Genomic DNA, 56,993 nt, shown 5'->3' on the forward strand with positions numbered 1-56,993 from the left:
CGGTTCTCGACGGAAACGATCTCAATAACGTCTGGGTTTGCGACTGTGCCAAAGTTTATGGCAATGCGCGTCTGATTGCGGGCCAGGACGATGACGCTATCCCCACCCTGCGCTACAGCTCTCAGGTGGCGGAAAACGCCGTTGTCGAGGGTAACTGCGTGATCAAACATCATGTACTGATTGGCGGACAGGCGTGGCTACGCGGAGGGCCCATTTTGATTGACGATAAAGTCGTTATTCAGGGGCGCGCCCGCATCTTCGGCAACGTGTTGATCGAGCATCGGGTTGAAATCACCGATGATGCGGTTATCGAAGCCTTTGCGGGAGAAAGCATTCATCTTCGCGGGGAAAAGGTGATCAATGGGACTCAGCGGATCACCCGCACGCCCCTGCTGGGCGCGCTATAACGCCTGTCGACGCTAACCTCATTCAGGCCGGGTATGGCGAAGCCTTTACCCGGCACATTTCACGAGATTAACGCATGATGCGATCGTCAACGTAGTTACGTTTGTCCGGCGCGGGCGGGAAATACTGATACAGCCATGTTTCACTGATGGCATCACCCTGACAGCGCAGGAACATACGCATATCTACCGGCTCCGTTGAATCCGACGTTGGATACCAGTCAAACAGAATACGATACCCGTCAAATGGCTCAACGTAGAGGATCTCAACCTGCTTCGCTTCGCCGCTGGAGAGGGTGATCACCGGTTCAATCCCCTTCGGTGCTGCCGCCTTCAGATCGCCACCGACAAAATCAATGGCAAAACGACGAGCCCACACTTTCGGGTAATTTTCACCCGGTGCCCACCCTTCCGGGAACCCACCCATACCGGTGCGTGTGGCGTAAACATTTGCCAGCGGTGAACGGACCGGAGGCTGCGCGCTCCAGTAGAGGCGATATTTAAAGTTAAGCTCATCACCCGCTTCCACCGTTTTTTCCGGCTGCCAGAAGCACACCACGTTATCGAGTGTTTCACCCGTGGTCGGGATCTCCATCAGACCCACAGAGCCTTTCCCCCAGTTGTTGCGCGGCTCCACCCACAGGCTTGGGCGCTTGTTATACCAGCCCATGATGTCCTGATAGTGCGAGAAATCGCGGTCAAGCTGCAGCAGACCAAAGCCTTTCGGGTTCTTGTCCATGTAAGCATTGAACTGCAGTTTCTGCGGATTGTTCAGCGGGCGGCAGATCCACTCGCCATTACCGCGCCACATGGCCAGGCGGTCAGAATCGTGGATTTGCGGGTGAATGGTGTCGCACATGCGGCGTTCGTTATTGCCGCAGCTAAACATACTGGTCATCGGCGCGATGCCCAACTGTTTGATGTCTTTACGCGCATAGAGATGGTTTTCCACCTCCATGATCACCTGGCTCTTCTCGCAGTGGATCACAAACTTATAGGCACCGGTGATACTCGGGCTGTCCAGCAGCGTATAAACGGTAAAGGTTGTGTCGCCTGGCTTGACGGTTTCAAACCAGAATGCGGTGAAATCCGGGAACTCTTCCGGCGTGTCGGTAAAGGTATCTACCGCCAGACCACGCGCAGACAGGCCGTACTGGTAAGTATCATCCACAGCACGGAAATAGCTTGCCCCCAGGAAAGAGACGATATCGCGACGCGCCAGTTCAGGCGCTTTAAAGGCGCGGAAGCCCGCAAAACCGAGATCGCTTTGCCCTTCCAGTTGCCGGGTATCAACACCCGTATCGCCATAGCTGAACAGCTCCGGCCGGAAATGGATCTCACGCGCCTGGGAGGTCGCCTGATCCAGGGAGAACATGCGCACGCGGCGGCGGAACCCCATTCCCATATGGAAGAACTGCACGTCCAGTTGACGGCCTTCAATGTTGTTCCACAGCGACTGTTTCTCATCGTACCGAATGGCGTTATAAGCCTGTGGCGTCATAGTCGCCAGGGTTTCCGGCAGCGGACGCGGCGCACCTCCCCACGGAGTTTTCGCCAGGTCGTGAGCCATGGATTGCAGCACGGAGAAGTCAAAACGACGGCTCTGACCGTCGGCGATGTCGGAATCAGCAGCATATGCTGCCTGGGAAAACAGTGAAGCGAGGCCAGAAGTGCCGCTCAGGGCAGCCATTGCCAGCGAGCCTTTTAGAAAACGTCTGCGATTCATGCCTGAGAAAACGTCCTTATGGTCGTGTGAATGAGTTTCGCGCCCGGCGAAATGACGGCAAGAAAGAACGCACAGCCTAAACAAAAACGGTTAAGAATCCAATTGTTGACCGGCGATTATATGCACAAACTGAGAAATATTTTATGTCGACCAGAACGGCCTGAAAGTGGTGTAAAGAAAGGTATAAAAAAGCCCCAGTCAGACATCAGTAACTGGGGCCAAACGAGGCGGTTATTTTACGCTGACATCGATACCCGGAAAGTACTTATCAGCGAGTTTAGCGATCGTGCCGTCGGCACGTACTTTATCTATTGCGGCATCAAGTTGCTTTTTGGTGGCCTCATCCCCCTTACGCAACCCAAAGCCGATACCACTGCCGAGGATCGTGTCGTCAGACACGGGTTTGCCGATAAAGCCAAACCCTTTCCCCTGCGGCTTGCTCAGGAAACCCGCCTGCCCGGCCGCTGACATTACCAGCGAGGCATCAATACGGCCATTCAGCAAGTCTCCCCAGGCCATATTCTGATCTTTATAAGACACCACGGTGACACCGTGCTTTTCCCAGTGCTCTTTTGCATAGGTTTCCTGAATGGAACCCTGCAGAACGCCGATGGTTTTGCCTTTCAGCCCTTCAGGCGTCGCCTCTACCGCCGTACCAACTTTACCCACTAACTGTGACGGAATACGGTAGACAGGCTGCGTAAAATCAATACTCTGACGACGTTGCTCGGTGATGTTCATCGCCGAATTAATGGCATCGAATTTCTTCGCCACCAGACCAGGGATCAGTGCATCAAACGACGTTTCAACCCAGGTGCATTTCAGGGCTGCAGCTTTACAAATCGCATTACCCAGCTCAATGTCGAACCCTTCCAGTTCGCCGGAGGCGTTGCGGCTCTCAAACGGCGGGTATTCAGCTTCCAGGCCGTAACGTAACTCGGTGGCAGCGAACGAAGAAAATGCACACAGCAGTCCCATGCCGACAACTAACGCGCGTAATTTCATCTCAAACTCCTTAGCGTGGTTTAACCCGACACAGGGCCTGGGCACCTGCCCGTAACGTCGCCTCATCTTTCGCAAAAGAGAGACGAATGAATTTATTGTCTGTGCCATCCGCATAAAACGCCGACAGCGGTATCGTGGCAACGCCGCACTCGATAATCAGCCGTTTCACCATGTCGCTGTCACGCTCATCGCTGAAGTGGCTGTAATCTGCCAACAGGAAGAACGATCCGGCGCTCGGCAGCAGCTTAAACGGTGAATCCGTCAGCAGATTTTGCAGCAGATCGCGCTTGCGCTGATAAAACGCCGCCAGGGACAGCCAGGTTTGCGGATCGGTCATATGCTCGGCAAACGCGTACTGCATTGGGGTATCGGCAGAAAACATCAAAAATTGATGGACCTTGCAAATCTCGTCCATCAGGTCTGCTGGTGCAACACAATACCCCACACGCCAGCCGGTCACGTGATAGGTTTTTCCGAAAGATGAGATAATAACGCTACGCTCCGCCAGTAGGGGATGCGTCGCCATTCCGTGGTGCGGCTCGCCATCAAATACCACGTGTTCATACACTTCGTCAGACAAAATAATGATATCGGTGTTGCGCGTCAGCGCCGCCAGCTGTTGCAGGTCATTCGCAGAGAAGACCTGGCCGCTCGGGTTATGTGGCGTATTGATGATGATCATACGCGTTTTTGGCGTGATCGCCGCGCGCACTTCATCCCAGTTGACGGCAAAATCCGGCACCGTCAGTTTGATCGCTACGGGCGTTGCGCCCTGCAGACGGACAATCGGCGCATAGCTGTCAAACGACGGCTCAAAGTAAATCACCTCATCGCCCGGATGCACCAGCCCGCTGATGGCCGAGTAAAGCCCTTCACTGGCGCTGGCGGTCACCAGCACTTCACTGGTCGGGTCATACTGCGTGCCGTAGAGCGTAGCAATTTTTTCCGCGATACGTTCTTTCAGTGGCTGCAGGCCGGTCATCGCCGCGTACTGGTTGTGCCCGGCTTCCATCGCACGGGTGACGCCCGCAATCAGCTTAGGATCGCAGGAAAAATTAGGCGCGCCCTGAGAAAGGTTGATGGCGTTATGCTGCGCGGAAAGCTGGCCGATAACGGTAAAAATGGTCGTACCCACATCAGGCAGTTTTGAACGTGTCTGCACCGGCGTTCGTAAAGTCATCCTCTGTCCCTTCTCATGAATATTGCATAACTATTCAAACAACAAGTCAGTTGTCGGGACAATCGAATTGTTGTCATAATAGCCATGAGAAAAATGCATACCTGAGGTGTTTATGTCGCGCCGTTCATTCCCGCTCAATGCCGTAGACGCATTTTTAGTCACTGCGCGGCATCTGAATCTCACCCATGCCGCCGGAGAATTGTGTCTGACGCAGGGGGCCGTGAGCCGTAAAATTGCCTCTCTTGAAGCGTGGTTCGGGTTTCCGCTCTTTGAACGCCACGCGCGCGGTTTACGCCTCTCTTCTCAGGGCAGCGCCCTGCTGCCGGAGCTGCAATCAGCCTTTGAGCACCTGCTGACCATCGCCGACCGGGCCCGCGCTCACCAGACCGTGATTCGCCTGAAAGCGCCGACCTGCGCCATGCGCTGGCTAGTGCCGCGTCTGTTAAAGGTGGAGCGTGAGCAGCCGGACCTGCAAATTGCACTCACTACAACGACCGATCATAACGTCAATTTCAAAACGGAGTCCTATGACGCGGCCATTGTCTTTGGCACACATATGAGTGCGGGCGATCTGCTGTTTGAAGAGGCGTTAACGCCGGTAATCAGCCCGCTGCGGTCGGGCGTGGCGCTGGAGTCGCTCACCTTCCTGCATCCCACAAGGGATAAGACCGACTGGTCGCTGTGGCTGGCAAAACAGGCGATACCGACCTTTACCATGCACAAAAATCAACACTTCGATACGATGGATCTCGCCATTACGGCCGCCATTCAGGGACTGGGCGTGGCCATTGCCGATGAAACGCTGGTGGCGGAAGATATCCGCGCCGGACGGCTGTCGCGGCCTTTTGACTCCAGCATTAAAACGGGTGCCAGTTACCGCCTGGTAATGCGCGACACGCAAAGCGATGAGAATGGCCTTATTGCGTTTCGCGACTGCCTGCTTAGTCGAGACTGACGTGGTGTTTCATTACCCGTTTGAAAAGGCTCATTCGGGCGCGCATAAAACGGTTTTCAAGCCTGAAACCTGCATGTTTATTCACACCTATACGTAACAGAACGTCACGTCCTTTACGGCACGCAGGCCAGTGCGTTGGCCCCGGTAAGCTATCGCGAGTCCCTGCTTCACGCGCGAAGTTCACCCAATAATCCGCGACCTGGGCAGAAAACTGGCGGTCGCGTTCGTTCACATAGTGGCGCGAAGGCTCCACCTCACCGAGTGTGTCAAACACATAAGGCACTTCGTTGCCGTGCCAGGCACCGTTAATGTAGGTCGCGTGTTCGGCTTCTGCCACATAGTCAAACCAGTAGCGCCAGCACAGCCCGCCAACGCGCTGCTGCGCCTGCATGACAACGTAGCCCATAGTGGTAAAAGCCATATCCCGGCAAACCTGCCGCCCCAGTTCTTCATCCCCCTTCACGCCAGGATAAAGCAGCTTAATCAGCCCCAGACCAAAACGTCTTTCGCGGCGAAGTTTTTGAATCTGCCCGGCAAGATCAACGCCGAACACCGCCATCACGCTCGCCTCATCGCTGTTCGAACCGATCATCACCGGAACAGGATGCTGGCGGGCAGCAAAGAAGACATCAAGCATGGCCTCCGGCAGAACGCAATCCCCCACAATGGGAGCCGGGGCGATATTCAGCGGTGACTCAAGCGGCCAGAACGCGTCAGCAGGAATGGCGCGTAGCTGTTCTGCAGTGGCATTCTCAAGCCCAAAATGGCGAGCCAGCGCTTCCCCTTGTTTCAGCGCCTGTTCACGCGGCGTATCCGGCAAGGTATACCCGCTCTGCACAATGGCTTTGTGGAACAATCCTTCCGCCAGAGGGGATGCCAGCAGCGAGAGCACGCTGCGCGCACCGGCAGATTCCCCAAACAGCGTGATGTTGTCAGGATCGCCACCAAACGCTGCAATGTTGTCTCGCACCCAGTTAAGGGCCGCGATTTGGTCAAGCAGCGCAAAGTTATGCACCACGCGATCGTCTTCACCTTCCAGTGCAGGATGTGCAAAAAAACCGAGATGGCCGAGCCGGTAATTGATCGTCACCACGATCACATTACGCTTTGCCAGCGCCCTGCCGTGATAGGGAGGCAGGCCACCCGCGCCGATGGTAAACCCTCCGCCGTGCAGCCAGACCATCACCGGCAGTGGAGAAGCACGCGAGACGGGCGACCAGACGTTAAGGTAAAGACAATCTTCGGAGAACTGGCCGGGATCGCCGCCCCCCAGTTCCTGGCAATATTCGCTGTTTTGCCAGCTTGATGCAGAAAATGCCGTCGTCTGGCGCACGCCCTCCCGGTTTTCGGGCGGCCGCGGAGCGCGCCAGCGCCATTGACCAACAGGCGGTGCGGCATAAGGGATGCCATACCACGCATACACATCGTCATCAGTGAAACCAATCAGTGCGCCCTGGCGCGTTTCAACCACAGGGGCGGAGGGATTTTGCATACCGGCCTTCTTTTTCCATCACACCCCTGAAGAGTAACGATTTCAGAGCAAACCGCAACGCTGTTTGCTGCGGGTTTCCGCCTCCTGGTAGAGCGTGAATTCGTCATGCACCGGGCAGCCCAGCGCCGCTTCGAAAGCCTCGCGGCTGGCATTGCCGTGGCTGCGTGCCTGAGTTTCGTTGCCGAGATTTGACTGGAAAATCCCTGCCGCGCTGACGGGCAGAAAATCTTCATACGTGATCGGCTGCGCCACCACCCAGCCCCGCTCGATCAGCGGTTGCGGATCGTCGCCAGGACGAAAGGCGTGACGGTGCGCCTCGCCTGCAGGTGTCAGACGATAACGGAAATAGGCCAGTTCCTGTCGGCGCAGAAACATCTCGCTGTCCGGGAAGGCACTGAACATGTCCCGCAGGTGAAGCTGGTGCGTCAGGTTGTCTTTGCCCGTCCCGGCCTGTCCGAGCAGGCTGTCGTACAGCTCACGGCCTTTTGGCGTGAGTGCCACTCCCCGCTGTTCAATCTCACCGAAACGCGCCGTGTGCGTGCCTTTATGTTCGCCGGAAAAAAGTACCGGCTCCTCCAGCGCCTTAAAGCTGGTCTGGCGCAGCAAAATCGGCACTTCACGACGCGGTGGCCCTTCAATCAGAATTTTCGGCTCAATGCCGTACTTCGGCATCAGCTCCTGCACCCGGTCGATATCCAGCGTGCGCGGCGTAAGATGGTTAATGTGGCAGCCGGGGAAGCAGACCACATCGGCAATCAGGCGGTGCTCATTGCTCAGGGCCAGGTACGTCTCCTGATCGACCGTTGCATGGCGGTGCCAGCGGAACGTTTCCAGCGCTTCATGAACAAACTCGCGCGCCTGCGCTTCGGTAAATTGCCCTTCTGACTCGTGCAGTGCGATCAGTTCAAGACAACGCGGGGTAAAGATGTTACGCCGGGAGAGAATATCAGCCGCACGCTGGCGCAGGTCGGCGTTATCAATCAACTCCAGACGCAGCAGAGAGGTAAAAATGCGAAACGGATTGCGGCACAGAGCCGCATCATCAATCGGACGAAACGCTGTTGAGTGAACAGGAACACCGGCCTGCGAGAGATCGTAATAGCTGACCGGATACATGCCCATAATCGCGAACATCCGGCGTAAGGTGGAGAGTTCCTGCGCGGTGCCCACGCGAATGGCTCCGTGACGTTCAACATTCAGCCGCGCCAGTTCATCGGCGTTCGCCAGTTGTTCATGTAACTGCGGATTATTTTCCAGAACCGCCAGGTTCACGTCCGCCACCAGTTCCAGCAACGTGCCGTACTGCGGAACTTCCTGCTGGTACATCGCCGACATAGCCTGCGAAAAGTGTTCCCGAATATCATCAGCCGTGATGGTGTTCGCCATGATGTCATGCCTCCAGTGAATATTACCTGGAGTGTAGAGAAGCCCGCCCTCACTGGCGGGAAGAATTTACGAATTGTGATCCAGGCAGGCGAGTGGTCAAAGCCTGCGCGTTGCCGAAAACAGGTTGTAACTCAAACAGATCAAATGTTAAAAATATTTTGCTATCAAGTTATCAAAATTAAACAACTTAACTTGTCACCCGCATCGCTCTGTTTTTAACATCGCCTATGGAAAAAAATGGTCTGTTCAGTCAGCGCATACGCTTGCGCCATTTACATACATTTGTGGCCGTCGCTCAACAGGGAACGCTGGGGCGAGCGGCTGAAACCCTTAACCTCAGTCAGCCCGCGTTGTCGAAAACACTGAACGAGCTGGAACAGCTTACCGGAACCCGATTGTTCGATCGTGGTCGCCTTGGCGCGCAACTTACGCTTGTGGGCGAGCAATTTCTGACGCACGCGGTGAAAGTTCTCGATGCGCTTAATACGGCGGGTCAGGCGTTAAACCGCAAAGAGGAGCCGGCCAGCGATATTGTGCGTGTGGGGGCTCTCCCGACAGCGGCGCTGGGCATTTTGCCTGCTGTAATTGGTCAGTTCCACAAGCAGCAAAAGCACGCCACGCTTCAGGTCGCAACCATGAATAACACCATGCTGCTTGCGGGGCTAAAATCAGGAGAGCTGGATCTCGGTATCGGCCGGATGTCCGATCCTGAACTGATGAGCGGGCTTAACTATGAACTTTTGTTCCTGGAATCGCTGAAGCTGGTCGTGCGTCCCAATCATCCGCTTTTACATGATACCGTCACGTTAAGCCGGGTAATGGAGTGGCCTGTTGTGGTATCACCAAAAGGAACAGTGCCGCGCCAGAATGCCGAGGCGTTGCTGCAAATGCAGGGCTGTTCGCTACCTGCCGGGTGCATTGAAACCCTGTCGGCTTCCCTTTCTCGTCAGCTTACCGTGGATTATGACTACGTCTGGTTCGTGCCATCCGGTGCAGTCAAAGACGATTTACGCCGTGGTACGCTCACCGCCTTGCCGGTTACTTCCCCTGGCGCAGGTGAACCAATTGGGGTCCTGACCCGTGTGGATGCCCCGCTCTCCTCAGGCGCGCAGACGCTACTCAGCGCCATCCGCAAGTCCATGCCAGCCTGATCATCGCTTCATCCTTCCTTCACCCGCCGCCACGGCGGGTATATCTGCCCTTTAATCAAATAATGCGAAATCTTTCATTAACAATTGCGCAAAACAATTTAACAGTTTTATCATAGCGGCGAATTCACCAAATGGTTCGCACGTGATTTTTTGATCGTGAATTCCTACGCTATTTAAACGGTTTTTAACCGTAAACCATCGTAACTCTCGCCTTCAGTTATCCAACTGGTACAGATGCCGCACAGCATAAACCTGAAGAGGTGGGAGTATTTAAGGAGACAGAAATGGCTTTTGGCAACGCGCCGCGTGGGATACCTCGTATCCTGCAGTGGCTTCTTGCCGGACTGATGGCGCTCATCGGTCTGGCAGTTGGCGGGCTGGGCTTCAGGCTCGCCACAGCAGGCGGAAGTAGGTACTTCCTGATCATGGGCGTGGTGATGGTGATTGCCGCTATCCTGATTTTCGCCAGTCGGATTAGCGGGATCATTCTCTACGCAATTGCGTTTATTGCATCACTGTTCTGGGCGGTGAGCGATGCGGGCTGGGATTTCTGGCCGCTCTTCTCGCGCCTGTTTACCTTCGCCGTTCTCGCCCTGCTGTGCGCCATTGTCTGGCCTTTCCTGCGGGCAGCAAACAGCAGTACACCGATCAACAAAGCCCCTGCATTTAGCATAGCCGCCGTGCTGGCCGTCGCGATGCTGGTGAGCCTTGGCTGGATGTTTAAACCACAAACGCTTGTGGCGGCTAACGAGCCGGTTCCGGTAAAACCGGTTGCGCCCGGTGAACAGCAAAAAAACTGGGAACACTGGGGCAACACCACCCACGGCGATCGCTTCGCCGCACTGGATCAAATCAACAAACAGAACGTCAGCGAACTGAAAGTGGCCTGGGTTGCCCACACGGGTGACATTCCACAGAGCAACGGCTCCGGCGCGGAAGACCAGAACACCCCGTTACAGGTTGGCGACACTCTGTATGTTTGTACGCCATACAGTAAAGTGCTGGCGCTGGATGTGGACTCCGGTAAAGAGAAATGGCGTTACGATTCAAAAGCCACGGCTCCTAACTGGCAGCGCTGCCGTGGCCTGGGCTATTTCGAAGATCGCTCAACCGTGACAACGTCACAAACAGAAACAAAGCCTGCGGCCTGTTCCCGTCGTTTGTTCCTCCCGACGACCGATGCACGCCTGATTGCCATCAATGCCGACAACGGCAACCTTTGTGACGATTTTGGCGACCACGGCACCGTTGACCTGAGCATAGGCATGGGTGAAATCAAACCGGGCTATTACCAGCAGACGTCTACGCCACTGGTGGCGGGGCACGTGGTGGTGATCGGCGGACGCGTGGCGGATAACTTCTCCACCGGTGAACCGCCGGGCGTGGTGCGAGCTTATGACGTGCATACCGGTAAGCTGGCATGGGCGTGGGACCCAGGCAATCCCGCGCTGACCGGCCTGCCGCCGGAAGGCCAGACCTGGACGCGTGGTACGCCGAACGTCTGGTCTGCTATGGCATACGACGCAAAGCTGAATCTGATCTATCTGCCGACCGGAAACGCCACGCCAGACTTCTGGGCGGGTGAACGTACTGCGCTGGATGATAAATACAGTTCGTCCATTGTTGCGGTTGACGCAACGACCGGTCAGGTGCGCTGGCATTTCCAGACTACCCATCACGATCTGTGGGACTTTGACCTGCCTTCTCAACCGCTGCTGTACGATCTGCCAGACGGTAAAGGTGGCACAACGCCTGTGCTGGTGCAGACCAGTAAGCAGGGCATGATCTTTATGCTCAACCGTGAAACCGGTAAGCCGGTTGCCAAAGTGGAAGAGCGCCCTGTTCCTGCCGGTAACGTTGAGGGTGAGCGCTACTCACCCACTCAGCCCTACTCTGTTGGTATGCCGATGATTGGTAACCAGACGCTGACGGAGTCCGACATGTGGGGTGCCACGCCTGTCGACCTGCTGCTGTGCCGCATTCAGTTTAAAGAGATGCGTCACCAGGGTGTCTTTACGCCGCCTGGGCTGGACCGCTCCCTGCAGTTCCCTGGCTCGCTCGGCGGTATGAACTGGGGCAGCGTGTCGGTTGATCCGAACAATAGCCTGATGTTCGTTAATGATATGCGTCTGGGGCTGGCAAACTATATGGTGCCACGCGCGAACGTCGCGAAAAACGCCAGCGGCATTGAGATGGGGATTGTACCAATGGACGGCACGCCGTTCGGCGCAATGCGCGAGCGTTTCCTGTCGCCACTGGGTATTCCGTGTCAGAAGCCACCGTTTGGCACCCTGTCAGCGGTTGACCTCAAATCAGGCAAGCTGGTGTGGCAGGTTCCGGTCGGCACCGTGGAAGATACCGGTCCGCTCGGCATTCGCATGCATATGCCGATCCCAATCGGGATGCCGACCCTGGGCGCGTCACTGTCGACGCAGTCTGGCCTGCTGTTCTTTGCCGGGACTCAGGACTTCTACCTGCGTGCGTTTGATACCGCAACCGGGAAAGAGATCTGGAAAGACCGCCTGCCTGTGGGCAGCCAGTCCGGCCCGATGACCTACGTTTCACCGAAAACCGGCAAACAGTACATCATCATTAATGCGGGCGGCGCGCGCCAGTCCCCGGATCGGGGTGATTATGTGATTGCGTATGCGTTACCGGATAAGAAGTAACAGATGACAAAAGGGACCGAGAGGTCCCTTTTTTGTAGGCCAGCACGTAGGTCGGGTAAGGCGAAGCCGCCACCCGACACAACACGCCACTCAGAACGTCTCCCAGTTATCCCCGGAAACCGTCGTCGCCGGGCGCAATGGCGCGCTCGTTGCCACTGGCGCAGACGTCACCGTGCGGCCAGTCTTCGCCCCGTTAAGACGAAACGCCCCTACCGCCTCGGTCAGTCGTGCGCCCTGTTCTTCCAGCGACGCGGCGGCGGCGGAGGCTTCCTCCACCAGCGAGGCGTTCTGCTGGGTGACTTTATCCATCTCTGAAATCGCCTGGCTGACCTGCACGATTCCACGGCTCTGCTCATCAGACGCAGCGGCAATTTCCAGCATGATATCGGTGACGCGTTTAACCGCCTCGACGATTTCATTCATGGTGTTACCCGCCGCCACGACTTCACCGGAACCCTGGTCAATCAGCGAGACGGATTCATTGATCAGGCTTTCAATCTCTTTTGCCGCATTCGCACTGCGGCTTGCCAGGGTGCGCACTTCACTCGCCACCACTGCAAAACCACGACCTTGCTCACCGGCTCGCGCTGCTTCTACCGCCGCGTTAAGCGCCAGAATATTGGTCTGGAAGGCGATGCTGTTGATAACCGCCGTGATCTCAGAAATTTTCTTCGAACTGGTGGAGATGTTCCCCATCGTTTTCACCACGCCAGACACCATCTGACCGCCACGGCTGGCTTTGCCGGACGCATCTTCCGCCAGTTTGCTGGCATGGTGAGCGTTATCGGCGTTCTGCTTCACGGTGGCCGTCAGCTGTTCCATGCTCGCAGCCGTCTGCTCAATGGCGGCGGCCTGTTGCTCGGTTCGTGATGAGAGATCGGTATTCCCGGCTGAAATCTCGCTGGTACCGCGATAGATCTCTTCCGCCCCCTGACGCACAGTGCCTACCGTCGTCACCAGTGAATGCTGCATGGTTTGCAGATCACGCGTCAGACGGCCGATTTCGCTGCGTCCTGCCGCGTCATCCGGCATCGTCAGATCACCCTTCGCAATGTTCGCGATGCGCGTGGCGGCGCGTTGCAGTGGGTTAATCACCGTGCGGCGCAGTACGATAAAGGTCATTGCCGTCAGCACCAGCGCCAGCGCGAAAGCTCCCACCATAAACATCAGGCCCAGTTGTGTACGGGTATGAGCCTGTTTCGTGAGGGCGTTAGCGCGGTCGGTGCGAATTTTAATGGCTTTCATCAGCACGTCATTGTAGGCATCATCCAGCGGACGTGCGGTTTCATTTTCGTGGTTGATGATGGCTTCAAACATGCCGTTTTTGGCGAATTTCAGCATCGGTTGAAGACCCGCGATATACGCCTCGTAACGCGCTTTCAGGTCGGCATCCAGCGCTTCGTCCGCAGGGCTACGAACACTGCGATTCATGTACGTGGCAAAACCGTCCTGCGATTGCTTAATGCGGGTTTCTGCCTCGCTGATGTTCTTCTTCATTGCGTCCATTTCAGCAATACGACTCGCGGCACCTGCGTGGATCATATTGATGCGTGCGGTACGCAAATGGTTCGAGCTATTCGATAGCCCCATACGCACCTGGATTTCAGATGTGACATCCTGCTGATCGTTATCGGCCTGTAACAGGAAATATCCTGCCAGACCAGCGCTCAAAGCAAACAGAAGAATGATGCCACCGAGAATGGAGGAAAACAGCGGAACCAGCCTGATATGATGCAGGAAGCTCAGCTTGTGCTGCGCCTGCACCGATGTTGTGTTGTCCATGACCGTCGACTCTCTTTATAGGTAAGATGCGTAAAAACACGCCTGTGAAATAGTCATCGGCACAACGGGAAATTAGATTACGGCTAAAAGCGCCAGACAGGTCACACTTTAGAGAAGATTATTAAAGAAAAGCCAGCGGTAAAAACCGCCGGCAGAATAATCAGTTGTCGCCGAAATGGATAACGGTACGAATGGATTTGCCTTCGTGCATCAGGTCGAACGCCTCATTGATCTGATCCAGCGGCAGGCGGTGAGTGATGAAAGGATCGAGCTGGATTTTCCCGGCCATCGCCTCTTCAACCATACCCGGCAACTGGGTACGACCTTTCACGCCCCCGAATGCCGACCCGCGCCATACGCGCCCTGTCACCAGCTGGAACGGACGGGTTTTGATCTCCTGGCCTGCCCCTGCCACGCCAATGATGATGCTCTCGCCCCAGCCTTTATGGCAGCATTCCAGCGCAGAACGCATCACATTGACGTTACCAATACATTCAAAGCTGAAGTCAACGCCGCCGTCGGTCAGTTCAACAATCACGTCCTGAACCGGTTTATCGTAATCTTTCGGGTTCACGAAATCGGTCGCGCCCATTTCGCCAGCCAGTTTGAATTTCTCCGGGTTGGTATCCACTGCGATGATACGACCGGCTTTTGCCTGTACCGCGCCCTGGATCACCGCCAGGCCAATCCCGCCCAGACCGAATACCGCAACGGTATCACCTTCTTTAACCTTCGCGGTGTTATGCACCGCGCCAATACCGGTGGTCACGCCACAGCCCAGCAGACAGACTTTATCCAGCGGTGCCTGTGGGTTGACCTTCGCCAGCGAGATCTCCGCGCAAACGGTGTATTCACTAAAGGTGCTGGTGCCCATGTAGTGGTAGATTGGCTCACCGTTATAAGAGAAACGGGTGGTGCCGTCTGGCATCAGGCCTTTCCCCTGCGTGGCGCGCACCGCCTGGCAGAGGTTGGTTTTGCCGGATTTACAGAACTTACACTCGCCACATTCAGCGGTGTAGAGCGGAATAACATGGTCACCCGGTTTCAGGCTGGTGACGCCCTCACCCACTTCCACCACGATACCGCCCCCTTCATGGCCGAGCACCGCCGGGAACACGCCTTCAGGGTCATCACCTGACAGGGTAAACGCATCGGTATGGCATACGCCGGTGTGGGTGATTTTGATCAGCACTTCGCCTTTCTTTGGCGGTGCAACGTCGATTTCAACGATTTTAAGCGGCTGGCCTGGGCCAAATGCGACAGCTGCGCGAGATTTCATAATGACTTCCCTTATGTGATGTCTGTGGGTTTATTTTAGATAAGAGCGCAGCAAATGGCCGACTTCTGCCATTCGTACTGCCCGTTGATCGGGAGTTGTCTCCCCCGTCACCAGCTCATCTTTGAGGTGAATTTCGACCATTTCGCCCATCAGACCATTGGCAGCCCCGCGCACGGCGGCAATTTGCTGCAGGATGGCCAGACAGGGATCGCCGGATTCCAGCGCACGTTCGAGGGCATCAACCTGGCCCCGAATGCGGCGGACGCGAGTCAGGATGCGTTTTTTATCCTGCGGTGAATGCGGCATATGCACTCCTTTATATACTATAGGGGGGTATAGTAATTTTTTATAGTCCTGATGTAAAGCCGAACAGTACCTGGGAAACGATACGATCGCTCATGGCGTTGTGCGGGTTTATTAATGAAGATGACACTTCTATGGTGTGCAGTAGTATTTCTGTCACTACGCACACTCTATAAAGTTATTCCGCCTGACACACAGTATGCTATTGCTGAGCATTTTGAAATATATTGAGACGAATTAATTATGGATTTTGTTTTGTATGTTTTTTTTCAGTACAGCCATATATTTGCTTATGCAAAAAAATAATCAGGTTGTCACTCCATGACATACTGATTCCCTCAGAAAACGGCCGTCCCCTGTGAACACGTGCGTCGTCAGCCAGCATTGCGATGGAGACATATCCTAAAAAGGATGGATTTCAACGTTCAGCCTCCCCGTTCAACAAAGAGAGTCTATCCTTAGTGTATTAACAAAAGAATGTATTAACAAAAGGAGGTAACAATGTCTGATTTCGAAGCTGATAAACATGCTAAATATGCAGGTGATAAAGCGGAAAATAAAATCGACGAACTGGCTGGCTCTGCGCAACAGCAGTTTGGCGAATTTGTCGATTCACCAAAACATCAGGTTAAAGGTGCGGCTAAAAAATACGCTGCACAGGCCAGTGACGCCGTTTCCGATGTAACTGAAGCCGTCAGAAATAACCCTCTGTCAGGGTTAATTGCTGCAGGTGCAGTTGGTGTGGTTTTGGGGCTGTTACTGGGTCGCAAATAATATCAGGCCCCGCGGGGCCTTATTCTTTACGCTCCCTGCAGGATCACCGCTGACCAGAAACACCTGTACCTATCAGACCGGACAAAATAACGGCCTCCGCACCCGAGCAGACGTCGATCTCTTCGCCCAGCAAGTGCCAGACTCCCCGCGACGTTCCACCATTTTCAACGTCGGTAATAAGAACGTCTGAATAATAGGCTTTCTGAACAATGCCTCTGAACTTAATCCAATAGTAACCGTCTTGCATGGCATACCCTCCTTTATGGCATGGTTAAAGTATTGCAGAGATCCAGAAAATATGTGACGAGGCCGGGATCTTTTCTCCTGCCCGAAAAAACTTGTACAATTTAACTGTACAGATTTCTATTCATGGTATAGATTCAATCACAACAATGTTAATGAAATGTTCGATAACGGTGGTTTAATCATGCGTCGCAATCAGGCTCCCTCTTCTGCAGAGAACGCTATCAACTTATATTTTAACAAAAATAATTTACCCACTCAGCAGGAGACGCTGGGGCTGCTCGTCAGTGAAATCATCAAAGAAAATGTACAATTGAGCAGAATGACAATTTGTACAAAGCTGTTGCGTCGCATTGAAGAGTCATCCTGTGAGGTTGAAAAGGCGCACTATAACGGTCTCATCGCACTCTTCTTCGAGCGTTAACTTGAATACTGATTTTTAACTTACTAAGTTGGTTACGCAGAGAAAGAGAATATATTCACCATTACGCGCTAACTAACCCAATGTTACAGCCTGCAGGGTGTAGCAGAGTGAGACTGAAGCTATGCACAGAACTAAGTTTGAACGACTGAAAGATGACTTAATTGGTGAAGCCGTATTATTGATACTGAAAGAGCACGGGCCCATCACCTTTACATCTCTGGCTAATCGACTGCATACGATGGCAAATATTGAATCAAATCATGAACGTAAAAATGCATTGATTGCGGCTGAAGATGAAGTTCGCCAGAGGATCGCTGGCGTCCCGCACGATCGCGGAAGCGTTATTGGCGATTATAACGTCGGAAGAATTCGCTCTCTGTTCAAAAAAGAGACCTTGATTCCCCCGGACAAGAAACACTAATTAATGACGGATACGGTGATAATCATGAGTAAGGCCATGAGACAGCAGAATAACATTTTTGAAGCGCTACAGGATAAAGGACTGGCCGAACACTTTCTCAACGCGGGAAGTCATCTCAATGATGAGGCAGAAGTATTAGGCTCCGCGATACGCTGTATTATGCTCTGCGGGGATAACCTCACCAATAAAGAGCTTATTTTGCAATTGATTCATGCTCTCGAAATCACAAAAGAGCCTGAAGCCTGTGATGTCATTCGTAATACCCTTGAAATTGTTGTCGGCTATACCCGAGACGACATTTAACGCCCGCCGGGAAAGCCAGCCAAACCAACCGATTCAGTTAACGCGTTGGTGGATATTTTCAATCGCCACCAGCGTTCAGGCTGTCCTTAAGCCTTCCTTTATATCCCCTGCCATGAACGATTCCTTTTTCTGACAAATGCTGTAATATGCAATTTATTGCGACATTTTGCAGGATTTCAGCCCCCATGCACAAAACCGCCAGACAAAATTATGTGCTTGATATCATTAGCGAGAAAGGCCAGGCCAGCATTACGGAGCTTGCAGAGAAGCTGCAGGTTTCTGCTGATACCATCCGCCGCGATCTCACCGAACTGGAAAAACAGGGACTGGCGCAAAAGAACCACGGTGGCGCTATCGCACTGAATCTTTCCGCTATGAATCGTCAAAGCAGAAACACGTTACTGCCGCAAACCAAACAGCGTCTTGGTCAACAGGTGGCGGAACGCGTTCCTGCCGGTTCAACGCTATTTCTGGACGCGGGCAGCACGGTAATGGCCGTCGCACGCTTTCTTAAAGGGCCGCTGACGGTGATCACCACCTCGCTGGATATCGCCCAACACGTTAGCGATCGCGATGATATTGAGCTAATCCTGCTCGGTGGGAGATGGGACCAGAAGCAACGCTTGTTCGCCGGAAGCGCCACGCTGTCGCTGCTCTCCCGCTACCGGGCGGATATCGCGATCCTCGGAGCCTGCGCCATTCATGCGCAGCTTGGCCTAAGCGCCAGCAAAGAGGCCGATGCGGAAGTCAAACGGGCGATGCTGGCGGCAAGCCATGAACACTGGATCGTTGCCGATCATCTGAAACTGAACCATTGCGAGCCCTATCTGGTTTCCGGGTTATCCGGGATTCATCAACTGTTTTTAGATCGTCCATGGGCAGAGCTTGGGGACAACAGCGCATTGCACGTCACTGTTTGCGCGTAATAACGTGGAGAAAGTCATGAATAAAGTTAGCGGTAAGACAATTAACGTTGCGCTGATCGGGTATGGTTTTGTGGGCAAAACCTTCCATGCCCCGCTTATCCAGTCCGTCGACGGGCTTAAGCTGGCGGTGGTTTCTTCTCGTGATGAAGAAAAGGTCAAACGTGATATTCCCGACGTCATCGTCGTTGGGACGCCTGAAGAGGCCATTCAGCATCCGGACATTGACCTGGTGGTCATTGCCTCCCCTAACGCCACCCATGCGCCGCTGGCAACGCTGGCGCTACATTCGGGTAAACATGTGGTGGTGGATAAACCCTTCACCCTTGATATGCAGGAAGCGCGCGATCTGATTGCTCTGGCAAAAGAAAAGCAGCTGTTGCTGTCTGTCTTTCACAACCGCCGCTGGGACAGTGATTTTCTCGGCATTAAGCAGGTTATCGAACAAGGGACGCTGGGCAACGTTAAACATTTTGAGTCACATATTGACCGTTTCCGCCCGGAAGTCCGTGTGCGCTGGAGGGAGCAAAACGTCCCCGGTAGCGGCCTGTGGTTTGATCTGGGGCCACACCTGATTGACCAGACGCTACAGCTTTTTGGCCTGCCGCAGTCTGTGCAGGGCAATATCGCCACGCTGCGCGACGGCGCGGAAATTAACGACTGGGCGCATGTGGTCCTGAATTATCCGGAACACAAAGTCGTTCTGCACTGCAGTATGCTGGTTGCTGGCGGAACATCCCGCTTCACTGTTCATGGCGACAAAGCCAGCGTGCTCAAAGGGCGCATCGATCAACAGGAAGTGCAGTTACTGGCAGGTGTGATTCCGGGCAGTGAGCACTGGGGGGAAGACAGCGACGACATGGTGCTGTTTGATGCCAACGGCGAAACCTCGCGCGTGAAAACCCCGAAGGGCGATCAACGTCAGTATTACCTCAACGTACGTGATGCACTGACCGGGAAGACCGAGAATCCGGTACACCCGGTCGAAGCCCTGGCGGTGATGGCGGTACTGGAGGCGGCGGTGAAGTCTTCTGAAACGGGGTCAACCCAGGCGCTGGAATTAAGCGCTGAAGAGCGTGCTCTGATGCGATAAAAAAATGCCGGGTGGCGCTGCGCTTGCCCGGCACAGGTTGACCGCTACTGACGTTTTTTTGGCATCATGCGCAGCAACGTGTTGTCTTTCCAGAAATAGTGATGCATCAGCGCTGCCAGTGCGTGCAGACCAATCACAAAATAGCCCAGGTTTGCCAGCGTGACGTGCCACTCTTTCAGCACATCCACCAGGTCAAAATTCCCTTCCGCCGCATGGGGCATCACCATACCGAAGGCAAACCAGTTATTGCCGCGGTTATACATCATCACCACGCCAATCACGGGCAGCGCAATAAACAGCAGGTAGATAATAAGATGCCCCAGGTGCGACAAGCCGGTGATCATCGCTTTCGGTTTTGGCGTAATAGGCGGTGCCGGGAACTTAAGACGGATAAGCAAACGCGCGACCATCAGTACCAGGACAGAGATACCGCATGAAACGTGGATCATATTAATCAGCGGGCGGTCGCTACGCGGGAAATAGCCCCTGAACTCCATGGCGCAATAGGCCACGATAACTAACAGAAACACCAGCCAGTGAATGCCAATTTGCAGGCCTGTATATTTAGTGCGCATATGGTTTCCTGATAAAAGACAAATACAGCGCCAACATAACCAGCTTTCCTTAAAAATTCATTAACTTTTCTGTATGGTTTTTCAATTACTTCGCCTGGCATGAAGCATCTTCAATTGCCGCACTCCCCGTCATGGTCTAAGCCTGGATAAGTTCAAACTGTCGTATCGACACGTTCAACAGGAGCAAATCATGAGTAAAATTGGCATTAACGGATTTGGACGCATTGGACGCCTTGTATTACGTCGTCTTCTTGAAACCCAGGACAGCAACACCGTCGTCGCCATCAATGACCTCACCTCCCCCAAAGTGCTCGCCTATCTGCTCAAACACGATTCAAACTACGGTGGTTTTCCGTGGAGCGTGGATTTCACCGAAGACGCACTGATTGTCGACGGTAAAACAATCTCGGTGTACGCCGAAAAAGAGGCCAAACACATCCCGTGGAAAGCGGCAGGCGTGGATATCGTCGTGGAATGTACCGGTTTTTATACCTCGGAAGAGAAGTCCCGCGCGCATCTGGATGCAGGCGCGAAAAAAGTGCTGATCTCGGCCCCGGCGGGCGAGATGAAAACCATTGTGTTCAACGTAAATGACGACACCATTGACAGCAGTGACACCATTATCTCCGTGGCCTCCTGCACCACTAACTGCTTAGCACCGCTGGCAAAAGCCCTGCATGACGCGTTTGGTATTAAAGCGGGGACGATGACCACCATTCATGCCTATACCGGTACGCAGGCGCTGGTGGATGGCCCACGCGGGAAGGATCTTCGCGCCTCACGCGCGGCGGCAGAAAACATTATTCCGCATACTACCGGGGCGGCAAAAGCGATTGGGCTGGTGATCCCGGCGCTTAGCGGCAAACTGAAAGGCCACGCGCAGCGCGTGCCGGTGAAAACCGGTTCTGTGACCGAACTGGTGGCGATCCTGGAGAAAAAAGTGACGGTAGATGAGATCCATGATGCCCTGAAAAAAGCGACTCAGGGCAATCACTCATTTGGCTACACCGATGAAGAAATTGTCTCGTCTGATGTGATCGGCTCGCACTTTGGCTCCGTATTTGACGCGACGCAAACCGAAGTGACCGAGGCCGGAGAGATCCAGCTGGTGAAAACCGTCGCGTGGTACGACAACGAATACGGCTTTGTGACGCAACTGGTGCGCACGCTGGATAAATACGCCGCGCTATAATTCGCGATCCCCTCTCACCGGAGAGGGGATCATCTGATTAAGACTGCAAATAGACCACCTGCGTCTGCAGGTACTCATTCAGCCCGTGCTTTCCGTCCGCGCCACCAATACCGGATTTACGCCAGCCGGCGTGGAACCCTTGCATCGCTTCAAAGTTCTCGCGGTTAATGTAGGTTTCACCGAACTTCAGCCCCTTAATCGCTTTCATGGCAACGTTAAGATCCTGCGTATAAACAGAAGAGGTTAAACCGTAATCGCTGTCGTTGGCCATCTTCAGTGCCTCTTCCAGCGTGTCAAAGGCGACCACCGGCAGAACCGGGCCAAACGTCTCTTCATGCATGATCGCCATATCCTGACGCACGTCCAGCAACAGCGTTGGCGGATAGAAGTAGCCTTTCCCCTCAACCGCTTTACCGCCGAGCACCACTTTCGCCCCCTCCTGTACCGCGCGCGCCACTTTCTGCTCGACGCGCTCAAGTGCAGCAGCGTTGATCAGCGGCCCCATAGCGATATCGGTGCGCTCAGCCGGGTTGCCAAATTGTACGGCTTTCATCGCCTCGCCCAGACGGTTCACAAAGCGATCGTAAATCCCCTTTTGCACATAAACGCGTTCAGCGCAGTTACACACCTGCCCGGTGTTGATCACACGGGAATCAACAATGGCTTTCACCGCCAGCTCAAGGTCGGCATCGTCCATCACAATCGCCGGTGCTTTCCCCCCCAGTTCCAGACCCACTTTGGTGATATTCTTTGCTGCCGCCGCCATAATCTTTTCACCCGCAACGACGCTACCGGTCATGCTCACCATCGCCACTTTCGGGTTGCCTGCCAGCTCCTGCCCCACGGTTTCACCGCGCCCCAGCACCAGGTTAAAGACCCCTTTCGGCAGCCCGATGTCGTCAACAATTTTGGCGAACGCAATGGCGTTGTTCGGCGTAAATTCGCTCGGTTTGATGACGATGGTATTGCCGGTCAGCAGCGCCGGAGCGAGCTTGCGGGCAATCAGGAAGAACGGGAAGTTCCACGGCAGAATGCCGGTAGTGACGCCGAGCGCACGTTTAAAGACCAGAATATTTTCGCCAGGACGATCGCTCTGGATAATCTCCCCTTCGTAACGGCGCGCCCACTCGGCCATGTAGTCGATGTAGTCGGCGGTAAAATTCACTTCGACTTCCGCCAGTTGCTGAATTTTGCCGCCTTCGGCCACAATTAAGGCGCTGATCTCACTGACGCGCTCACGTATCCCGGCAGAGATTTTACGCAACCAGTGAGCACGTTCGATGGCGGGCAGCGCTTCCCAGCCAGCCTGCGCGCGCTCGGCCGCGTCAATCGCTTTGCGCGCATCGTCGGCACGACCATCGGGAATACGGGAAATGACCTCTTCGGTGGCCGGATTGATCACATCAATCCAGGCATCACCCTGCCAGGCAACAAACTGTCCGTCGATATACATAGGATGTTGTACGGGTACTGTCATGACCTGCTCCTGTAATTACACTGTTTTCAACAAGTAAATTCATTGTTAAAAACTACAATTACAGCGTCACATTCCTACTCTATCAGGCTGTTTTTGTGAGATATCTCATAGAAGAATCGGGTCAGCCAAATATTTAAGTTACAAATCGGCAACATAAAGTGCCCGTTTGCGAAAAAGAGAGCGCAAACGGGCAACAGATTAAAGCAGAGAACGGCTTGCCAGCGCGTCGGTGAGAATGACGTCATTACGCAAAACATGCCACGCGGCATCAACATCGGCAGGAATATCCACATGGGCAATAAAATCGCGCCCCGCGGGACCATAGCCGTTAATGTCATCCCGCAGGCGCGGGAGTTCACCCAGTACCAACGACAAATAGCGTTCAACGGGCCACAGTCCTTTATTCACGCCGCTAAACCGCAGACCGTTATCGCCATTTTGCAGCACGGGTGTCAGCCCCGGATGGCTCACCCACGTCGGAGAGGCCGGTTCGTCCTGACATACGCGCGCAAAGGTCGCCATCGTGCGGCGTTGCATGGTTGGGTCCTGCACCACCAGCACACGCTCTGCTTTCAACCCGCGGTGTTTGATCACATCCCAGCTAAAGCGTGCATTCTCGCCGCAGTTGGTGGACTGATCTTCTACCAGCACCCGCTCCGCCGGGATTTTCCAGAAACGCGTTGCGATATCCGCCAGGATCGCCGCCTCGGCGCGGCCTGTGGTCGGAAGCGTGTTATAGCGGGGATGCTTCGCAATGGCGGCATACAGGAAGGTAGTGGAATGCCCAATCCCGCCGCTTATGAGTAGCGGCACATTCTGTTCTGCCGACACTCTGCAGGCCGCGTCGATGGTTGGGATCACGGCGTTACCTGCCAGAATGACCACATCCACAGGCCGATCGCTTTGCAGGTCATCCTGCGCCAGCCACTGCCCCACCGTATTAACGGCGCTGAGCGTCGCATCCGGGAGACAAGGGAAAATTGTCGGTATCATCGTTACCTCCTTACAGCTTTCAGGGAAAAGCGTACCGCATTCATTAGCGCTGAAAAGGAGATCTCTCTGAAAGCCAGCGCACCCGTCATACCGCTATTCTCTCATTTTTCTGCTTCAATGGCGTAACATGTCATAATCATATTCACTTGAATTATGATTTGCGTCAGACGTAGAATCATTAGCCCACTAACTATTCCATTTTTCAAAGGTAAACGACGTTATGCGCCTGCCCCAACGCGATCCTTATGCTCCTCGCGAGTGGCAGCCACATGAAAAACCCGCTCTGCTCGGTTCGCCTTCCACGCCGGTGCACAGCACGCCGAAACGGGTTGCCTATGGCGTCGTCGGTTTACTGGTGTGCCTGACGGGTGCGCTGGGGAACGCGGTGGTCACCGCCAATCTGCAAAATCTGCAGGGCACTTTTGCGGCGTGGTCTACCGAGATCGCCTGGTTGCCTGCTGTCTATGTGATGACCAACGTCTCGATTAACCTTTTACTGGTGAAGTTTCGCCAGCAATACGGTCTGCGGGCGTTTACCGAAGGTTTTCTGGTGCTGTATGTGCTGGTGACCTTTTTCCACCTGTTTGTGAACGATCTTAGCTCCGCCCTGATGGTCCGCGCGGCGCACGGCATGGTGGCCGCCGCGCTTAGTTCGCTGGGCATCTACTATCAAATTCAGGCCTGGCCCGCGAAGCACCGCCTGAAGGCACTGACCATCGGCATCACCGGCTCATCCCTTGCAATCCCCCTGGCCCGGCTGTTTTCCACCGAACTGCTGCAGCTTGATGAGTGGCGCGGGCTGTACTTCTTTGAGCTGGGCCTGGCGCTGATATCGCTGGCCTGCGTGATGGCGCTGAAGCTGCCGCCGGGTGACAGGCGCAAGGTATTCGAGAAAAAAGATTTCATTACCTTCTTTCTGCTGGCTCCGGGGATGGCGCTCCTGTGCGCGGTGCTGTCGCTAGGCCGCCTTGACTGGTGGTTTGAAGCGCCGTGGATTGGCTGGTCGCTGGCGCTCTCGCTGGTCTTAATTGTCTCCGCCATTGTGTTTGAGCATAACCGCAGCAATCCCCTGCTCAATACCCGCTGGCTGTCGAGCGGCAGTATCGTGCGCCTGGGGCTGATTATGCTGCTGATCCGCATCGTCCTGGCGGAACAGAACACCGGTGTGATTGGCTGGCTACAGTTTGTCGGGCTGCAAAATGAGCAGATGACCCACCTGGCATGGTCGATTTTCGCCGGGATCGTCTGCGGTATCGTCGCCAGCTGTCTCACGATAAAACCGACGAAACTGGCGTGGCCAATAGTCACTTCGCTGCTGCTCATGATTATCGCCTCGCTGCTGGACAGCCATTCCAGCAATCTCACCCGCCCGGATCAACTGATGCTCAGCCAGTTCCTGCTCGGCTTCGGTAGCGCGTTCTTCCTCGCCCCGGCGATGCTGGCCGGCATTGGTGGCGTGATTGCCGACCCGCGTAATCTGGTCAGTTTCTCTGTGCTGTTCGGCATGAGTCAGAATATCGGCGGGCTTCTCGGCTCAGCCGTTCTGGGCACGTTCCAGACCTGGCGCGAAAAATACCACTCCAGCCTGCTGGCGGATCAACTCACAACGCTGAACCCGCTGGTGAATGAGCGGATTCAGGCTTACACCCAGTTGTACCGAAGCCTGATCGGTGACAGCTCGCTGCTCAGCACGCAGGCCATCACTCAGCTTCAGACGGTCACAACCCTTGAGGCAAACATTCTGGCTTACAACGATACTTACCTTCTGACGGCAGCCATTGCCGCCGCCACGCTGGTGTGGATTTTATGGCGCTTGCTGCGCCTGCGCATCACCGCCCGTATGGCCCTGAAGAAGGCTACTGGCAATAAATGATGGATATTACAATGATTTCTCTGGAGATGTTATGAGTCAGCAGGATGCCGCCAAAGAGCAGGCCAATACCCGCAAAAATGTGCGCATTGTTTCTGTTTTCACCGCAGCGGCAATCGGGATTGTCGGCGTGCTGGTGATCCTTTACGCCTGGCAGCTACCGCCCTTCACCCGGCACGCGCAGTTTACCGATAACGCCTACGTGCGCGGCCAGACGACGTTTATCAGTCCGCAGGTTAATGGCTATATCACCGAGGTGAAGGTGAAGGATTTTGTGCAGGTTAAAAAAGGTGACCTGCTACTGCAGATTGATGACCGCATCTATCGCCAGCGCGTGCATCAGGCCGAAGCCCAGCTGGCAATGAAAATTGCCGCGCTTAATAACAATCTCCAGCAACGTAAAAGCGCTGAAGCCGTCATCGCCAGAAACGAGGCGGCGTTGAAAAATGCCCGCGCCCAGAGTCTGAAAACCCAGGCGGATTTAAAGCGCGTAAAAGATCTGACAGCAGACGGCTCACTCTCCGTTCGTGAGCGCGACGCCGCACTGGCAAGTGCCGCTCAGGGCAATGCTGATATCGACCAGGCCAAAGCCACGCTTGAGATGTCGCGTCAGGATCTGCAGACGGTCATTGTGAATCGCGGTTCGCTGGAGGCGGATGTTGAAAACGCTAAAGCGGCGCTGGAACTGGCGCAGATTGACCTGCAAAACACCCGAATTGTCGCCCCGCGTGACGGCCAGCTTGGTCAGATTGCCGTCCGCCTCGGAGCTTACGTCACCGCGGGTACTCACCTCACCACGCTTGTACCGCCGCAGCACTGGGTGATCGCCAATATTAAAGAGACGCAGCTCGCGAATTTACGCGTCGGCCAGCCGGTAACCTTCACCGTCGATGCGTTAAACGATAAAGCCTACACTGGCCGGGTAGAAAGTATCTCTCCGGCAACCGGCGTCGAATTCAGCGCCATCTCGCCGGATAATGCCACAGGCAACTTTGTCAAAATCGCCCAGCGCATTCCGGTGCGCATCGAAGTGCTGGGTAAACCCGAAGAGTCAGCGCTGCTCCGTCCCGGTATGTCAGTGCAGGTGACCATTGACACACGCGAGGCGCAACAATGACGCTTCGCCCGATAGCTGGCCTGATAATCGCCGTAACGCTGGCCGGATGCCTGTCGGTCGACGTTAAACCTGTGCAACCGTCCCTGCAAATCCCCGCCCAGTGGCGTGCGGCTACCGGGCCGACCAGCCCGGCGGAACAACTCTGGTGGCGCAATTTTCACGACAACGACCTTAACCGCTACGTGGATCAGGCGCTTAAGAACAACAGCGACGTGCTGATTGCCCGCGAACGTATCAATGAGTATCAGGCACGGGTGTACGCTGCTGACGGCAGCCTGTTTCCGTCGCTGGATGCCGGTGTGACGGGCTCGCGCGCTCGTTCACAATCTGCCGCCACTGGGCTGCCTGTATACGGTACGCTGTACAAAGGTAGCCTGACCGCAAGCTATGACGTCGATATCTGGGGCGTAAACCGTAGCACCGCTAATGCCGCCGAAGCGTCGCTGGAGGCACAAAAAGCGGCGGCGGTCGCGGCTGATTTGACCGTCGCATCCTCGGTGGCCTCCGGGTATGTCACCCTGCTTTCGCTGGATGAACAGCTTCGCGTTACTGAATCCACGCTGAAATCCCGCGAAGAGGCGTTCAATCTCGCCAAACGTCAGTTTGAAACGGGCTACAGCTCACGTCTGGAATTGATGCAGTCAGATTCTGAGTTACGCGCCACGCGGGCGCAGGTTCCTCTGCTGCAGCACCAGATTGCGCAGCAGGAGAACGCCCTGAGCCTGCTGCTGGGCAGTAACCCTGGCGACGTGGTACGCAGTAAACATTTCGATTCACTGACGCCCTTGAAACTCCCTTCGCAATTACCTTCCACGCTGCTTAACCGTCGTCCGGATATCGTTCAGGCCGAACGGCAGTTGATTGCGGCAGATGCCACACTTGCGGCATCGCGCGCCAGCCTGCTGCCGTCGATCAACCTGACGGCAACGGGATCGATACAGGATCGCACGCTCTCCGGTTTACTGGATAACCCGCTGCAGCTCTGGAGCGTGGGTGGCAGTATTCTTGCCCCACTGCTGAACCGTCAGGCGCTGAACGCACAGGTGGATATTTCCCAGTCCCAGCGCAATCAGGCGCTCTACGGCTATGAAAAAACCGTGCGCAATGCGTTTGCTGAGGTGAACGACAGTCTCGACGCCATTACGCGCTATCAGGAACAACTGACGGAGCTGCTGGCGCAGCAGGATGTGGCGCAGGAGACGCTGCGCATTGCGCAGAACCGCTATCGTAATGGCTACTCGTCTTATCTGGATGTGCTGGATGCCCAGCGCACGCTGTTCTCGGTGCAGACCAGCGTGGTACAGGTGAAAAATAACCTGCTGCTGGCGCAGATTGATTTATATAAAGCGCTGGGCGGCGGATGGAAGAACGCGTGAATCAGAAGTGTTCTCGCTGATGCCCTCACCCCGCCCCTCTCCCAATGGGAGAGGGAGAAAACCGGCACCCGGCAATTTCCCCTAAGGAGTCAATCTATGCAACAACCGTGGTCTGCAGTAGATAATTACATGATTTCTTCGCTTATCCCTGAGGATGAGGTACTCCAGCAGGTTCTTGAAAACAACAAACGCGCTGGTTTGCCTGAGCACGATGTTGCCGCCAATCAGGGGCAACTTCTGGCATTGTTTGTTCGTATGACTCAGGCAAGGCGTGTTCTGGAGATCGGTACGCTCGGTGCCTACAGTTCAATCTGGATGGCGCGCGCCCTGCCACCGGACGGTAAGCTGATTACGCTTGAAGCTGACCCCACGCATGCCGAGGTTGCACGCCAGAATATCAGCCTGGCGGGGTTGAACGATCGCATAGAGATAATTGAAGGCGCAGCGCTCAAATCGCTGGAACAACTTGGCGATATTCCTCCGTTTGATCTGATTTTTATCGATGCAGATAAGCCGAACAACCCCGGTTATCTGGAATGGGCGCTGTACTATTCCCGCCCCGGCACGGTGATTATCGGCGATAACGTGGTGCGCGATGGCGAAGTGATTAACGGGCAAAGCGACGACCCGCGCGTGCAGGGGGTGCGACGGTTTATCGAGATGACTGGGGATAATCCGCGTTTAACCGCCACCGCATTGCAAACGGTGGGGGTTAAGGGTTGGGACGGGTTTACGCTGGCAATGGTGGAACGATAACCAGCCGCATGGCAGCTCTCCTTACCGGGCCTAATTTTCTTCCGTAGGCCCGGTAAGCGCAGCGCCACCGGGCAAGGGTTTTAACCGGAAATCTGCTCCATCGCCTGCAAAATACGCTTATCCGAAATCGGATACGGCGTACCCAGTTGCTGAGCGAAGAAGCTGACGCGTAGCTCCTCAATCATCCAGCGGATCTCCCGCACGTCCTCATCATCGCGGCGCGCCGGAGGCAGTTTGTTCAGCCACTGCTGCCACGCCTGCTGCACGTTTTCCACTTTCAGCATCTGCGCACGATCCCGATGCGGATCGATAGCCATTTTCTCCAGACGTTTTTCAATCGCCTGCAGATAACGCAGCGTATCACCGAGGCGCTTAAAACCGTTGCCGGTGACAAACCCACGGTACACCAGCCCCGCCATCTGTGCCTTCACGTCAGACAGCCCCAGCGCCATGGTCATATCCACACGCCCTTTCAGGCGCTTATTGATATTGAATACGGCGGTGAGGATCTGCTCGACCTGTCTGGCGATATCCACCACGGTGTCGTTCAGCCCGGCGCGCACTTTGTCATGCAGCTTCGCAAAACCCTCTTCCGTCCAGACAGGACCGCCCGCCTCGTGGATCAGCTTGTCCACGCCGCAGGAGATGCAGTCGTCAATCAAATCCAGCACTTTCCCGTAAGGGTTAAAGTAGAGACCCAGCTTGGCTTTGTTCGGTAACTTCTCGTGCAGATACTTAATCGGCGACGGGATGTTCAGCAGCAGGAGGCGACGCAGCCCGCGCCACATCATCTGCTGCTGCTCCTGCGGGTTATCAAAGAGCTTGATCGCCACGCTGTCGCGCTCATCCACCAGTGCAGGCCAGGCTTTCACCTTGTAGTTGCCGCGTTTCTGCTCGTAGCTTTCCGGAAGCTGACCAAAGCTCCAGATATGCAAGCCGCTCTGCTCAATGCCGTCATCCGCCACGGCAGAGAGCGTCTCCTGCACTTTGCCCTTCAGGGCGTCTTTAAGTTCAGTCAGCGAACGGCCTTCCTGCAGTTTTTTATTTTTATCGTCCACCACGCGGAAGCTGATTTTCAGGTGATCGGGCACCTGATCCCAGTTCCAGTCGTCGCGGTCGATGGTGGTGCCGGTCATGCGCCGGAATTCACGCTCCAGCGCGTCCAGCAGCGGCAGTTCCAGCGGCGTCACGCGGCCTAAAAACGCTTCGGCGTAGTTTGGCGCGGGCACAAAGTTACGGCGCACCGGTTTAGGCAGCGATTTAATCAGCGCAATCACCAGCTCGCGACGCAGGCCGGGAATTTGCCACTCGAACCCGCTCTCTTCCACCTGGTTTAGCAGCGGCAGCGGGATGTGTACCGTCACGCCATCCGCATCTGCGCCCGGTTCAAACTGATAAGTCAGCCGCAGCTTGAGGTTGCCCTGATGCCAGAAGTTCGGGTAGTCGAGCTTGCTGACCGACTCCGCGCCCTCTTTGATCAACATGCTCTTTTCAAAGTTGAGCAGGTCCGGCGTCTCTTTGCTGGCTTTCTTCCACCAGCTGTCGAAATGGCGGGCGGAAATGACATCGTGGCTGATGCGCTGGTCGTAAAACTCAAACAGCGCGTCGTCATCCACCAGAATGTCGCGGCGGCGGGATTTATGCTCAAGCTCTTCCACTTCGGCGCGCAGTTTGAGGTTTTCACGGAAGAACGCGTGACGCGTCTGCCAGTCGCCCTCCACCAGCGCGTGACGGATAAACAGCTCGCGACACAGGGCCGGATCGATCTGGCTGTAGTTGACCTTACGCGCGGCCACCACCGGCAGGCCATAAACGGTCACCTTTTCTGTTGCCATCACTGCGCCCTGCGACCGCTCCCAGTGCGGTTCACTGTACGAGCGTTTCAGCAGGTGCTGTGCGACAGGCTCAACCCACTCAGGATCGATACGCGCCGCAATACGCCCCCACAGACGGCTGGTTTCCACCAGCTCGGCAACCATTGTCCATTTCGGTGGTTTTTTGAATAAGCCCGATCCAGGGAAAATCGAGAAGCGGGCGTTACGCGCGCCGGTAAATTCCTGCTTGTCGGCATCTTTCATCCCGATATGGGACAACAGGCCGGTCAGCAGCGCGATATGAATTTCGCGGTACTCCGCCGGTTCACTGTTGACCGGAATCCCCAGCTCTTTCACCACCTGACGCAGTTGAGTGTAGATATCCTGCCACTCACGCACGCGCAGGTAGTTGAGGAAATCCACGCGGCACTGACGGCGGAACTGGTTCGAGGAGAGCGCTTTCTGCTGCTCGCCGAGGTAATTCCACAGGTTCACGAAGGCGAGGAAATCGGACTCTTTGTCGTGGAAGCGACGGTGTTTTTCGTCAGATGCCTGCTGTTTATCCATCGGACGTTCACGCGGGTCCTGAATCGAGAGCGCCGAGGTGATGATCATCGCCTCACGCACGCAGCCGTGTTTCTGCGCCTCCAGGACCATCCGCGCCAGACGCGGATCGACAGGAAGCTGGCTGAGCTGACGGCCCAGCGGCGTCAGTTTGTAGGCCGTCGCCTGCTCGTCAGTCGTGATCGCACCGAGTTCCTCCAGCAGACGCACACCGTCCTGGATGTTGCGCTTGTCCGGCGCTTCCACAAACGGGAACGCGGCAATATCGCCCAGCCCCAGCGCAGTCATCTGCAGGATAACGGACGCCAGGTTAGTACGCAGAATTTCCGGGTCGGTAAATTCCGGGCGCGACAGGAAATCATCCTCGGAGTAGAGACGGATACAGATCCCTTCCGACACACGACCGCAGCGGCCTTTACGCTGGTTCGCTGAAGCCTGTGAAACCGGCTCAATCGGCAGACGCTGGACTTTGGTGCGGTAGCTGTAGCGGCTGATACGCGCCGTACCAGGGTCAATCACATATTTTATGCCCGGCACGGTAAGCGAGGTTTCCGCCACGTTGGTCGCCAGTACAATGCGACGCCCGCTGTGGGGCTGGAACACACGGTTTTGTTCGCTGTTCGACAGGCGGGTATACAGCGGCAGGATCTCGGTATGGCGCAGGTCGCGCTTGCTGAGCGCATCGGCGGTATCGCGGATTTCCCGTTCACCGCTCATAAAGATCAGAATGTCACCCGCACTTTCGTTACCCAGCTCGTCGACGGCATCAAAAATGGCCTGTAGCTGATCGCGCTCGGTATCGTCCGCCTCTTCGACTATCGGGCGATAGCGCACTTCGACCGGATACGTGCGTCCTGACACCTCAATAATCGGCGCATTGTTGAAATGCTTCGAGAAGCGTTCCGGGTCGATGGTCGCGGAGGTAATGATGATTTTCAGATCCGGGCGACGCGGCAGTAGTTCTTTCAGGTAGCCGAGCAGGAAATCGATGTTCAGGCTGCGCTCATGCGCTTCATCGATAATAATGGTGTCATACTGCATCAGCAGGCGATCCTGCTGGATTTCCGCCAGCAGAATACCGTCGGTCATCAGCTTGACCATGGTGTTATCGCTGACGTGATCGCTGAAGCGCACCTTATACCCGATGCAGCCACCCGACTCCGTTTGCAACTCCTCGGCAATGCGGTTCGCCACGGTGCGCGCCGCCAGACGACGCGGCTGGGTGTGGCCAATCAGCCCTTTCACCCCGCGCCCCAGCTCCATACAAATCTTCGGTAGCTGGGTGGTTTTCCCCGAGCCGGTTTCCCCCGCGACAATCACCACCTGGTGGTCGCGCACGGCGTCGAGAATGTCCTGTTTCTTCTGGCTGACAGGCAGGTTTTCCGGATAGGCGATCGCCGGACGTGCGGCTTCGCGCAGCACAACCTTCCCTGCCGCCTGAGCTATCTCTTTCGCCATCTCCTGGTAAATGGCCTGTTGTGCATCAGGATTTTTAACCTTCTTAACGCCGTGCAGACGGCGCGCAAACCGCTGTTTGTCGCGCAGCATCAGGGAATCAAGCTGTTGCAGGAGCATCGGGAAGGTGAATTTTTGTTGATCTGTCATAGCGTTAACGGGCAGTGCACTGCCGGATAAATTCTCTTTTTAATGATTGATATAGAGTACCACATCGGCGCTTTTAGCGCCTTATTCAAAAATTTCGAACATAGAATTCGATATATTGCGCTATCCCTGTGGCAGGATTGTGAATAGAGTGTCAACAAGCAACGGGGCAACCCCCTTCAATCAAATACAAAACAGGAATCACCCATGAGCAAAGTATTAGTGTTGAAATCCAGTATTCTGGCAGGGTACTCACAGTCTGGTCAGTTGTCCGACTATTTTGTTGAACAGTGGCGTGAGCAGCATTCCGCTGACGAAATCACCGTCCGTGATCTGGCGGCGAACCCGATTCCTGTACTGGATGGCGAACTGGTTGGTGCGCTGCGTCCGAGCGATGCGCCGCTGACGCCACGTCAGCAGGAAGCCCTGGCGCTGTCTGACGAGCTGATTGCTGAACTGCAGGCGCATGACGTTATCGTCATCAACGCGCCAATGTACAACTTCAACATCCCTACCCAGTTGAAGAACTACTTCGACCTGGTGGCACGTGCTGGCGTAACCTTCCGTTACACCGAGAACGGCCCGGAAGGTCTGGTGAAAGGTAAACGTGCGATTGTGCTGACCAGCCGCGGCGGTATTCACAAAGACACCCCAACGGATCTGGTGGCTCCGTACCTGAGCCTGTTCCTGGGCTTCATCGGCATTACCGACGTGAACTTTGTGTTCGCGGAAGGTATCGCTTACGGTCCTGAAGTGGCGACCAAAGCGCAGACCGATGCTAAAGCGGCAATCGACAGCCTGGTTGCAGCATAAGATTTTCCCCTCTCACCGCCCGGTGGGAGGGTTTTTCTTTTCCCTGTATTTCGTTATCATCCGCTCCCACTCTCCAGCCGGGCAGCCTGATGTCAGTCATTGTCGATACCTTTATTGCCCCACCTTGTCCTGATGAGATCGACGTTCTCTGGCAGGACGAGCATCTGCTGCTGATCAATAAGCCTTCCGGCCTGCTAAGCCTGTCGGGTAAAAACCCGCAAAATCTCGATTCCGTCCATCACCGTCTGGTGCAAACCTTTCCTGGCTGCACGCTGGTGCATCGTCTTGATTTTGGTACATCCGGGCTGATGGTGATTGCCCGTAATAAAACGATAAATGCCGCGCTATGTCACCAGTTCAGCCAGCGCACCGTGAAAAAGATCTATACCGCCCTGCTTTGCGGGCATGTGAAACAGGACGAAGGGATCATTGATGCGCCGATTGCCAAAGACCCGGCACTGTTCCCGCTGATGTCGATTTGCGCCATCAACGGTAAACCTGCCCGCTCCTGTTATCAGGTGGTAGAGCGGTGTTATCAGGGAACGGAACTGCCGCTGACGCGGGTGAAACTGATTCCGGAGACGGGGCGTACTCACCAGTTGCGCATTCACTGCCAGCAGTTGGGTCACGCTATTTTAGGCTGCGATCTGTATGGCGGTCTTGCGTGGCCCGGCACCGAAAAGACGCCGCGGCTGATGCTGCATGCCAGCGAGCTGGATTTTGTCCACCCTGTCAGCGGACAGGCGATCAACGCCCGTCACGCCGCCCCGTTTTAAAACGGGTTTACCACATTAAATCGTCAGGGATTTTGAAATCCGCGTAAGGATCGTCTTCGTCCTGCTCTTCCTGGCTTAGCGTACTGTTTAACACAATGCTGTCGGCATCGCGCTGGGCTATTTTATCGGCCACTACCGCCGGAATAATCGCATAGTCACAATCACCGTTGGCATTCATCACCAGACGCGCAATCGCCAGACGGCCGTTGATCAGTTGTGCCTGAGTCTGCTTATCCACCTCGATCTTTTTGATAAGATTACCGTCGGTGAAGTTAAACGTGATGCTGCCTTTTGAAATGGTAATGCGGTTCATCTCAATCAGCTGCTTCACCTGCGCTTTAAACTCTTTCGCCAGCACAGCCTGTTTTTGCTGTTCGCTCAGTTGCTTGTCACGCTCAATCTGCGCTTTTTTGTTCTCTTCTACCGCCTCTCTGGCCTCACGCGCCTGTACGCGTGATTTTTTCGCCGTGCGCTGCACTTTAGCCATTTTCTTGCTGCTGACTAAGCCTGCTTTCAGCATCTGCTCTTGTAGGGTGAGTTTTGTCATGATCGTTTCTAAACCGGTTGGAAATTTTAAGGATTATACCTGGAACTGAGCCGTTCATGAAGATAGCTCATGTTGCAGTGAAATTAAGTCACTTCCCCTCCCCCGGTGACTCAGGCATAAATGTGCATTATTAACTCTTTAGTAACATGAAAACCCAGGATACACGATCACGATGAGTAACGCTTTTACATTTACGCTGAAGCGAAGCGGCTTTGATGAGAATTATAATCCGTCAGAAAGAACGCGTACGACGACTAATTTTGCCAATCTTGCCAGAGGGGAAAAGCGGCAGGAAAATTTGCGCAATACGCTTGCGATGATTAACAATCGTTTTAATGCATTAGCCTGCTGGGATAATCCAAAATCCGATCGTTATTCTGTTGAGCTTGAAATCATTTCTGTTGATCTTAACATTGCGCATGAGGGAGGTCATCATTCCTTTCCGGCAATCGAAATATTGCAAACCTACATCGTAGATAAAAAAACCGATTCGCGTATTGCAGGCATAACAGGAAATAATTTTTCTTCCTATGTACGGGATTATGACTTCAGTGTTGTTCTGCCAGAACACAATAAGGGTCAATCCGGCTTCAGCATTCCGGACGATTTCGGTAAATTGCATGGCAACATCTTCCGGCATTTCATTCACTCCAGTGAATATAAAGAGAACTTTAAAAAAATGCCGGTGATCTGCCTGAGCGTTTCGAGTAAAGACATCTACCGTCGCACAGGAAACCTGCACCCTGTACTGGGCATTGAGTATAAGCCAGAGGGCACATCGTTGACTGAGCAATACTTCGGTAAAATGGGGCTGCAGGTTCGTTATTTTATGCCTGAAAACAGTGCCGCGCCGTTTGCCTTTTATTTTACCGGCGACTTACTGAACGATTATACCAATCTTGAACTGATCGGCGCTATCAGCACGATGGAGACATTCCAGAAGATTTATCGTCCTGAAATTTATAATGCGAACTCGACAGCGGGTTATTATTACCAGCCAGATCTGAACCACCAGGATCACTCATTAACCAAAATTGTGTATGACCGGGAAGAACGCAGCCAGTTAGCCATTGAACAGGGTAAATTCACTGAAGAGTGCTTTATCAAACCTTATAAACATATTCTTGAGCAGTGGTCTAATAACTACCCGCTTTAATTCACTTATCCAAGGTCTTTTATTATGAAAACATTGCTCCCCACCTCAACGGCCGGCAGTTTACCGAAGCCGTCCTGGCTTGCTCAGCCAGAGACACTCTGGTCACCCTGGAAATTGCACGATGAAATATTAACCGAAGGCAAACAGGATGCTCTGCGTCTGTCTCTGGATGACCAGCTACGCGCGGGTATCGACATTGTCAGTGACGGCGAGCAAACCCGCCAGCACTTCGTGACAACATTCATTGAACACCTGAGCGGTGTTGATTTTGAAAACCGTCAGACCGTGCGAATTCGTAATCGCTATGATGCGAGTGTCCCCACCGTGGTTGACGCCGTGGCGCGTCAAAAACCCGTTTTCGTTGACGATGCAAAATATTTACGTCAGCTTACCCGGCAGCCGATAAAGTGGGCGTTGCCGGGCCCAATGACGATGATCGATACGCTGTACGATGCCCATTATAAAAGCCGCGAAAAGCTGGCCTGGGAATTCGCCAAAATCCTTAACCAGGAAGCCAGAGAGTTAGAAGCGGCAGGCGTCGATATCATCCAGTTTGACGAACCCGCCTTTAATGTCTTTTTTGATGAGGTCAATGACTGGGGCATCGCCGCATTAGAAAGGGCCATTGAAGGACTTAAATGTGAAACCGCGGTACATATCTGCTATGGCTATGGCATTAAAGCCAATACCGACTGGAAAAAAACGCTGGGCTCAGAGTGGCGACAATATGAAGAGGCCTTCCCGAAGCTGCAAACCTCGAATATCGACATCATCTCACTGGAGTGCCATAACTCCCGCGTTCCCATGGATCTGCTTGAACTGATCCGCGGTAAAAAAGTGATGGTTGGAGCTATCGACGTCGCCACAAATAGCATTGAAACGCCAGAGGAAGTCGCGGATACATTGCGAAAAGCACTTCAGTTTGTCGATGCCGATAAGCTCTATCCTTCGACAAACTGCGGTATGGCACCGTTATCTCGTCAGGTTGCCAATGGCAAGCTCAACGCGCTAAGCGCAGGCGCTGACATTATCCGCAGGGAACTCTCGTCGCAATAACACGGCGATTTAAGTGCCGCACAAGGTTAATGCTGAGGCAGGTTATCAGTCCATGAACGGATAACCTTTCAGCATTACCTTAGTGCAACTTTATCATTTATCTACCAGGCTTATCCTTTTTGTTCATAAGGATGCCTCACGATGAGACGTATATTTTTAGCACTGTTTTCAAGCCCGGAATCGTTGCTACAGGTGATGAGCCAGCAGGAAATCATTGAAGCCGTGGAGGATGGTGACCGTATTATTATTGACCAGGACGGTAACGCCTCCGTTAACTATAAAAGCAACGACGTGCGACAAGACTTCCTGCGCCATGTTAACGCACTGAAGAGGGCGTAATATGGGAACGGCGATATTTATGGTGCTGATGGTGTGTGGTTACTGGTACACCAGCCGCGATCTCTCCACCCGCTTCAAAATCAAGCGTTCCTTCGGCTGGGACGTTTATTTTCTCGTCGCGCTGTATGGCTGTATTTTCGTTCTGCAGGGCGTGCTCGCAACCGGCCTGCTCTGGTTACTGCTGCTCGCGCTTTCCGCTGCGGACAATACTTTCCACCTGATGTCTCAAAAGTATGCCGACTGGCAAATTGACTTTATGAACTGGAGCTTTCTGGGTATCCAGGCTCCGGTGGTCGTGATGCTGGCGTTCGCCATACTGTTTTGCCTCTACCGTTCTAACTGGGCTGGCAGCGCCAGGCTGGATGGTGAAGGCAGAAAAAAGCTGTATAAGCGCCTGGCACAGTCGAGCGGTATCGAACAACTGCTTTATCAGTGCATGGAGGAAGGTGAACTGGCGCAGGTAACGCTTAAGTCGAGGCGAATATATGTCGGCATGATCCATACCGCGACGCTGGAATATGAAAAGACAGCCAATATTGTGCTCATTCCGATGCTCAGTGGCTACCGTGACGGAAAAACCATGAACCTGTGCATTGAGCATAATTACAGTAAGTGGTACGCCGAACATGATATTACGCTTGATTCCGAGCCACAAAGTGCAATGGCCTTCAGAAAAGTGATTATGCTGGATCAAATCGAGAGTCTTTCACTGTTTGATCCGGCGAGTGCCAGCGCATTATCGATGGCGCAACGCGGGGAAAATCTGAAGCGCTAAATCTCAGCCCGACGAGAGCAACGATCTATTTGTTCGTTGCCAAATGAGTCGGTTCCTGAATTTATTCACATCATCATCTGGCAAGTACGGGCTTTTTAGAGTCGTTGTGTTGATTTAAAGAGAGTGCTGCAGTACGGGCAGACAAGTTGAGATCCTTTTTGGACACGGCTAAAACTATGTTCAGAATCTTTTGAGCAGTTCGGGCATGGGCATTTAACTAAGTGATTTCGACGAGCTTGTGTATTTTTACGTCCAGACATAGGCATCTCCTGATTTAAGGGACTGCCACCATACACGTTTCATGAGAATGTTGCTTGTATTTGTTACGCCATAACGTACAACAGGGCCAAAATACCCCCCTGCCTTTTTCTTTCCGGCATCCGGTTGACGTTATGCGCTCGCTTACCTGCCCGTTCAGGAAGACTTCGGTTTTAAATTCTCACGAAACGTTGGCCGCTTACGCTCTGGCTCGATCTCTCGCAACGGCTCCACCTGGTGCATCGTTCGTTTACAACGCTCCACCAGCATCTGATACTCCCGCGTGCCCTGCTGCTTCCATGCCAGCTCCTGCTCGCTCAGCTCACGAATCGCTTTCGCCGGGCTGCCAATGATCAAATGGTTGGCCGGCATTTCCGCTTTCGCCTTAACAAACGCCGCCGCACCGACAATACTGTTTTCACCGATCACTGCGCCATCCATCACCACCGCGTTCATCCCCACCAGCGCATTACGGCGGATAATACACCCGTGCAGAATGGCGCTGTGACCAATGTGCCCGTCCTCTTCCACTACCGTATCCTGATCCGGAAAACCATGCATCACGCAGTTATCCTGGACGTTCGCCCCATCTTTCACCACGATACGGCCAAAATCACCGCGCAGGCTGGCGTTGGGGCCAATATAAACGCCTTTGCCCAGAATCACGTCGCCAATCAGTACCGCCGTCGGGTGAACATAGCTCTCTTCAGGCACCACCGGCGTCAGGCCGTCAATTTGATAAACAGGCATACCTTCTCCTTATGCGATATTCAGACCACCAAAACGCTGATAATAGAGCGTGCCGGGCGAAGGCAGTTCCCCGACAGAGGTTTCACCTTTTTCGCTGACAAACGCCAGCGCTCCCGGCGCAACGCGCTGGTAGATGTTGATACACAACTGCCGCGCGCTTTGCCCCGCCCAGTGCGCAGGGAGCAACTCCTCCGGCAGGAGCGGATCTTTCAGCACCACGCGGCGGTAAAAATGAATCAATAACAGCTGGATCTGGAAGCAGCGCGCTGGCGTAAGATCGTCCGGCGCGGCCTCTTTCAGTAATGGTAGTAGCGGACGGAATGAATCAATAAACGTTTCGTACAGGGTGTTTTGTTCGGTCAGTTGCCAGCACTCTTCAACCCGCGAGCGCAGCGCGGCGCGCGACAGCGCCAGCGGAGAATGCGCTTCGAAGAAGATGACATTTTCCGCCACGCCTGCATCGTGAAGCAGCGATTGCACATCCGCCAGATTCTGTGACGGCGAGGCCATCAGGCTCGGCGCTAATGTACCAAACCCTTGCCAGACTAGCTGTTTTTTAACGTCCGCGAGCGTGGTTTTATCCAGGCCTTCAGACAGCAGCAGCAGCCATTTTCCGTCCCACGCGGGCAGTTCCGCGCGGTAGATTTTACTCTCCGCACGACGGGTTAAACGCAGCCCTTTATCGCTCAGACGATAAAAGCTGCGCCGACCAATGCGGGAGACATCCAGCCAGCCCTCTTTGTTCAGGCGAAACAACGCAGTACGTACAAAACGTTCGCCAAATCCCATCCCTTCCAGCAGCGCCGCCAGGCTACCAAGCCAGATCTCGCCGCCGCGATGGGAAAGTGCATCACCGTATAAAGACGCGATGAGCGAGGTTCCACTGATGGGAACAGAGCTGACAGCATGCTGGATAAAGGCATCAAGTTTCATATGATTCATTCTGTTGTATTTTTTGTCCTGGATGAATCATAGCATACGAATCAGAGGTATACCCTCACCCCGGCGCACTCCCACGGGGTGAGGGGAAAATTCAACCATTAGCCGCCACTTTGCGCAAATCAAACACCCGACAGGCTTTCCCCTCGGAGCGCGGTATGCTGCCACAGTTGACGATCATCACGTCGGTAGAGATCCCGACCATCGACTTAATGCGATGGCGAAGCTGATGGCACACCTGGCAGCGCTGTTCGTGCGTCAGCGTTAAGCTGCTCTCTTTCAGCTCAACCTTCACAGAAAGCGAATCAAGATGTCCACGGCGATTCACTTCCAGCTGATAATGCGGGGACAGGTGTTCGAACTTGACGATCTCCTCTTCCAGCTGCGACGGGAAGACGTTCACGCCGCGAATGATCAACATATCGTCGCTGCGCCCGCTGATCCTGTCCATACGGCGCATGGTGCGCGCGGTTCCCGGCAGCAGACGCGTCAGGTCGCGGGTGCGATAACGGATCACCGGCAGCGCCTCTTTGGTCAGGGTGGTGAACAGCAGTTCGCCCTGCTCGCCGTCGCTCAGCACCGTGCCATCGTTCGGGTTAACGATTTCCGGGTAGAAATGATCTTCCCAGATGGTCGGGCCGTCGGCGGTTTCCAGACACTCCATCGCCACACCCGGCCCCATCACTTCGGACAGGCCATAGATATCCAGCGCCGTAATGCCTAAGCGTTTTTCGATCTCGCGGCGCATCGCCTGCGTCCACGGCTCTGCACCGAACACACCGACGCGCAGTGAACACTGGCTGGCATCGCCGCCCATCTGGCGCTCCAGCTCCTCAATCAGGTTCAGGCAATAAGACGGCGTCACCATGATCATATCCGGCTGGAAATCGCGAATTAACTGCGCCTGTTTTTCGGTCTGGCCGCCGGACATCGGGATCACTGTTGCCCCTAAACGCTCTGCACCGTAGTGCGCACCCAGCCCGCCGGTAAACAGGCCGTAGCCATAAGCCACATGAATTTTATCTTTCGGGCTGCCGCCTGCAGCACGCAGGGAACGGGCAACGATATTGGCCCAGTTGTCGATGTCATTTTGTGTGTAGCCAACGACGGTCGGTTTTCCGGTGGTGCCGGATGACGCGTGGATACGCACCACCTGCTCCATCGGTACGGCAAAGGTGTCGAACGGATAGTTATCGCGCAGATCCTGTTTGGTGGTGCACGGGAATTTTTGCAGGTCGGCAAGCTCTTTAAAATCGTCGGGGTGAACGCCCGCGGCATCAAACTTACGTTTGTACATCGGGACATTGTTATAAGCGTGGTGCAGCGTCCACTTCAGGCGCGCGGTCTGCAGAGCCTGTAATTCATCAATGGACGCGGTTTCGATCGGATCTACCGTTGTTGTATTTGTCATTGCAGGGTACTCACATTGTTATTCGCTCAAACACGCTCAAGGATCATGGCAATGCCCTGACCCACACCGATGCACATCGTACACAGCGCATAGCGTCCGTTGCGTCGATGCAATTCATTGCTCGCGGCCAGCGCCAGCCTGGCACCGCTCATTCCCAGCGGATGGCCCAGCGCAATGGCCCCCCCGTTCGGATTGACGTGTGCGGCATCATCCGGCAAGCCCAGCTGGCGTAGCACACCCAGCGCCTGCGAAGCGAAGGCTTCGTTAAGCTCAATGACGTCCATATCAGTCATGCTGAGTCCGGCGCGCTCCAGCACTTTGCGGGTGGCGGGCACCGGGCCTAATCCCATCAAACGCGGTTCAACGCCTGCCGTCGCCATCGCCACGATACGCGTGCGCGGGACTAACCCTTGCGCACGCGCCATCTGCTCGCTGGCGATAATCAGCGCCGCTGCGCCGTCGTTCACGCCGGAGGCGTTCCCCGCCGTGACCACACCGTTCTGACGAAATGGCGTTTTTAGCGCGGCGAGTTGTTCCAGCGTGGTATCGGCGCGCGGATGCTCATCCACAGACACCTCGCTGACGGCCCCTTTCTTACCCGTGATGCTCACCGGCACGATCTCCTGCGCCAGAATGCCGTTTTGCTGCGCCTGCGCGGTGCGTTGCTGACTGCGCAACGCGAAGGCGTCCTGATCGGCTCGACTGATATTTAACAATTCAGCTACATTCTCTGCCGTTTCCGGCATGCTGTCAGTTCCGAAGTGCTGATGCATGAGCGGATTCACAAATCGCCAGCCGATGGTGGTATCGAAAAGCTCCGCCTGACGCTGAAACGCGGTGGTAGCTTTGCCCATCACAAACGGCGCGCGGGACATCGACTCCACGCCGCCCGCGATCAGCAGGTCACCATCCCCCGCCTTGATAGCGCGTGCCGCAAAACCAATCGCATCGAGACCCGACCCACACAGACGGTTAATGGTGGTGCCGGAAACCGTCTGCGGCAGCCCGGCCAGCAGCGCCGACATGCGTGCTACGTTGCGGTTGTCCTCCCCGGCCTGGTTAGCGCAGCCGAAGATCACATCATCAATGCGCTCCGCATCCAGCTGTGGGTAGCGCGCCAAAAGCGCACGCAGTGGCACCGCGCCAAGATCGTCTGCGCGCACTCCCGATAACGCCCCGCCATAACGACCGACCGGGGTACGAACACCATCACAAATAAATGCGTCACGCATCAGGCTCCTCCTGTCAGACTGCCGCCAGTGCGGTGAGATTTTCCGCGAAAGAGAGCGACGGTTTTCTGTTGTTGATTTTGAATTTCAATGTCGTACACGCCGGTCAGTTTGCCCTGATGCTTCACCCGCGCAGTGGCGGTCAGCGTGTCACCGGCAAAGCCCGGACGCAGAAAATCAATCGCGCAGCCAGAGGCCACCGCCGCCAGCCCCTGGCTGTTGCAGGCGTAGGCAAACGCGGTATCGGCCAGCGAGAACAGTTGTCCGCCGTGGCAGGTTTTATGGCCGTTGAGCATCTGCGGGGTGATGGTCATGGTAACCACTGCATAGCCTTCGTCCATGTCGATAATGTCGATGCCGAGCGCCTGCGCACAGGCGTCCTGTTCATACATGGTGCGGGCGTTGTGCCAGGCGTTATGACTCATAGCTACTCTCCAGAAGCGCACGCTGGCGCAGCAGTGAACAGGGGCGATAACGTTCTTCGCCGTAGTGACGTTGCAGGTTTTCCAGCAGCGTTAACAGGCGTTGCCAGCCCAGACGTTCGCCCCAGGCGATCGGACCGTTCGGGTAATTCACGCCGAGACGCATGGCGGTATCGATATCCTTCTCGCTGGCGACTCCTTTTTGCAGGGCGTCCAGCGCTTCGTTGGCAATCATCGCCAGCGTGCGCCAGACCAGCAGACCAGGGTAATCCGCTATCTGCACCACCCGTTTTCCCTGCTGTTGCAGGTAACAGATGGCTTTTTGCGTGGCCGTATCTGGATTACTGGACGCTACCGCGATAACGGCGACATCACGCTCCATCCGATCCACCACCACAACCGGACGCTGATGACGCAGCGCCAGCGATTGTGCCGTCTCCCCCTGCGTTTCAATCAACAGCACGTCGTCAATTTCCGTGACACCGTCACTTATTCGTTCCACGTGCATCGGGCTAAAGCGCTTGCTGACCGTCTCTGACCATCGGACTTCAGGCTTATCGCCCTGCCAGTCGTAAACGCCTTTCCCGCTTTTTTTACCCAGCCGCCCCGCCAGCACCAGCTCCTGTTGCACCAGCGACGGCAGAAAACGACGCTCCTGCCAGAAGGCATTAAACACGGAACAGGTCACCGCAAAATTAACGTCCTGACCTATCAGGTCCGTCAGCTCCAGCGGCCCCATCGGGAAGCCACCGCCTTCGCGCAGCGCAGCGTCAATCACTTCAGGTGTTGCCACCTGCTCCTCCAGCGCACGCCAGGCTTCGGAATAAAATGGTCGTGCCACGCGGTTGACGATAAAACCGGGCGTCGACTGGCAGCGCACCGGCTGTTTTCCCCAGTTCACCGCCAGCTCGCACAGCGCGTCTGCCACTTCTGGCGACGTCGCCAGCCCGCTGACCACTTCCACCAGCTTCATTACCGGTGCCGGGTTGAAGAAATGCAGCCCGGCGACACGCTCAGGATGGTGAATGTCTGCCGCGATCGCAGTAACAGAAATAGATGAGGTGTTGCTGGTGAGCAGCGTCTGCGGCGGGCAGATAGCGGCCAGTTTCGCAAACAGCGCTTTTTTCACCTCAAGACGCTCAGAAGCAGCCTCAATGATCAGATCCGCTGCGGCCAGGGCCTGGATATCCGTTACCGGCAGCAAACGTGCAAGGATCTGTTCGCTGGCATCGGCAGACAATTTTCCGCGCGCCACACGCGACGTCAGGCGCTGGCGAATACCGTCAATGGCACGAGAAATCGCCTCTGCGGCGATGTCATAAACCAGCACCTGGTGCCCATGACTTGCGGCCACTTCAGCGATACCCGCCCCCATCGTGCCGCTGCCAATCACGGCGACAGTACCTATGTTCAGCATCTTATTTCCCCGTAAAGTTCGGCGCGCGCTTCGCCAGAAAGGCGCTAACGCCCTCGCGGTAGTCATCGCTGCGCCCGGCCAGGCGTTGGTAGTCGCGCTCCAGGTCAAGCTGGGCATCCAGGGTGTTGGTTTCAGCAGCGTTGATCGCCTGTTTGATCAGCCCCAGACCAAAGGTGGGCTGCGTCGCAAAGTGCAGCGCCATCTGCTGTGCGGTAGCGGAAAGTTGCTCGTCATCCACCACCTGCCAGATCATCCCCCAGGCCTGTGCCTGCTCAGCGCTGAGTTTGTCACCGAGCAGCGCCAGCCCCATGGCGCGGGCGCGTCCGGCAACGCGCGGCAGCAGCCAGGTCCCGCCACAGTCCGGCACCAGGCCCAGTTTACTGAAGGCCATCACGAAGCTGGCTGAGCGGGCCGCAATCACCATGTCGCAGCCAAGCGCCAGCGTGGCACCGGCTCCGGCCGCCACGCCATTGACGGCACAAATCACCGGTTTCGGCAGTTTTGCCAGGCGATGCACCAGCGGGTTGTAGAAGGTTTCAACGGACATGCCCAGATCCGGTGCAGGACCATTCGGGTCTACGTTGCGGTCGTTAAGATCCTGCCCTGCGCAGAAGCCGCGCCCCGCGCCGGTGATCAGCAGGCAGCGGATAGTGTCATCGCGCTCGGCCTGTTTCAGGCACTCAGCAAGCTGCTGGTGCATCACATCGTTAAAGCTGTTCAGACGGTCCGGACGGTTCAGCGTAAGGGTCATCACGCCTTGCTCTACATGACTCAGAATACATTCCACAGTTAGCGTCCTTTAAAGTCGGGGGTGCGTTTTTGTAAGAAGGCGTCGATGCCTTCCCGGCGATCGTCGGTCGCTGAGAGCAGCGTAAACAGTTGCCGCTCCTGAGCCAGCCCCGCCTGCAGCGGGACTTCCTGAGACTGACGCAGCGCCTGTTTCGCCACCTGAAGCGCCAGCGGAGAGTGACGCGCCATCAGTGCCGCCTGTTTCAGGGCATATTCCAGCGTCAGGGCGGGTGGGAAAACATCGCTGACCAGACCGGCGTTCTGCGCCTGCTGCGCGGTAATGCTTTCCCCCGTGAGGATCATTTTGCTGGCAAGGGATTTACCGACGCAGCGGATAAGACGCTGAGTGCCGCCTGCGCCCGGCATAATGCCGAGGGTAATTTCCGGCAGGCCGAAACGGGCGTTATCGCCAGCTATCACCACGTCACACAAAAGCGCAAGTTCGCACCCGGCTCCCAGCGCGAAGCCGTTTACGGCGGCGATCAGCGGTTTGTTAAAGGCGTTGATCCGCGCCCACAGTTGAGGGCGAATGTCATTCAGGGTGGCGGGCAGATCTTTTTCCGCCATTTCGTTGAGATCTGCCCCGGCAGCAAAGCAGCGCTCGCTGCCGTGGATCACACAGACGGAGATTTCGCTATCCACTGCAGCGGCTTCCAGCGCGTCGGCAATCTGCAATAACAGCGCATTGTTGAGTGCATTACGTGCCGCCGGACGATTCAGCGTCAGCTGCAGCACGCGGCCATGACGGGTGACAATCAGTTCGCTCATGCCATCCCCTTCGCATCAAAATCAACCATCACGTCGGCGGTTAACGGCAGCGCCTGACAGCTCAGCACATACCCGGCGGCCAGTTCGTCCGGCTCCAGGCTGTAGTTGGTGGCCATGTCCACCTTGCCGCGCAGCACTTTGCATTTACAGGTGGCGCAGACGCCGCCTTTGCAGGCATACGGCAGATCCGCGCCCTGGCGAAGGGCTGCGTCAAGAATGCTTTCGTCATCCGCGGTCAGGGTGATTTCGCGGTCGCGTCCGTCCTGGCGCACGGTGACTTTCTGACCTTCGGCCTGTACGCTCACCGCGCGTTTAACACCAGCACCCGGCGTGTTGAAGCGCTCAAGGTGAATCGCTTTTTCCGGCAAACCCAGTGCTTTCAGTGTCGCTTCCGCGTCATCCATCATCGCCGACGGGCCGCAAATAAAGGCTTCGTCGTACTGGCGGAAGTTGATCAGCGTTTTTGCCAGCGCCTGCAGTTTTTCACCGTCGATGCGGCCATAAAGCAGATCGCTGTCAAGCCGCTCCTGGCTGAAGATGGAGACCAGTTGCAGCCGCTGCGGGTATTTGTCTTTCAGGTCTGCCAGCGCGCCACGAAACATCATGCTCTGGCTGCTGCGGTTGCCGTAAATCAGCGTGAAATGGCTGTTCGGTTCGGTGGCGAGCGTGGCGGAGATAATCGCCAGCATCGGCGTGATCCCGGAGCCTGCGGCAATCGCCAGATAGTGGCCTTCCCGGTCGGCCTGGGGCTGGTAGCCGAAATGCCCCTGTGGAACCATCACTTCCAGCGCCATACCTTGTGTAATTTCATCACGGGCATAGCGGGAGAAACGCCCGTCTTCGATGGCTTTGACCGCCACGCTGATCTCACCCGGCGCGGCGCTTCGACAGATGGAGTAGCAGCGGCGCAGTTCATCACCGCCAAGCGTGGCTTTCAGGGTCAGGTGTTGCCCTGGGCGGAAGCGGTACGCCTCCTGCAAAGCCTGTGGCACCGCAAAAGTAATGGTCACCGCGTCGCGGGTTTCGGGTTCCACTTTTGCTACTGTTAATGAATGAAACGTTGTCATGGCAGCCTCAGATGCATTTGAAATAGTCGAAGGGCTCACGGCAGGTATTGCAGCGATAGAGCGCTTTGCAGGCCGTTGAACCAAATTCACTGATAAGCGAGGTATCAGTGCTGGCACAGCGCGGGCAGCTCACCTCTGCAGTTGCATGCGCGTGGCAGCTATGGCCCACGGGCGGGCTGATGCCATACTGGCGCAGACGTTCACGGGCATCGGCGGTCATCCAGTCGGTGGTCCACGCGGGGTCAAGCTGCAGCACGATATGCACCGGGGCAAAGCCATGCGCGGTCATCGTTTCACGAATGGCACCCAGCAGATGTTCCGTGGCCGGACAGCCTGAATAGGTTGGTGTGAAGCCGATAACCCAGCCCTCGCCCTGCGCTTTCACGCTGCGCACCATGCCCAGATCGGTAATGGTCAGCACGGGGACTTCCGGGTCCGGGATCTGGCTTAACAGCGACCAGATCTGCGGGATCTCCGCAGGGGCAATCTCAGCAAAACGTTGCATTGCGACCTCCGCACTTACCACTGCTGTCCTGGGTAGACGCGCTGGAGATATTGCATCTCTGCCAGCATCGGCCCCAGATGTTCGGTATGCAGCCCTTTCTTGCCACCCGTGCGATACGCCACTTCAGAAGGCACATTCAGGGTGGCGTCATTCAGACCGGCAAACACTTCGTTTTCCCACGGCTGGCGCAGGGTACGCGGGTCAACCGCCACGCCGGAGGCAATCAGTTCCAGCTCAACGTCATCGGCCTCGAACAGCTCGGCCGTAAAGCGCCACAGGTTGTCTACCGCCTGCTGCATTTTTAGCGAGGAGGCTTCGGTGCCGTCCCCCAGACGCACCAGCCAGCCGCGGCTAAAGCGCAGGTGATAGCGCGCCTCTTTAATCGCTTTTGCAGCGATGGCGGCAATCTGGCTGTCGCTGCTGTGGATCAGGCGCTCGTACAGCGCGACGTTCCAGGCATCCATGAAATACTGGCGGGCGATGGTGTCGGCGAAGCTGCCGTTTGGCTGCTCCACCAGCAGTAGATTGTGGAACTGCCGCTCATCGCGGCCAAAGGCCAGCGTGTCTTCGTCGCCCTTGCCTTCCTGTTCGGCGGCATAGGTCAGGAAATTGCGCGCCTGCCCCAGCACGTCGAGGCCGATATTGGCGAGCGCGAGATCAATTTCCAGCTCCGGCGCGTGGCCACACCAGGCCCCCAGACGCTGGGAGAGCACCAGACCGTTGTCGCCCAGACGCAGGGCATATGCAGATACTGTTTTCATCCCCAACCTCACATGTGCTCGATGCCATCAGGGATGGTGTAAAACGTCGGATGGCGATAAACCTTGCTTTCCGCCGGGTCGAAGAATTCACCGCTCTCTTCCGGTTGTGAAGCCACGATTTCGCTCGCCTTCACTACCCAGATGGAACAGCCTTCGCTGCGACGGGTGTAGGCGTCTCGCGCGTTCTCCAGCGCCATGCGATCGTCAGCAGCATGCAGGCTGCCCACATGACGATGGGACAAACCCTGTTTGGATCGCACAAAAACTTCATATAACGGCCAGTAGACATTGCTCATTGCTCTTTCCTCTTATGCGGCCTGACGGGCACGCTGTTTTTCTGCGTGAGCCAGGGCGGCTTCGCGTACCCACGCCCCGTCGTCCCAGGCTTTACGTTTCGCCGCCAGACGTTCGTGGTTACAGATGCCGCGCCCGTTAATCACTTCCTCAAATTCGTGCCAGTCGATTTCACCGAAGCGGTAGTGTCCGCTCTCTTCGTCGAAACGCAGATCCGCATCCGGCACGGTCATGCCGAGCATTTCCACCTGTGGGACGGTGTTATCCACAAAACGCTGACGAAGCTCATCGTTACCAAAGCGTTTGATTTTCCAGGCCAGGCTGCGAGCGCTGTTTGGCGAGTTGTCATCGTTTGGCCCGAACATCATCAGCGCGGGCCACCAGAAACGGTTGATGGCGTCCTGCAGCATCTGACGCTGGGATTCACTGCCCTGCGCCAGCGCCATACAGGCTTCAAAGCCCTGTCGCTGGTGGAAGCTCTCCTCTTTGCAGATTTTCACCATCGCGCGGGCATACGGGCCGTAGGAGGTGCGGCACAGCGCCACCTGGTTGACGATGGCCGCGCCGTCCACAAGCCAGCCAATCACCCCGATATCGGCCCAGCTCAGCGTCGGGTAATTGAAGATGGAGGAGTATTTCATCTTGCCGTCGAGCATCTTCTGGTAGATGTCTTCCCGTGCGCAGCCGAGCGTTTCTGCTGCGCTGTAGAGATACAGGCCGTGTCCGGCTTCGTCCTGCACTTTTGCCAGCAGGATCGCTTTACGCCTGAGCGTTGGCGCACGGGTGATCCAGTTTCCTTCCGGCAGCATGCCGACAATTTCGGAGTGTGCATGCTGACCGATCTGGCGGATCAGCGTTTTGCGGTAGGCATCCGGCATCCAGTCCTGAGGCTCAATGGCCGTCTCCTGCGCTATGCGCTGCTCAAAGCGTTGTTCTTGCATCACACCCTCACCCTTTATGATTCACTAAAACATTTAACATCGCGACAATACGAATCACTTTGTTTCGTAAAAGTTACACAATGGTTAAACATAACCCCAAGGAGTGTTTGTTTATTTTGTGATGTTGCTCGCAAGGCTTTTCGCAAATGCCTTGAATTCTGGAGTGTTGGCGGTTTCATCCCAACAAGCCAGATCACAATGTTAACAATTCATTAAAACTCAGCTTGATTTTTATGATTCATGATTAAACTATCTATAGTGAAATCACGTAACATCTGGAGATAAGCGATGCAGCAGTTAGCCAGCTTCTTGTCCGGTGCCTGGCAGTCTGGCCGGGGCCGCGAACGCAACATTCATCACGCCATTAGCGGCGAAGCCTTATGGACCGTGACCAGCGAAGGGCTGGATATGGCAGCCGCTCGCCGTTACGCCATTGAACACGGCGGTGAAGCACTTCGTGCAATGAGTTTTATTGAACGCGCCGCCATGCTGAAGGCGGTGGCGAAACATCTGCTCAGCCAGAAAGAACAGTTTTACGCACTGTCTGCCCAGACCGGGGCGACCAGGGCCGATAGCTGGGTGGATATCGAAGGCGGGATCGGTACGCTTTTCACCTACGCCAGCCTCGGCAGCCGTGAACTGCCGGACGACACGCTGTGGCCGGAAGACGAGCTGATCCCCCTGTCGAAAGAAGGCGGCTTTGCGGCACGCCACGTATTAACCTCAAAATCCGGCGTGGCGGTGCATATCAACGCCTTTAACTTCCCCTGCTGGGGCATGCTCGAAAAACTGGCACCGACCTGGCTTGCCGGGATGCCCGCCATTATCAAACCCGCGACCGCTACCGCGCAGGTGACACAAGCGATGGTGAAATCCATCGTGGAGAGCGGTCTGGTGCCGGACGGTGCCATCAGTCTGATCTGCGGCGGTGCGGGCGATCTGCTGAGCCATCTCGACAGCCAGGACGTGGTGACCTTCACCGGCTCCGCCGCCACCGGCCAGAGCCTGCGCATTCACCCGAATATTGTGGCGAACGCCATTCCCTTCACCATGGAGGCCGACTCCCTGAACTGCTGCGTGCTGGGTGAAGACGTTACGCCAGAGCAACCGGAATTTGCCCTGTTTATCCGCGAAGTGGTGCGCGAGATGACCGCCAAAGCCGGACAAAAATGTACCGCCATTCGCCGCATCATCGTTCCGCAAAGCCAGACGGAAGCCGTCAGCCAGGCGCTGATTGCGCGGCTGGAAAAGGTGGTAATGGGCGATCCGGCACAGGACGGTGTGAAGATGGGCGCGCTGGTCAACAGCGATCAGCGCGCCGACGTACAGGAAAAAGTGGACTCTCTGGTTGCCGCAGGCTGCCAGATCCGTCTGGGTGGCAAAGCGGATTTGCGGGCGGCCGGTGCATTCTTCCCGCCCACGCTGCTTTTCTGTCCACAGCCGGACGAAACGCCAGCCGTGCATGCCACCGAAGCCTTCGGCCCCGTCGCCACGCTGATGCCGTATCGCAACGCAGACCACGCGATGCAGCTTGCCCGCGCGGGCGGCGGTAGCCTGGCGGGAACACTGGTGACGGCTGATCCGGAGACTGCTCGTCAGTTTATTGCCGGGGCTGCGCGTTCACACGGACGTATTCAGATCCTCAACGAAGAATCGTCCAAAGAGTCGACCGGGCACGGTTCTCCTCTGCCGCAGCTGGTACACGGTGGTCCGGGACGTGCGGGCGGTGGTGAGGAGCTGGGCGGGCTGCGCGCTGTGAAGCACTACCTCCAGCGCACCGCCATTCAGGGCAGCCCGACAATGCTGGCCGCCATCGGCAAGCAGTGGGTACGGGGCGCAAAGGTGCAGGAAGATCGCGTTCATCCGTTCCGCAAATACTTCGAGGAGTTGCAGCCTGGCGACAGCCTGCTGACGCCGCGGCGAACCCTGACGGAAGCGGATATCGTTAATTTTGCCTGCCTGAGCGGAGACCATTTCTACGCTCACATGGACAAGATTGGTGCGGCTGAATCGATCTTTGGCGAGCGCGTGGTACACGGTTACTTCCTGATTTCCGCTGCCGCCGGGTTGTTTGTCGATGCGGGCGTAGGGCCTGTGATCGCCAACTACGGCATGGAAAACCTGCGCTTCATCGAGCCGGTTAAACCAGGCGACACCATTCAGGTACGCCTGACCTGTAAACGTAAAACGCTGAAGAAACAGCGCAGCGCTGACGAGAAACCGACCGGCGTAGTGGAGTGGTCCGTGGAGATCTTCAACCAGCATCACCAGGCGGTTGCGCTCTACTCCATTCTGACGCTGGTGGCACGCCAGCAGGGTGATCTCTAAAACATTCCTCTCTCATACGTTAACCGGGATGTGATCCACTCCCGGTCTTTTTTTAACCTGGCAAGACTGACAAACAACCTGGCAGATGCAGGCAAACGTTTTGCGTGGGCTCCTGTCAGGATAAGGCTGTCACAACACAATAAACACAACAAGATGAGGTCTGCGATGGGAAGCAATTCTTCTTTTTCTGCCCGTAGAACGGCACTGGCTATGGCCGTTGCGCTGTGTTGCGCCTGGCAATCCCCTGTTTTCGCCCACGGCGGCGAAGCGCATATGGTTCCGATGGACAAAACGCTGCAGGAATTTGGCGCGGACGTGCAGTGGGATGATTACGCTCAGATGTTCACCATCGCCAAAGACGGTGCCTTTGTGAAGGTCAAACCGGGCGCGAAAACCGCGATCGTCAACGGCAAGCCCCTGACGCTACAGGTGCCGGTGGTGATGAAAAACAAAAAAGCCTTTATCTCTGAGACCTTCATCAACGATGTTTTTCAGTCCGGTCTCGACCAGACATTTCAGGTGGAAAAACGCCCTCACCCGTTAAACGCACTGACGGCTGACGAAATTAAGCAGGCCGTAGAGATTGTAAAAGCCTCTGCGGATTTTAAACCGAATACCCGCTTTACCCAGATCGCCCTTGCCGAGCCGGAAAAAACCAAAGTCTGGGACTTCGTGCTGAACGGCACCGCTGTTGACGCTCCACGTCAGGCGAATATCACCATGCTGGATGGCAAACATGTAATTGAAAGCCTCGTGGATCTGAAAGAGAAAAAAATCCTGCGCCAGGAGCCCGTCAAAGACGCACATGGCATGGTGCTGCTGGATGATTTTACCGCCGTTCAGCAGATCATTAACGAGAGCACAGAGTTTGCCGACGTGCTGAAAAAACGCGGTATTACCGACACGAAGAAAGTGATCACCACGCCGCTGACCGTCGGCTACTTTGACGGCAAAGACGGTCTCAGGCAGGAAGATCGTCTGCTGAAAGTGGTGAGCTATCTGGATGTGGGCGACGGCAACTACTGGGCGCATCCGATTGAAAACCTGGTCGCCGTGGTTGATCTGGAGCAGAAAAAAATCCAGAAAATTGAAGAAGGTCCGGTGGTGCCGGTTCCGCTCACCCCGCGGCCTTATGATGGCCGCGATCGCGTAGAAACGGCGAAAAAACCGCTGGAGATCATCGAACCAGAAGGCAAGAACTACACGATCACCGGTGATATGGTGCACTGGCAGAACTGGGATTTCCACCTGAGCCTGGACTCCCGCGTCGGCCCGATGATTTCTACCGTAACCTACAACGACAACGGCAAAAAGCGGCAGATTATGTATCAGGGATCGCTTGGCGGGATGATCGTTCCCTACGGCGATCCGGATGTGGGCTGGTATTTCAAAGCCTATCTGGATTCCGGCGACTACGGCATGGGCACCCTGACCTCCCCGCTGGTACGCGGCAAAGATGTGCCGTCTAACGCCGTGCTGCTCAATGAAACCATCCCGGATTACACCGGCACGCCGATGGAAATCCCTCGCGCGATCGCTATCTTCGAGCGCTATGCCGGGCCGGAGTATAAGCACCAGGAGATGGGCCAGCCAAACGTCAGCACCGAACGTCGCGAACTGGTGGTGCGCTGGGTAAGCACCGTGGGTAATTACGACTATATCTTCGACTGGGTGTTCCACGAAAATGGCACCATTGGCATTGATGCCGGTGCAACCGGTATTGAAGCGGTAAAAGGCGTCATGGCAAAAACCATGCACGATGCCACCGCCAAAGATGACACCCGATACGGAACGCTGATCGACCATAATATTGTGGGCACCACGCACCAGCATATCTATAACTTCCGCCTGGATCTGGACGTGGATGGTATTAACAACAAACTGGTGGCGATGGACCCTGAAGTGAAGCCAAACACCGCGGGCGGCCCACGTACCAGTACCATGCAGGTCAATCAGTACGACATTGATACCGAGCAGCAGGCAGCGCAGAAATTTGACCCCGGCACGATTCGCCTGCTGAGCAACACCAGCAAAGAGAACCGCATGGGTAACCCGGTTTCGTATCAGATTATCCCGTATGCAGGGGGGACACATCCGGTCGCCACCGGCGCGAAATTCGCCCCGGACGAATGGATTTACCACCGTCTGAGCTTTATGGATAAGCAACTGTGGGTGACGCGTTATCACCAGAATGAGCTGTACCCGGAAGGGAAATTCCCGAACCGTTCGACGCATGACACGGGGCTGGGCCAGTACAGCAAGGATAACGAGTCGCTGAACGACCAGGACGACGTCGTCTGGATGACAACGGGAACAACCCACGTCGCCCGCGCCGAAGAGTGGCCTATCATGCCAACGGAGTGGGTTCATACCCTGCTCAAACCGTGGAACTTCTTTGACGAGACACCAACGCTCGGCAAGAAGAAAGACGAACAGAAATAAAACAGACCGGGCGCAATGCCCGGTTTTCATCGGCTGACTTGCTGTATACCGCATCCAGATTATAGTTATTTTACCTCGCGTATTCCCTTTGCATCTCTTGAAACATTTTCAGCCAGGACACCAGAGAAGTTCTTTGGCTACCACATTGTGACACCGTAACGCGTATTTACGGGCGGATCTTCCGCCCGTTTCAGGAAAACAATTTTTATGGAAAAACGACACACAACGGCACCAGAGCTGGCCACCTGGCCCACGCGCAAATCAATGGTACTGCACGGGCTGGTGATGAACCTCCCATGGCTGGCGTTTGTGAACGTCAGCTTTGCCCTCATGCTCTTGCTGCGCAATATGTTGTTCGGTGATATCGACACCCTTTTGCGTGTACGCCAGCAACTTATTCTGGTTGTCGATGCATCAATGCTGGGGATCATTGTGCTGTCCGTCGCCTTAATCATCATGATCTGGCGGCACATCCCTGGTATTAGCGTTGTTCTGTTCTTATGCAGCCTGATCTGGTCAGTCTGTTGCTATTGGTTTATTACCGAATTACAGCTTCCCCATGCGTGGCCGATGTTTATCACATTATTGATGGCGGGAATGACCGCACTCTATTTTTACCCGGCGGGACTGCTGTGTTTTATTTTTCCCCTCTGGCTCTCACTGCCAATCGCCAGCATGACGCTGAACCATGGGGTCAATATTCGGTTCGCTGGCGTCTGGGGTGTTTTTACCCTCATCCTTATCTGCGGCCGCTTTATACTCTTAAGCTGGTTTGAAGAGGCCTGGCGACGTAACCAGCAGAATCAGCTGTTGATTTCGCGCCTGGATGCGCTGGCCCATCAGGACCCGTTGACCAAAACCGCGAACCGCCGATCGATGGAACTGGTGCTGGAAAATGCCGTCGAGCAGAAAAAAAAGTTCTCACTGATTATGCTGGATGTCGATTACTTCAAACTCTACAACGACACATATGGCCATCAATCGGGAGACGAGTGTCTGACGCGCGTGGCGCAGGTGCTAAAAACGTCGGTGCGGACGCCTGATGATGTCGTTTCCCGCTACGGCGGCGAAGAGTTTGTGGTGATCCTCTTTGATTGTCCGGCGAAAATGGCCGAGCAGATTGCTGCACGTATTCAGGAAAGTCTACGCAAAGCGGCAGTGCCACATGTTGCCTCAAAGGTCAGCGATTATGTCACTGTCAGCATGGGAATTGCGGAAATGGCCGAAGGTCTGGCCGGTACAGAGATTATCGCCCGCGCCGATGCGGCGCTTTATCGGGCGAAAGAGGCCGGACGGGATCGCTGGTCACGATAAGCCTGCCGGGTCAACAAAGCGCGACCCGGCCAGATATCAGTAGCGAACACATACCGATTTGGTTTCACACCAGCCGTCCAGCCAGTCCGGGCCGAAGTCGCGCCCGGTGCCGGACTGCTTCATACCGCCGAATGGCAGGTTAGCGTCGATCAGCGTGTGGCTGTTCACCCACACCGTTCCGGCCTGCAGCCTGTCGGTGTACTCCAGCGCTTTGCTGATATTTTGCGTCCAGACGCTGGCCGTCAGCCCGTATTCGGTATCGTTCGCCAGTGCCAGCGCCTCTTCCCCGTCGGCCACGCGCACCAGGTTAACCACCGGGCCGAACACCTCTTCGCGGGTCAGTCGCAGACTGGCATTCGGGTTCACCACCAGCGTCGGCGAGACGTAATAACCGTTCCCTTCCGGCCCTTTATTACCGGTGATCAGCTCCGCATTGCGCGACGTCGCCTCATCAAGGAAAGTCTGCACTTTGTCGCAGTGGGCACGGGAAACCAGCGGGTTAATAAACGCCTGCGGCGACATGCCCGGCCCGACGCTCAGGGATTTCACTGCCTGTTCAAACCCGCTCACCAGCGTATCGAACAACGGCGCTTCAATATAGATACGGGAACTGGCCGCGCATACCTGCCCCTGATTGAGGAAACTTCCGGTCATCAGCCCTTCAATGACCCACGCGGGATCGGCATCTTTCAGCACGATCGCCGGGTTTTTACCTCCCAGCTCCAGCGTTACGCCCGTCAATGTATCCGCCGCCGTTCGTGCAATCTGCTTGCCCGTGGCGGTCGAACCGGTAAAGCTCACTTTGGCAATGCGCGGGTGCGAGGTCAGCGCCGCACCGCAGACGGCACCACTGCCGGTAACAACATTGAATACACCGTCCGGTACACCGGCTTCACTTGCCAGCTCCGCCACGCGCAACATGGTCAGCGGCGTGGTTTCAGACGGCTTAATCACAATGGAGCAGCCAGCCGCCAGCGCAGGCATGACTTTCCACATGCCGATCATCAGGGGGAAATTCCACGGCACAATTCCGGCCACCACGCCAAC

General features: G+C 55.5%; 53 protein-coding genes (2 of these 53 running past the window's edge). 24 read left to right on the top strand and 29 right to left on the bottom strand.

Translation table 11 applies throughout. From position 1 onward, the window contains the following. Nucleotides 1-407, top strand: the end of a protein-coding gene (gene ydcK / locus ABGB15_RS10940) for a YdcK family protein (RefSeq protein ID WP_215722031.1). The gene continues 574 nt to the left of window position 1, outside the view; the window shows 407 of its 981 coding nt (coding positions 575-981); the start codon falls outside the window, past its left edge; it ends in the stop codon at nt 405-407. Nucleotides 408-474: 67 nt separating this feature from the next. Here ydcK and ABGB15_RS10945 read toward each other — a convergent pair whose 3' ends face one another. The 3 genes from ABGB15_RS10945 to ABGB15_RS10955 all read right to left on the bottom strand — a co-directional run bounded on the left by ABGB15_RS10945 (nt 475) and on the right by ABGB15_RS10955 (nt 4,315). Continuing rightward, nucleotides 475-2,130 (bottom strand): glucan biosynthesis protein D, encoded by a 1,656-nt coding sequence (locus ABGB15_RS10945; protein WP_215722030.1) that lies wholly within the window; start codon nt 2,128-2,130, stop codon nt 475-477. 231 nt (nt 2,131-2,361) lie between these two features. Further along, nucleotides 2,362-3,135, bottom strand: coding sequence for an ABC transporter substrate-binding protein (locus ABGB15_RS10950; RefSeq protein ID WP_152081067.1), 774 nt, complete (start codon nt 3,133-3,135; stop codon nt 2,362-2,364). Nucleotides 3,136-3,145: 10 nt separating this feature from the next. After that, nucleotides 3,146-4,315, bottom strand: a complete 1,170-nt coding sequence (locus ABGB15_RS10955; protein ID WP_215722029.1) for a pyridoxal phosphate-dependent aminotransferase — start codon at nt 4,313-4,315, stop codon at nt 3,146-3,148. A 112-nt stretch (nt 4,316-4,427) separates the two neighbouring features. Here ABGB15_RS10955 and ABGB15_RS10960 point away from each other — a divergent pair, with 112 nt between their 5' ends. Continuing rightward, a complete protein-coding gene (locus ABGB15_RS10960; protein WP_152081065.1) occupies nt 4,428-5,270 on the top strand; it encodes a LysR family transcriptional regulator in 843 nt (280 codons plus the stop codon). Here the strand turns inward: ABGB15_RS10960 and ABGB15_RS10965 are convergent. Continuing rightward, complete coding sequence (locus ABGB15_RS10965) at nt 5,257-6,762, bottom strand: carboxylesterase/lipase family protein (protein WP_215722028.1); 1,506 nt, start codon at nt 6,760-6,762, stop codon at nt 5,257-5,259. The genes ABGB15_RS10960 and ABGB15_RS10965 overlap by 14 nt on opposite strands. A 42-nt stretch (nt 6,763-6,804) precedes the next feature. Beyond that, a complete protein-coding gene (locus tag ABGB15_RS10970; protein WP_215722027.1) occupies nt 6,805-8,148 on the bottom strand; it encodes a VOC family protein in 1,344 nt (447 codons plus the stop codon). Between the two features lie 227 nt (nt 8,149-8,375). Here ABGB15_RS10970 and ABGB15_RS10975 point away from each other — a divergent pair, with 227 nt between their 5' ends. Both ABGB15_RS10975 and ABGB15_RS10980 read left to right on the top strand, forming a co-directional pair. Continuing rightward, a complete protein-coding gene (locus ABGB15_RS10975; protein ID WP_152081062.1) occupies nt 8,376-9,299 on the top strand; it encodes a LysR substrate-binding domain-containing protein in 924 nt (307 codons plus the stop codon). 284 nt (nt 9,300-9,583) lie between these two features. Beyond that, nucleotides 9,584-11,968, top strand: coding sequence for a glucose/quinate/shikimate family membrane-bound PQQ-dependent dehydrogenase (locus ABGB15_RS10980; RefSeq protein WP_215722026.1), 2,385 nt, complete (start codon nt 9,584-9,586; stop codon nt 11,966-11,968). Between the two features lie 90 nt (nt 11,969-12,058). Here ABGB15_RS10980 and ABGB15_RS10985 read toward each other — a convergent pair whose 3' ends face one another. From ABGB15_RS10985 to ABGB15_RS10995, 3 genes are all read right to left on the bottom strand, one after another. After that, a complete protein-coding gene (locus tag ABGB15_RS10985; RefSeq protein ID WP_215722025.1) occupies nt 12,059-13,750 on the bottom strand; it encodes a methyl-accepting chemotaxis protein in 1,692 nt (563 codons plus the stop codon). 160 nt (nt 13,751-13,910) lie between these two features. Beyond that, complete coding sequence (locus ABGB15_RS10990; protein ID WP_152081059.1) at nt 13,911-15,029, bottom strand: S-(hydroxymethyl)glutathione dehydrogenase/class III alcohol dehydrogenase; 1,119 nt, start codon at nt 15,027-15,029, stop codon at nt 13,911-13,913. Between the two features lie 30 nt (nt 15,030-15,059). Next, the gene (locus ABGB15_RS10995; RefSeq protein ID WP_215722024.1) at nt 15,060-15,335 is read right to left on the bottom strand and encodes a metal/formaldehyde-sensitive transcriptional repressor; all 276 of its coding nucleotides are present in this window, start codon (nt 15,333-15,335) and stop codon (nt 15,060-15,062) included. Between the two features lie 498 nt (nt 15,336-15,833). Between ABGB15_RS10995 and ABGB15_RS11000 the strand changes: the two genes are divergently transcribed. Next, a complete protein-coding gene (locus tag ABGB15_RS11000; protein WP_215722023.1) occupies nt 15,834-16,106 on the top strand; it encodes a CsbD family protein in 273 nt (90 codons plus the stop codon). A 43-nt stretch (nt 16,107-16,149) separates the two neighbouring features. Here the strand turns inward: ABGB15_RS11000 and ABGB15_RS11005 are convergent, their stop codons facing one another. Next, the gene (locus ABGB15_RS11005) at nt 16,150-16,353 is read right to left on the bottom strand and encodes a hypothetical protein (RefSeq protein ID WP_152081056.1); all 204 of its coding nucleotides are present in this window, start codon (nt 16,351-16,353) and stop codon (nt 16,150-16,152) included. Between the two features lie 180 nt (nt 16,354-16,533). On the opposite strand from ABGB15_RS11005, the gene ycgZ reads away from it, so the two are divergent. The 5 genes from ycgZ (at nt 16,534) to ABGB15_RS11030 (ending at nt 19,513) form a co-directional block, all read left to right on the top strand. Continuing rightward, nucleotides 16,534-16,773, top strand: coding sequence for a regulatory protein YcgZ (gene ycgZ / locus ABGB15_RS11010; protein WP_152081055.1), 240 nt, complete (start codon nt 16,534-16,536; stop codon nt 16,771-16,773). A gap of 121 nt (nt 16,774-16,894) precedes the next feature. Beyond that, nucleotides 16,895-17,194, top strand: coding sequence for a hypothetical protein (locus tag ABGB15_RS11015; protein ID WP_215722022.1), 300 nt, complete (start codon nt 16,895-16,897; stop codon nt 17,192-17,194). Nucleotides 17,195-17,230: 36 nt separating this feature from the next. Beyond that, a complete protein-coding gene (locus ABGB15_RS11020; RefSeq protein WP_225903374.1) occupies nt 17,231-17,497 on the top strand; it encodes a biofilm development regulator YmgB/AriR family protein in 267 nt (88 codons plus the stop codon). Between the two features lie 185 nt (nt 17,498-17,682). Then, complete coding sequence (locus ABGB15_RS11025) at nt 17,683-18,423, top strand: DeoR/GlpR family DNA-binding transcription regulator (protein WP_152081052.1); 741 nt, start codon at nt 17,683-17,685, stop codon at nt 18,421-18,423. Between the two features lie 16 nt (nt 18,424-18,439). Then, entirely contained in the window at nt 18,440-19,513 is a 1,074-nt protein-coding gene (locus tag ABGB15_RS11030) for an oxidoreductase (RefSeq protein WP_215722020.1), read from the top strand. 44 nt (nt 19,514-19,557) lie between these two features. Here ABGB15_RS11030 and cybB read toward each other — a convergent pair whose 3' ends face one another. Next, nucleotides 19,558-20,088 carry a cytochrome b561 gene (gene cybB, locus ABGB15_RS11035; RefSeq protein ID WP_152081050.1) on the bottom strand — a complete coding sequence of 177 codons (531 nt, stop codon included), beginning with the start codon at nt 20,086-20,088 and terminating at the stop codon, nt 19,558-19,560. A 190-nt stretch (nt 20,089-20,278) separates the two neighbouring features. On the opposite strand from cybB, the gene gap reads away from it, so the two are divergent. Beyond that, nucleotides 20,279-21,280: a type I glyceraldehyde-3-phosphate dehydrogenase gene (gene gap / locus ABGB15_RS11040; protein WP_152081049.1), complete on the top strand. Its 1,002-nt coding sequence runs from the start codon at nt 20,279-20,281 to the stop codon at nt 21,278-21,280. A gap of 37 nt (nt 21,281-21,317) precedes the next feature. On the opposite strand, the gene aldA is transcribed toward gap, so the two are convergent. Both aldA and ABGB15_RS11050 read right to left on the bottom strand, forming a co-directional pair. Beyond that, nucleotides 21,318-22,757 (bottom strand): aldehyde dehydrogenase, encoded by a 1,440-nt coding sequence (gene aldA, locus ABGB15_RS11045; protein WP_215722019.1) that lies wholly within the window; start codon nt 22,755-22,757, stop codon nt 21,318-21,320. 198 nt (nt 22,758-22,955) lie between these two features. Further along, nucleotides 22,956-23,750 carry a YdcF family protein gene (locus tag ABGB15_RS11050; protein WP_215722018.1) on the bottom strand — a complete coding sequence of 265 codons (795 nt, stop codon included), beginning with the start codon at nt 23,748-23,750 and terminating at the stop codon, nt 22,956-22,958. A 226-nt stretch (nt 23,751-23,976) separates the two neighbouring features. Here ABGB15_RS11050 and ABGB15_RS11055 point away from each other — a divergent pair, with 226 nt between their 5' ends. From ABGB15_RS11055 to ABGB15_RS11070, 4 genes are all read left to right on the top strand, one after another. Beyond that, entirely contained in the window at nt 23,977-25,623 is a 1,647-nt protein-coding gene (locus ABGB15_RS11055) for an MFS transporter (protein ID WP_152084376.1), read from the top strand. Nucleotides 25,624-25,654: 31 nt separating this feature from the next. Further along, nucleotides 25,655-26,737 carry an HlyD family secretion protein gene (locus tag ABGB15_RS11060; RefSeq protein ID WP_215722017.1) on the top strand — a complete coding sequence of 361 codons (1,083 nt, stop codon included), beginning with the start codon at nt 25,655-25,657 and terminating at the stop codon, nt 26,735-26,737. Next, nucleotides 26,734-28,113 (top strand): efflux transporter outer membrane subunit, encoded by a 1,380-nt coding sequence (locus tag ABGB15_RS11065; protein WP_215722016.1) that lies wholly within the window; start codon nt 26,734-26,736, stop codon nt 28,111-28,113. Before ABGB15_RS11060 ends, ABGB15_RS11065 begins: the two co-directional genes overlap by 4 nt. Before the next feature lie 96 nt (nt 28,114-28,209). Then, nucleotides 28,210-28,869: an O-methyltransferase gene (locus tag ABGB15_RS11070; protein ID WP_215722015.1), complete on the top strand. Its 660-nt coding sequence runs from the start codon at nt 28,210-28,212 to the stop codon at nt 28,867-28,869. Between the two features lie 80 nt (nt 28,870-28,949). Here the strand turns inward: ABGB15_RS11070 and hrpA are convergent, their stop codons facing one another. Then, complete coding sequence (hrpA, locus tag ABGB15_RS11075; RefSeq protein WP_215722014.1) at nt 28,950-32,852, bottom strand: ATP-dependent RNA helicase HrpA; 3,903 nt, start codon at nt 32,850-32,852, stop codon at nt 28,950-28,952. 204 nt (nt 32,853-33,056) lie between these two features. Between hrpA and azoR the strand changes: the two genes are divergently transcribed. Both azoR and ABGB15_RS11085 read left to right on the top strand, forming a co-directional pair. Next, entirely contained in the window at nt 33,057-33,662 is a 606-nt protein-coding gene (azoR, locus tag ABGB15_RS11080) for an FMN-dependent NADH-azoreductase (RefSeq protein WP_152081042.1), read from the top strand. 89 nt (nt 33,663-33,751) lie between these two features. Then, nucleotides 33,752-34,438: an RluA family pseudouridine synthase gene (locus ABGB15_RS11085; RefSeq protein ID WP_215722013.1), complete on the top strand. Its 687-nt coding sequence runs from the start codon at nt 33,752-33,754 to the stop codon at nt 34,436-34,438. Between the two features lie 7 nt (nt 34,439-34,445). Here the strand turns inward: ABGB15_RS11085 and ABGB15_RS11090 are convergent, their stop codons facing one another. Continuing rightward, a complete protein-coding gene (locus ABGB15_RS11090; protein ID WP_215722012.1) occupies nt 34,446-34,985 on the bottom strand; it encodes a DUF2058 domain-containing protein in 540 nt (179 codons plus the stop codon). A gap of 172 nt (nt 34,986-35,157) precedes the next feature. Between ABGB15_RS11090 and ABGB15_RS11095 the strand changes: the two genes are divergently transcribed. From ABGB15_RS11095 to ABGB15_RS11110, 4 genes are all read left to right on the top strand, one after another. Then, nucleotides 35,158-36,141, top strand: a complete 984-nt coding sequence (locus ABGB15_RS11095; protein ID WP_215722011.1) for a DUF1852 domain-containing protein — start codon at nt 35,158-35,160, stop codon at nt 36,139-36,141. 24 nt (nt 36,142-36,165) lie between these two features. Beyond that, complete coding sequence (locus ABGB15_RS11100) at nt 36,166-37,197, top strand: methionine synthase (protein ID WP_152081038.1); 1,032 nt, start codon at nt 36,166-36,168, stop codon at nt 37,195-37,197. Between the two features lie 141 nt (nt 37,198-37,338). Then, nucleotides 37,339-37,536 carry a hypothetical protein gene (locus tag ABGB15_RS11105; protein ID WP_152081037.1) on the top strand — a complete coding sequence of 66 codons (198 nt, stop codon included), beginning with the start codon at nt 37,339-37,341 and terminating at the stop codon, nt 37,534-37,536. 1 nt (nt 37,537) lies between these two features. After that, nucleotides 37,538-38,311, top strand: a complete 774-nt coding sequence (locus ABGB15_RS11110; protein ID WP_215722010.1) for a hypothetical protein — start codon at nt 37,538-37,540, stop codon at nt 38,309-38,311. Between the two features lie 95 nt (nt 38,312-38,406). Here the strand turns inward: ABGB15_RS11110 and ABGB15_RS11115 are convergent, their stop codons facing one another. From ABGB15_RS11115 to paaA, 14 genes are all read right to left on the bottom strand, one after another. Beyond that, the gene (locus tag ABGB15_RS11115) at nt 38,407-38,577 is read right to left on the bottom strand and encodes a YnfU family zinc-binding protein (RefSeq protein WP_369064177.1); all 171 of its coding nucleotides are present in this window, start codon (nt 38,575-38,577) and stop codon (nt 38,407-38,409) included. A 148-nt stretch (nt 38,578-38,725) separates the two neighbouring features. After that, entirely contained in the window at nt 38,726-39,319 is a 594-nt protein-coding gene (gene paaY, locus ABGB15_RS11120) for a phenylacetic acid degradation protein PaaY (RefSeq protein ID WP_215722008.1), read from the bottom strand. A gap of 9 nt (nt 39,320-39,328) precedes the next feature. Further along, nucleotides 39,329-40,261 (bottom strand): phenylacetic acid degradation operon negative regulatory protein PaaX, encoded by a 933-nt coding sequence (gene paaX / locus ABGB15_RS11125; protein ID WP_152081034.1) that lies wholly within the window; start codon nt 40,259-40,261, stop codon nt 39,329-39,331. A 91-nt stretch (nt 40,262-40,352) separates the two neighbouring features. Beyond that, nucleotides 40,353-41,669 carry a phenylacetate--CoA ligase PaaK gene (gene paaK, locus ABGB15_RS11130; RefSeq protein WP_152081033.1) on the bottom strand — a complete coding sequence of 439 codons (1,317 nt, stop codon included), beginning with the start codon at nt 41,667-41,669 and terminating at the stop codon, nt 40,353-40,355. A 26-nt stretch (nt 41,670-41,695) separates the two neighbouring features. Beyond that, a complete protein-coding gene (pcaF, locus tag ABGB15_RS11135; RefSeq protein ID WP_215722007.1) occupies nt 41,696-42,901 on the bottom strand; it encodes a 3-oxoadipyl-CoA thiolase in 1,206 nt (401 codons plus the stop codon). After that, nucleotides 42,901-43,323, bottom strand: coding sequence for a hydroxyphenylacetyl-CoA thioesterase PaaI (gene paaI, locus ABGB15_RS11140; protein ID WP_152081031.1), 423 nt, complete (start codon nt 43,321-43,323; stop codon nt 42,901-42,903). The genes pcaF and paaI overlap by 1 nt, the downstream gene beginning before the upstream one ends. Then, nucleotides 43,313-44,737: a 3-hydroxyacyl-CoA dehydrogenase PaaH gene (gene paaH, locus ABGB15_RS11145; protein ID WP_215722006.1), complete on the bottom strand. Its 1,425-nt coding sequence runs from the start codon at nt 44,735-44,737 to the stop codon at nt 43,313-43,315. Before paaH ends, paaI begins: the two co-directional genes overlap by 11 nt. A gap of 1 nt (nt 44,738) precedes the next feature. After that, nucleotides 44,739-45,524, bottom strand: coding sequence for a 2-(1,2-epoxy-1,2-dihydrophenyl)acetyl-CoA isomerase PaaG (gene paaG / locus ABGB15_RS11150; protein WP_215722005.1), 786 nt, complete (start codon nt 45,522-45,524; stop codon nt 44,739-44,741). 2 nt (nt 45,525-45,526) lie between these two features. Next, nucleotides 45,527-46,294, bottom strand: coding sequence for a 2,3-dehydroadipyl-CoA hydratase PaaF (paaF, locus tag ABGB15_RS11155; RefSeq protein ID WP_215722004.1), 768 nt, complete (start codon nt 46,292-46,294; stop codon nt 45,527-45,529). Further along, nucleotides 46,291-47,361, bottom strand: a complete 1,071-nt coding sequence (paaE, locus tag ABGB15_RS11160; protein WP_215722003.1) for a 1,2-phenylacetyl-CoA epoxidase subunit PaaE — start codon at nt 47,359-47,361, stop codon at nt 46,291-46,293. The genes paaF and paaE overlap by 4 nt, the downstream gene beginning before the upstream one ends. A 7-nt stretch (nt 47,362-47,368) precedes the next feature. Beyond that, nucleotides 47,369-47,866 carry a 1,2-phenylacetyl-CoA epoxidase subunit PaaD gene (gene paaD / locus ABGB15_RS11165; RefSeq protein ID WP_215722002.1) on the bottom strand — a complete coding sequence of 166 codons (498 nt, stop codon included), beginning with the start codon at nt 47,864-47,866 and terminating at the stop codon, nt 47,369-47,371. Nucleotides 47,867-47,880: 14 nt separating this feature from the next. Beyond that, on the bottom strand, nt 47,881-48,627 hold the full coding sequence (gene paaC, locus ABGB15_RS11170) for a 1,2-phenylacetyl-CoA epoxidase subunit PaaC (RefSeq protein WP_215722001.1): 747 nt from the start codon (nt 48,625-48,627) through the stop codon (nt 47,881-47,883). A gap of 8 nt (nt 48,628-48,635) precedes the next feature. After that, complete coding sequence (gene paaB / locus ABGB15_RS11175) at nt 48,636-48,923, bottom strand: 1,2-phenylacetyl-CoA epoxidase subunit PaaB (RefSeq protein WP_003857353.1); 288 nt, start codon at nt 48,921-48,923, stop codon at nt 48,636-48,638. 12 nt (nt 48,924-48,935) lie between these two features. After that, nucleotides 48,936-49,865, bottom strand: coding sequence for a 1,2-phenylacetyl-CoA epoxidase subunit PaaA (gene paaA / locus ABGB15_RS11180; protein ID WP_152081024.1), 930 nt, complete (start codon nt 49,863-49,865; stop codon nt 48,936-48,938). 285 nt (nt 49,866-50,150) lie between these two features. Between paaA and paaZ the strand changes: the two genes are divergently transcribed. The 3 genes from paaZ to ABGB15_RS11195 all read left to right on the top strand — a co-directional run bounded on the left by paaZ (nt 50,151) and on the right by ABGB15_RS11195 (nt 55,946). Beyond that, nucleotides 50,151-52,190 (top strand): phenylacetic acid degradation bifunctional protein PaaZ, encoded by a 2,040-nt coding sequence (gene paaZ, locus ABGB15_RS11185; protein ID WP_215722000.1) that lies wholly within the window; start codon nt 50,151-50,153, stop codon nt 52,188-52,190. A 165-nt stretch (nt 52,191-52,355) separates the two neighbouring features. Then, the gene (gene tynA / locus ABGB15_RS11190; RefSeq protein ID WP_152081021.1) at nt 52,356-54,632 is read left to right on the top strand and encodes a primary-amine oxidase; all 2,277 of its coding nucleotides are present in this window, start codon (nt 52,356-52,358) and stop codon (nt 54,630-54,632) included. A gap of 207 nt (nt 54,633-54,839) precedes the next feature. Continuing rightward, nucleotides 54,840-55,946 carry a GGDEF domain-containing protein gene (locus tag ABGB15_RS11195; protein WP_215721999.1) on the top strand — a complete coding sequence of 369 codons (1,107 nt, stop codon included), beginning with the start codon at nt 54,840-54,842 and terminating at the stop codon, nt 55,944-55,946. A 36-nt stretch (nt 55,947-55,982) separates the two neighbouring features. Here the strand turns inward: ABGB15_RS11195 and ABGB15_RS11200 are convergent, their stop codons facing one another. Next, a protein-coding gene (locus ABGB15_RS11200) for an aldehyde dehydrogenase family protein (protein WP_215721998.1) crosses the window boundary here: on the bottom strand, nt 55,983-56,993 show its 3' portion. Its footprint extends 489 nt past the window's final position; the window shows 1,011 of its 1,500 coding nt (coding positions 490-1,500); the start codon falls outside the window, past its right edge — the gene reads right to left on this strand; it ends in the stop codon at nt 55,983-55,985.

This window comes from Enterobacter sp. MALB-1, assembly GCF_041021625.1.
Lineage (GTDB): Bacteria > Pseudomonadota > Gammaproteobacteria > Enterobacterales > Enterobacteriaceae > Enterobacter > Enterobacter oligotrophicus.

What these genes read in the sequence shown, in the direction of transcription:
- ABGB15_RS11025 (WP_152081052.1), top strand. Translation starts at nt 17,683, where the DNA reads ATGCACAAAACCGCCAGACAAAATTATGTGCTTGATATCATTAGCGAG.
- ABGB15_RS11100 (WP_152081038.1), top strand. Translation starts at nt 36,166, where the DNA reads ATGAAAACATTGCTCCCCACCTCAACGGCCGGCAGTTTACCGAAGCCG.
- ABGB15_RS11095 (WP_215722011.1), top strand. Translation starts at nt 35,158, where the DNA reads ATGAGTAACGCTTTTACATTTACGCTGAAGCGAAGCGGCTTTGATGAG.
- ABGB15_RS11070 (WP_215722015.1), top strand. Translation starts at nt 28,210, where the DNA reads ATGCAACAACCGTGGTCTGCAGTAGATAATTACATGATTTCTTCGCTT.
- ABGB15_RS11090 (WP_215722012.1), bottom strand. Translation starts at nt 34,985, where the DNA reads ATGACAAAACTCACCCTACAAGAGCAGATGCTGAAAGCAGGCTTAGTC.
- ABGB15_RS11065 (WP_215722016.1), top strand. Translation starts at nt 26,734, where the DNA reads ATGACGCTTCGCCCGATAGCTGGCCTGATAATCGCCGTAACGCTGGCC.
- aldA (WP_215722019.1), bottom strand. Translation starts at nt 22,757, where the DNA reads ATGACAGTACCCGTACAACATCCTATGTATATCGACGGACAGTTTGTT.
- paaE (WP_215722003.1), bottom strand. Translation starts at nt 47,361, where the DNA reads ATGACAACGTTTCATTCATTAACAGTAGCAAAAGTGGAACCCGAAACC.
- paaH (WP_215722006.1), bottom strand. Translation starts at nt 44,737, where the DNA reads ATGCTGAACATAGGTACTGTCGCCGTGATTGGCAGCGGCACGATGGGG.
- ABGB15_RS11085 (WP_215722013.1), top strand. Translation starts at nt 33,752, where the DNA reads ATGTCAGTCATTGTCGATACCTTTATTGCCCCACCTTGTCCTGATGAG.
- hrpA (WP_215722014.1), bottom strand. Translation starts at nt 32,852, where the DNA reads ATGACAGATCAACAAAAATTCACCTTCCCGATGCTCCTGCAACAGCTT.
- paaC (WP_215722001.1), bottom strand. Translation starts at nt 48,627, where the DNA reads ATGAAAACAGTATCTGCATATGCCCTGCGTCTGGGCGACAACGGTCTG.
- paaB (WP_003857353.1), bottom strand. Translation starts at nt 48,923, where the DNA reads ATGAGCAATGTCTACTGGCCGTTATATGAAGTTTTTGTGCGATCCAAA.
- ABGB15_RS10990 (WP_152081059.1), bottom strand. Translation starts at nt 15,029, where the DNA reads ATGAAATCTCGCGCAGCTGTCGCATTTGGCCCAGGCCAGCCGCTTAAA.
- ABGB15_RS10950 (WP_152081067.1), bottom strand. Translation starts at nt 3,135, where the DNA reads ATGAAATTACGCGCGTTAGTTGTCGGCATGGGACTGCTGTGTGCATTT.
- pcaF (WP_215722007.1), bottom strand. Translation starts at nt 42,901, where the DNA reads ATGCGTGACGCATTTATTTGTGATGGTGTTCGTACCCCGGTCGGTCGT.
- ABGB15_RS11105 (WP_152081037.1), top strand. Translation starts at nt 37,339, where the DNA reads ATGAGACGTATATTTTTAGCACTGTTTTCAAGCCCGGAATCGTTGCTA.
- ABGB15_RS11030 (WP_215722020.1), top strand. Translation starts at nt 18,440, where the DNA reads ATGAATAAAGTTAGCGGTAAGACAATTAACGTTGCGCTGATCGGGTAT.
- ABGB15_RS10980 (WP_215722026.1), top strand. Translation starts at nt 9,584, where the DNA reads ATGGCTTTTGGCAACGCGCCGCGTGGGATACCTCGTATCCTGCAGTGG.
- paaX (WP_152081034.1), bottom strand. Translation starts at nt 40,261, where the DNA reads ATGAATCATATGAAACTTGATGCCTTTATCCAGCATGCTGTCAGCTCT.
- ycgZ (WP_152081055.1), top strand. Translation starts at nt 16,534, where the DNA reads ATGCGTCGCAATCAGGCTCCCTCTTCTGCAGAGAACGCTATCAACTTA.
- gap (WP_152081049.1), top strand. Translation starts at nt 20,279, where the DNA reads ATGAGTAAAATTGGCATTAACGGATTTGGACGCATTGGACGCCTTGTA.
- ABGB15_RS10975 (WP_152081062.1), top strand. Translation starts at nt 8,376, where the DNA reads ATGGAAAAAAATGGTCTGTTCAGTCAGCGCATACGCTTGCGCCATTTA.
- ABGB15_RS11020 (WP_225903374.1), top strand. Translation starts at nt 17,231, where the DNA reads ATGAGACAGCAGAATAACATTTTTGAAGCGCTACAGGATAAAGGACTG.
- ABGB15_RS11000 (WP_215722023.1), top strand. Translation starts at nt 15,834, where the DNA reads ATGTCTGATTTCGAAGCTGATAAACATGCTAAATATGCAGGTGATAAA.
- ABGB15_RS10985 (WP_215722025.1), bottom strand. Translation starts at nt 13,750, where the DNA reads ATGGACAACACAACATCGGTGCAGGCGCAGCACAAGCTGAGCTTCCTG.
- ABGB15_RS11015 (WP_215722022.1), top strand. Translation starts at nt 16,895, where the DNA reads ATGCACAGAACTAAGTTTGAACGACTGAAAGATGACTTAATTGGTGAA.
- ABGB15_RS11005 (WP_152081056.1), bottom strand. Translation starts at nt 16,353, where the DNA reads ATGCAAGACGGTTACTATTGGATTAAGTTCAGAGGCATTGTTCAGAAA.
- ABGB15_RS10955 (WP_215722029.1), bottom strand. Translation starts at nt 4,315, where the DNA reads ATGACTTTACGAACGCCGGTGCAGACACGTTCAAAACTGCCTGATGTG.
- ABGB15_RS10965 (WP_215722028.1), bottom strand. Translation starts at nt 6,762, where the DNA reads ATGCAAAATCCCTCCGCCCCTGTGGTTGAAACGCGCCAGGGCGCACTG.
- ABGB15_RS11195 (WP_215721999.1), top strand. Translation starts at nt 54,840, where the DNA reads ATGGAAAAACGACACACAACGGCACCAGAGCTGGCCACCTGGCCCACG.
- ABGB15_RS10945 (WP_215722030.1), bottom strand. Translation starts at nt 2,130, where the DNA reads ATGAATCGCAGACGTTTTCTAAAAGGCTCGCTGGCAATGGCTGCCCTG.
- ABGB15_RS10970 (WP_215722027.1), bottom strand. Translation starts at nt 8,148, where the DNA reads ATGGCGAACACCATCACGGCTGATGATATTCGGGAACACTTTTCGCAG.
- azoR (WP_152081042.1), top strand. Translation starts at nt 33,057, where the DNA reads ATGAGCAAAGTATTAGTGTTGAAATCCAGTATTCTGGCAGGGTACTCA.
- ABGB15_RS11110 (WP_215722010.1), top strand. Translation starts at nt 37,538, where the DNA reads ATGGGAACGGCGATATTTATGGTGCTGATGGTGTGTGGTTACTGGTAC.
- cybB (WP_152081050.1), bottom strand. Translation starts at nt 20,088, where the DNA reads ATGCGCACTAAATATACAGGCCTGCAAATTGGCATTCACTGGCTGGTG.
- ABGB15_RS11115 (WP_369064177.1), bottom strand. Translation starts at nt 38,577, where the DNA reads ATGCCTATGTCTGGACGTAAAAATACACAAGCTCGTCGAAATCACTTA.
- paaZ (WP_215722000.1), top strand. Translation starts at nt 50,151, where the DNA reads ATGCAGCAGTTAGCCAGCTTCTTGTCCGGTGCCTGGCAGTCTGGCCGG.
- tynA (WP_152081021.1), top strand. Translation starts at nt 52,356, where the DNA reads ATGGGAAGCAATTCTTCTTTTTCTGCCCGTAGAACGGCACTGGCTATG.
- paaF (WP_215722004.1), bottom strand. Translation starts at nt 46,294, where the DNA reads ATGAGCGAACTGATTGTCACCCGTCATGGCCGCGTGCTGCAGCTGACG.
- paaY (WP_215722008.1), bottom strand. Translation starts at nt 39,319, where the DNA reads ATGCCTGTTTATCAAATTGACGGCCTGACGCCGGTGGTGCCTGAAGAG.
- ABGB15_RS11060 (WP_215722017.1), top strand. Translation starts at nt 25,655, where the DNA reads ATGAGTCAGCAGGATGCCGCCAAAGAGCAGGCCAATACCCGCAAAAAT.
- ABGB15_RS10960 (WP_152081065.1), top strand. Translation starts at nt 4,428, where the DNA reads ATGTCGCGCCGTTCATTCCCGCTCAATGCCGTAGACGCATTTTTAGTC.
- paaD (WP_215722002.1), bottom strand. Translation starts at nt 47,866, where the DNA reads ATGCAACGTTTTGCTGAGATTGCCCCTGCGGAGATCCCGCAGATCTGG.
- ABGB15_RS11050 (WP_215722018.1), bottom strand. Translation starts at nt 23,750, where the DNA reads ATGATACCGACAATTTTCCCTTGTCTCCCGGATGCGACGCTCAGCGCC.
- ABGB15_RS10995 (WP_215722024.1), bottom strand. Translation starts at nt 15,335, where the DNA reads ATGCCGCATTCACCGCAGGATAAAAAACGCATCCTGACTCGCGTCCGC.
- paaI (WP_152081031.1), bottom strand. Translation starts at nt 43,323, where the DNA reads ATGAGTCATAACGCCTGGCACAACGCCCGCACCATGTATGAACAGGAC.
- paaK (WP_152081033.1), bottom strand. Translation starts at nt 41,669, where the DNA reads ATGACAAATACAACAACGGTAGATCCGATCGAAACCGCGTCCATTGAT.